The organism is Variovorax multivorans (assembly GCF_051216835.1).
Lineage (GTDB): Bacteria > Pseudomonadota > Gammaproteobacteria > Burkholderiales > Burkholderiaceae_C > Variovorax.
The window spans coordinates 54,249-110,873 of the sequence record NZ_JBPJZL010000015.1 but is presented as its reverse complement, the minus strand read 5'-3'; the positions used below and the strand labels follow the sequence as shown (position 1 = coordinate 110,873).

Below are 56,625 nucleotides of genomic sequence, written 5' to 3'. Positions count from 1 at the left end.
TGCCATGACTACGGCGTGCCGTTCGCGGCCATGCGGACGATCTCGGACCGGGCAGACGACGAGGCGCATGGCGACTTCTCGCGCTTCGTCGCCGAGGTCGCGAGCCGCTACAGCCTCGCGCTGGTGAACGCGTGGCTGGCCGCTCAGGGCGCGAAAAGGGCCTGAGCTACGGCGTGATCCGCCGCCAACGCGGAAGGTCGCGAAGCAGGGGCGGGATCGACAGCACCAGCAGCAGGGCGGCCAGCGGCACGACGCAGACGAACCCCACGTACTTGAAGCCGAGCGCGCCCACCGTACCCCCGAGCACGAACATGCCGACCAACCCGCCGCAGCGGCGCAGCCTGCTGCGGTCGTGGCGCACCGGCAGGGGTGTCGACGGCATGTGCCGGTTCCAGTAGAGCATCTTGCCCAGCTCGATCCCCATGTCGGTGATGTTGCCGGTCATGTGGGTGGTGCGCGTGCTGCCGCCCGAGGTCTTCGACGCCACGGCGTTCTGCAGGCCCATGATGAACGACAGCAGCAGCACCGTGAGCGGCACTGCGAACGGCGTTGCCCAGGTCAGCGTGATGGCACCCGCGAGTCCGAACGGAAACATCAGCGCGGCTTCCAGCAGCAGAGGCAGCGCATAGACGCCGTGCAGCCGGTGCTGCCGCGCCCAGTTCACCAGCACCGCGCACACCGCGGCGCCGGTCGTGAACGCCAGGATCGCGCCCAGCGCATTCAGCAGCAGGGTGAGGTTGCCCAGCACGATGCCGTCCGCCAATTGCGAGGCGAAACCGGTCATGTGCGAGGTGTACATGTGCAGCACAAGGAATCCGCCCGCGTTGACGGCCCCGGCATTGAAGGCCAGCAGCAGGCCGAGCGCGGTGTTGGTCGACGGCGCGCGGTGGCGGTTGGTGAGGAAGCGAAGTCTGCGCACGGGGCTCTCCGGGGGCGGCGCTGGGCCGGCAGCCACTCTAGCACCCGGCACCCCTTGCGGCGCCCTGTACTGGCTGCTACTTCAACCAGCCGCGCCGGCGGAAGTACCACATCGGCACCAGCGCGCTGGCCGCCATCAGCACGATGGCATACGGATAGCCCATGGCCCAGTCGAGCTCCGGCATGAACTTGAAGTTCATGCCGTAGATGCTCGCGATCAGCGTGGGCGGCAGCAGCGCGACGCTGGCCACCGAGAAGATCTTGATGGTCTTGTTCTGGTTGATGTTGATGAAGCCGACGGTCGCATCCATCAGGAAGTTGATCTTGTCGAAGAGGAAGGCCGTGTGGTTGTCCAGCGACTCGATGTCGCGCAGGATCTGACGGGCTTCCTCGAACTGCTCGGCATTGAGCATCTTGCTGCGCATCATGAAGCTGACCGCGCGGCGCGTGTCCATCACATTGCGGCGGATGCGGCCGTTCAAGTCTTCCTGCCGCGCGATGAGGCCGAGCACCTCGCCGGCCAGCTCGTCGGTGACATTGCCCGAGAGCACCTTCTTGCCGGCCACTTCGAGCTCGTCGTAGATGTTCTCCAGCGTGTCGGCCGAGTATTCGGCGTCGGCGTCGAAGAGCTTGAGCATCACTTCCTTGGCATCTTCGATCAGCCCCGGTGCGCGGCGCGCGCGCATGCGCAGCAGGCGAAACACGGGCACGTCTTCGTCGTGGATCGAGAACAGCACGCCACGGCTGCGCAGGTCGGTGTTGTGCTGGTTGAGGATGAAGGCCACGCGCACGGTGCGCGGGTCTTCGTCGTCGTCGATCAAAAAGTCGGAGCGGATGTGCAGCTCGCCGTTGTCTTCCTCGTAGAAGCGGGCCGACTCCTCGATGTCCTCGTCCATCGCGTCTTCGGGAATGGAGAGGCCGTAGTACTGTTTGATCCAGCGCTTTTCTTCGAGCGTGGGCGACTCGAGGTCGACCCAGATCGGCTGGAACTTGGAGAGCTCTTCGAGCGCCTCGATCTCTTCCTGAACGAGGCGGCCGTTGGCGAGCGTGAAGATGTTGAGCATTGGCTCACTCCCGGGAATGACTGAACGATGGGCGAGGGAGGGGCGCTTTCAATTCCCGGGCCCGACGTGCGCTAAGAAAAACGCGTCAGTGAAAGGGAGTTGAAAGCTGCCGAGACGGGGCGGTTTCCATTGGGAAGAATCTCCGGTTGCAGCGAGGCGCGATTATGTCACCGGCCACATGGCAGCACGGTGGCTGGACTGGACGGGCATACAGTAAAGTCGTGCCCATGCAGACCGCTGCGCTCCCCGTTTTTTCCGCTGTCGCGAAGACCCAGGCCGAGCGCCTGGCCGACGCGTTGGCCACGCTCAACGACGCGCAACGCGCGGCGGTCGAGCATGGGGTGGGTGCGGCCATTGCCGAGCGTGACGAGCGGCCACTGCTCGTCATTGCCGGTGCAGGTTCGGGCAAGACCAGCACGCTGGCGCACCGTGTCGCACACCTCATTGCCGGCGGTGTCGATCCGCAGCGCCTGCTGCTGCTGACCTTCTCTCGCCGTGCCGCGCAGGAGATGGAGCGCCGCGCAGGCCAGGTGCTGGCACGTGTGCTCGGCCTGAAGTCGGAGGCGCCGCCCGCGCTGCCGTGGGCCGGCACCTTCCACGGCATCGGCGCGCGGCTGCTGCGCGAGTACGCGCCGCAGATCGGGCTCGACGAGAATTTCACCATCCACGACCGCGGCGATGCCGAAGACCTGATGGGGCTGGTGCGCCACGAGCTGGGCCTGTCTTCCACCGTCAATCGTTTTCCGCGCAAGGGCACCTGCCTGTCGATCTACTCGCGCTGCGTGAATACGCGCGCGCCGCTGGCCGATGTGCTGAAGGAGGCCTTTCCCTGGTGCGATGAATGGGAGGCCGAACTGAAGAAGCTGTTCGGCGCCTACGTCGAGGCCAAGCAGCGGCAGAACGTACTCGACTACGACGACCTGCTGCTCTACTGGGCCGAGATGGCCGCCGAGCCCGCGCTGGCCGCGCACATCGGTGAGCGCTTCGACCACGTGCTGATCGACGAATACCAGGACACCAACCTGCTGCAGGCTTCGATCCTGCTGGCGCTCAAGCCCGACGGGCGCGGCGTGACAGTGGTGGGCGACGACGCGCAGTCGATCTATTCCTTTCGCGGCGCGACGGTGCGCAACATCCTCGACTTTCCGTCGCAGTTCACGCAGGCCGCGCGCGTGGTCACGCTGGAGCGCAACTACCGCTCGACGCAGCCGATCCTCGATGTCTCGAACCGCGTGATCGCGCATGCGGCCGAGCGGCACGCCAAGACGCTGTGGACCGACAAGCCCTCGGCCGGCAAGCCGCTGCTGGTGCTTGTGCCCGACGAAGCGGGGCAGGCGCGCTGGGTGGCCGACAAGGTGCTGGCGCATCGCGAGGGCGGGCTAGCGCTCAAGTCGCAGGCAGTGCTGTTTCGCACTTCGACGCACAGCGCGGCGCTCGAACTCGAGCTGGCGCGGCGCAACATCCCGTTCGTGAAATTTGGCGGGCTCAAGTTTCTCGAAGCCTCGCATGTGAAAGACCTGCTCGCGGTGCTGCGCTTTGCGCAGAACCCGCGCGGGCGCATGGCGGGCTTTCGCGTGACGCAACTGATTCCGGGCATCGGCCCTGTCACGGGCACGCGCCTGCTCGATGCGATGGACCAGGCGGCCGACCCCGCCGCGGCGGTGCGCGAGTTCGTTGCGCCTTCAGCGGCACGCGCGCAGTGGGTCGACTTTGCCGAGGCCTACGCCGCCTTGCGCGAACCCGCGCTGAAGTGGCCGGCCGATGTCGAGCTGGCGATGGACTGGTACCTGCCGCATCTGGAGCGCCTGTACGAAGACACCTCCGGCGTGCGGCGCGCAGACGTGGAGCAGCTCGCGCGGCTCGCGGCTGGGTATGCCTCGCGCGAACGCTTCCTTACCGAGCTCACGCTCGACCCGCCCGAAGCCACCAGCGACCGCCCAGGGCCGCCGCTGCTCGACGAGGACTACCTGATCCTCTCGACCATCCATTCGGCCAAGGGGCAGGAGTGGAATTCGGTGCATGTGCTCAACGTGGTCGACGGCTGCCTGCCGGCCGACGTGGCGCAGAGCGCGCACGAGCTGGAAGAAGAGCGCCGGCTGCTCTACGTGGCGATGACCCGGGCACGCGACCACCTGCACTTGCTGATACCGCAGCGCTTCCACATCACGCAGCAGGCGGCGCGCGGCGATCGGCACCTGTATGCCAACCGCACGCGCTTCATCGCCGATGCCGATCTCGAAGGCTTCGAGCAGCAGACCTGGCCGCCTCCGCCGGAGCGCCCGCCGGCCGTGCCGCCGCCGAGCGCGGTGATCGACCTGCGCAACCGGATGCGCGCGGCTTGGCGCTGAACCGCTGAGCGAGCTGCTGGCCCTTCCGGTGGCAGGGTCACACGTGGACCGAGGCTGAAACATTTGTTCCCGAAGCGCCGCATCGCCTGCCCCGCGAGCGCCAGCTGCTATTGATTCGCTAGCGTGTGAAAAGCTGCGCACGAAGCCGCAAAACCCCGGGCAACTCAGGTATTGCAATACCGTGACAGCTTGGGCATAGTGAATCGACCCACCCCTCTTTCCTCTTCTTCCCTTCCCCCGTTCCCCCTCTCAAAACTCCCGTTTTTCGCCGGCCACGCTGCATTCCGTAGTGCGGTCATTTCCCCAACCGTCAATTCCAGGAGGTCATTCATGAATTTGACGATCAGCGGTCATCACCTCGACGTCACCCCTGCCTTGCGCACCTACGTCACGAGCAAGCTGGACCGGATCACCCGACATTTCGACCAGGTTGTCGATGTGAAGGTGATCCTCACGGTGGAAAAGCAGAAGGAAAAGGAACGCCGCCAAAGGGCGGAGTGCAACATTCACGTCAAGGGCAATGACATGTTCGCGGAGTCGAGCCACGCTGATCTCTACGCTGCGGTCGATGAGCTGGTCGACAAGCTCGACCGCCAGGTGGTGCGCCACAAGGACCGCCTGCAGGACCACCATCACGCGGCGCCCAAGCGCGTGATGTAAGAGCCCCCGGCTCGCATCAAGGCCGCCTTCGGGCGGCTTTTTGTTTTCCGACTGTTGCGGTAGGGCTTTGGCAAGCCCCCAGAGGGAAGCACGAGGCCTGCGGACAACATGTAGACAGAAAGTAAATAGGGGGACTGGGGGTTTTTACCAAGCGGGTGCATAATCGCCCCCGCTCTGCACCCACCATGAATCGCCTCGCGTCCATCCTGCCGCCCGCTCAAGTGCTTGTGAGCGTTGACGCTACTAGCAAGAAACGTGCTTTCGAAGAAGCCGGCCTGCTGTTCGAAAGCCTTCACGGTCTGGGCCGTGCCCTCATCACCGACAGCCTGTTTGCCCGTGAGCGCCTCGGCTCCACCGGCCTGGGCCACGGCGTTGCCATTCCGCATGGCCGCATCAAGGGCCTCAAGGCGCCGATGGCGGCGGTGTTCCAACTGGCCAATCCCATTGGCTTCGACGCACCCGACGAGCAACCCGTCGCGCTGCTGATCTTCCTGCTGGTGCCCGAAGCGGCCACGCAGAAGCACCTCGAAATCCTCTCTGAAATCGCTGAACTGCTGAGCGACGCCAGCCTGCGCGAACAGATCAAGTCCAGCACCGACGCTTCTGCATTGCACGGCCTCATCGCCGGCTGGCAGTCCACGCAAGTCGCCTGAGCGCATGTGTCGGCGCGTGCGGCTGCTGATAAGCTGCGCGGCTCTTCTTCCCGTCACTCATCCAATGCCGGCGCCGGGCGCCGTCTCCTGAACGCATGAAGCCGACCGTCATCAGCGCCGATGCCATGTTCGAGGAGTTCCGCGGCTCGCTCCGCTGGGAATGGCTCGCGGGGCTCGGTGCTTCGGAGCGCCAGTTCGACCCCGAAGTCATCAGCCGCGCACAGTCGGCGGCCGACCTCGTTGGCTATCTCAACTACATCCACCCGTACCGCGTGCAGATCCTGGGCGCCCGCGAGGTGGCCTACCTGACGCGCGGCAGCGAGGAAGACTGCGCGCGGCGCATCGCCCGCATCGTCACGCTGGAGCCGCCGATGCTGGTGCTGGCCGACGGCCAGGCTGCGCCCGACGAGCTGCTGTCCATCTGCGAGCGTGCCCAGCTGCCGCTGTTCGCCACGCGCGAGTCGTCGGCCTTCGTGATCGACCTGCTGCGCGCCTACCTGTCCAAGCACTTTGCCGAGCGCACCTCGATGCACGGCGTGTTCATGGACATCCTGGGCATGGGCGTGATGATCACGGGCGAGTCGGGCCTGGGCAAGAGCGAGCTCGGCCTGGAGCTGATCTCGCGCGGCAATGGCCTCGTGGCCGACGATGCGGTCGACCTGTTCCGCATCAACCAGAACACCATCGAAGGCCGCTGCCCCGACCTGCTGCTGAACCTGCTCGAAGTGCGCGGCATCGGCCTGCTGGACATCCGCGCGATCTTCGGCGAGACGGCGGTGCGCCGGAAGATGCGGCTGAAGCTCATCGTGCACCTCGTGCGGCGCGACAGCTTCGAGCGCGACTACGAGCGCATGCCCTCGGCGCCGCTCACGCAGGACGTGCTGGGCATCCCGGTGCGCAAGGTCATCATCCAGGTGGTGGCGGGGCGCAATATCGCCGTGCTGGTGGAAGCGGCGGTGCGCAATTCGATCCTGCAGCTGCGCGGCATCGACACGTACGCCGACTTCGTGGCGCGCCACCACAAGGCGATGGAAAACTCCCGCGACGGGGACTGAAAACGAGGGAGACGGATCAGCGCTTCTTCGCGCAGTCTCCGCACAGGCCATAAAGCGACATGGCATGGTCCTGCAGGATCCAGCCCTTGTCCTTGGCGATCATCTGCTGGCGGCGTTCGATCTCGGCGTCGTAGAACTCCTCGACCTTGCCGCAGGAGGTGCAGATCAGGTGGTCGTGGTGCGTGCCTTCGTTCAGCTCGTAGACGGCCTTGCCGCTTTCGAAGTGGCTGCGCTCGAGGATGCCGGCCTGCTCGAACTGCGTCAGCACCCGGTAGACGGTGGCCAGGCCGATGTCGGAATGTTCGTTGAGCAGCACGCGGAACACGTCTTCCGCCGTCATGTGCCGTTGGCTGCCGGTCTGGAAGATCTCGAGGATCTTCAGGCGCGGTAGAGTGGCCTTGAGGCCGGTGTTCTTCAGTTCGTCGATGTTGGCCATGTTGGTTCCTGCGCCCTGGGGCTGCGGCAAAAAGGCCCCGAAAAAGGCCAGCCGCTACAATGGCCGATCATATCGCTACCCCTTTTTCCTCCCATGCCTGCCATTCTCCAACGCCGTCCCTGGCTGCTGGTTGCTGCCGTTGCCGCAACGCTCTGCCTTGGTGCCTGCAGCGGTTTCAGCGATCGCACGCGTGGCGCGCTGGCTGCTGTAACTCCTTACAAAGTCGAAGTGGTGCAGGGCAATTTCGTGTCGAAGGAACAGGTCGCGGCGCTCAAGCCGGGCATGTCGCGCCAGCAGGTGCGTGAAATCCTCGGTACCTCGCTGCTGAACGACGTGTTCCACGCCAACCGCTGGGACTATGTGTTCACGATCCGCCGCCAGGGCGTCGACCCGCAGGAACGCCACCTGACAGTGTTCTTCAACGGCGAGCTCATGGATCGCTTCGAGGGCGACGAAATGCCCAGCGAAGAAGAATTCGTCGCCACGCTCGACACCCGTAAAAAATCGGGCAAGGTGCCGCCGCTCGAGGCCTCGGAAGACGAGCTCAAGAAATTCGCTCCTTCCAAGGATGAGAAAAAAGCCGGCACCGCCGCGGACACGTCGGCCTCCCTGCCGCCGTTGCCGGCCGCCTACCCCCCGCTCGAAGCCGCGCGCTGAGCGCAGCACAAGCAGCAGCGGGCGGCGCCCGCCCAGTCAGGCGGCGTCCGTCCCGTGTCCATGCATGCCATTGGCCGTTTCGAAATTTCGAAGACTGAATCCGCGTGACTGAATCCACCTCCACTCCTTCCAGTTCCACCGCCGCACCGCGCCGCGTAGCCGTCGCCGGGGCCTCGGGCCGCATGGGCCACATGCTGATCGAGGCCGTGCGCAACGCGCCCGACCTGCGACTGGCCGGCGCACTCGACATCGCGGGCAGCCCGGCCCTCGGCACCGATGCCGGCGCCTTCCTGGGCTTCGACAGCGGCGTGCCCATCGTGTCCGACCTGCGTACCGGCCTGAAGGACGCGCAGGTGCTCATCGACTTCACCCGCCCCGAAGGCACGCTCGCGCACCTCGCGGCCTGCCGCGAACTCGGCGTGCAGGCCGTCATCGGCACCACCGGCTTCAGCGACGAGCAGAAGGCCGAGATCGCCGAGATCGCCAAAGACATCGCGATCATGATGGCGCCCAACATGAGCGTGGGCGTCAACGTCACCTTCAAGCTGCTCGAAATGGCGGCCAAGGCCATGTCGACGGGCTACGACATCGAAATCATCGAGGCGCACCACCGCCACAAGGTCGACGCGCCCTCGGGCACCGCGCTCAAGATGGGCGAAGTCATCGCCGATGCGCTGGGCCGCGACCTCAAGGACTGCGCCGTGTACGCCCGCGAAGGCATCACCGGCGAGCGCGACCCTTCCACCATCGGCTTTTCGGCCATCCGCGGCGGCGACATCGTGGGCGACCACACCGTGCTGTTCGCGGGCACCGGCGAGCGCATCGAGATCACCCACAAGTCGTCGAGCCGCACCACCTACGCCCAGGGCAGCCTGCGCGCGGTGCGCTTCCTGGCCGAACAGCGCGCCGGCCTGTACGACATGTACGACGTGCTGGGCTTGCGCTAACCAAAAGGACCGCCGATGAGCGTGCTCGATCTGCTGACCCATGGCGACGGCGTCAGCCGTTCGGTGGCGGCGCTGCTGCTGGCGATGTCGATCGCAAGCTGGGTCATCATTCTCTGGAAGGCGTGGCTGCTGCGCGGCGGCACGCGCGACGTGCTGCGCAGCATCGCGGCGTTCTGGCAGTCGTCCACGCTGGCCGATGCCGAGCAGAAGCTCAAGGCATTCGACCGCGCGACGCTGGTGTCGCCCGCCGTGTCGGCCATCAAGAGTGTGGCCGCCGGTGCGCCGGCCGGCACGCTGGGCGCCACGGTCGACCGCAACCAGCGGCTCACGCGCGTGCTGCGCGACGCCCTGCACGGCGCGCTGCGCCGGCTGCAGGCGGGGCAGATTCTGCTTGCCACGGTCGGCGCCACAGCGCCCTTCGTCGGGCTGCTGGGCACGGTCTGGGGCATCTACGGCGCGTTGACGGGCATTGCCGGCCAGACCGGCGGCTTCACTATCGACAAGGTGGCTGGCCCGGTGGGCGAGGCGCTCATCATGACGGCCTTCGGCCTGGCCGTGGCCATTCCGGCCGTGCTGGCCTACAACGTCTTCGGCCGCGTCATCGGTCGCATCGAGGCCGAGCTCGAAGGCTTCGCGCACGACCTGCTGGGCAGCTTCGGCGCTCCGCCAGAGCCAGTTGCGCCGCCGCCAGCGCGGCCGATGCCGGTCTGAGCACCCCACACCATGGCCTTCGGTCGCACTTCACTGGGTAGCAGCGCCGGCGGCGGTGGGCGTGCCATGGGAGCGGGCGCGCAGCGGCCGCTGTCCGACATCAACGTCACGCCGCTGGTCGACGTGATGCTGGTGCTGCTGGTGATCTTCATCATCACCGCGCCGCTGATGGCCAGCTCGATCAAGCTCGACCTGCCGCAGACCGACGCCGGCCAGCCCAACGACGCGCCCAAGTTCGTGAGCCTGTCCGTCGATGCCTCGGGCAAGGTTTTCCTGAACGATCAGTCCGTGACCGACGAAGAACTGGCCACCCGCCTCGAAAAGGCCGCCGCCGACAGCAAGGATACCGAAGTGCAGCTGCGCGCCGACCAGACCGTGCCCTACGGCAAGGTGGTCGCGCTGATGGGCATCGCGAACAAGGCTGGGCTGAGCCGCATCGGCTTCGTGACCGAGGCCGAGCCGCCGAAGAAGCCTGGAAGCTGACCGGTCAGCTGGTCATCAGCCCAGCACCACCGGCTTGGTGTGCCAGATCTCGTGCGCGTACTGCGCAATCGTGCGGTCCGACGAGAACGCCCCCATCCCCGCCACATTGAGAATCGCCATCCGCGTCCACGCATCCGAGTCGCGGTACAGCGCATCGACCTCGGCCTGCTTGGCCACGTAGCTCGCGTAATCGGCCAGCAGCAGATAGTGGTCGCCCCAGTTCACCAGTGCGTCGTAGATGCCTTGGTAGCGCGCCGGTTCGCCCGGTGAGAACGCGCCGTCGCGGATCGCGTCGAGCACGCGCTTGAGTTCGGCGTTCTCTTCGTAGATTTCGCGCGGCTGGTAGCCACGCGCGCGGATGTCGGCCACCTCGGGCGTGGTGTTGCCGAAGATGAAGATGTTCTCCGGCCCCACGTTCTCGCGCATTTCCACATTCGCACCGTCCAGCGTGCCGATGGTGAGCGCGCCGTTGAGCGCGAACTTCATGTTCCCTGTGCCCGAGGCCTCGGTGCCCGCCGTGGAAATCTGCTCCGACAGGTCGGCCGCCGGCATGATGATCTCGGCCAGGCTCACGCTGTAGTTCGGCAGGAATACCACCTTCAGCAGCTTGCCCACGCGCGGGTCGGCGTTGATGGTGCTCGCCACGTCGTTGACGAGCCGGATGACGAGCTTGGCCATTGCGTACGCCGAAGCCGCCTTGCCCGCGAACACCACCACGCGCGGCACGATGTCGACGGGGCCTCCCGCTGCCTGCGCGTCGAGGATGCGGTGGTAGCGCGCCACTACGTGCAGCACGTTGAGCAGTTGCCGCTTGTATTCGTGGATGCGCTTGACCTGCACGTCGAACATCGCGTCGGTGTCGATGTCGATCTTCAGGTGCTGCTCGACCCAGTTGGCCAGCCGCAGCTTGTTCTCGCGCTTGGCATGGCGAAAGGCGCGCGCGAAAGCCGGTTGCGCGGCCATGGGCTTGAGCGCCTCGAGCTGCGACAGGTCGCGCCGCCAGCCCTTGCCGATGCGCTGATCGAGCAGCGCCGCCAGCGGCGGGTTGGCCTGCGCCAGCCAGCGGCGCGGCGTGACGCCGTTGGTCTTGTTGTTGAAGCGCTCGGGAAAGATCTTCGCGAAGTCCGAGAAGATCGACTGCTTCATCAGCTCCGAGTGCAGCCCCGACACGCCGTTGATCGAGTGGCTCGCCAGCACCGCCACGTAGGCCATGCGCACGCGCCGCTCGCCGGCTTCATCGACCAGCGACAGCCTGCGCATCAGCTCCACGTCGTTGCCGACCTTCTGCGTCACGGTGGCGAGAAACTTCGCGTTGATGTCGTAGATGATCTGCAGGTGCCGCGGCAGGATGCGCCCCAGCATCTCCACCGGCCAGGTCTCCAGCGCCTCGTGCATCAGCGTGTGGTTGGTGTAGCTGAACACTTTCTGCGTGTGCGCCCAGGCCACGTCCCACGCAAGGCCGTGTTCGTCGAGCAAGAGCCGCATGAGCTCGGGCACCGCCAGCACCGGGTGCGTGTCGTTCAGGTGGATGCTGACTTTCTCGGACAGCTGGTCGAAGGTCTTGTGGTTGCGCAGGTAGCGGCGCAGCAGGTCTTGCACGCTCGCGCTGCAGAAAAAATACTCCTGGTGCAGCCGCAACTCGCGGCCCGAGGGCGTGGAGTCGTCGGGGTAGAGCACGCGCGAGACGTTCTCCGACTGGTTCTTGCTCTCCACCGCGCCCATGTAGTTGCCGCGGTTGAAGGCCGAGAGGTCGATTTCCTCGGTGGCGCGCGCCGACCACAGCCGCAGCGTGTTGGTGGCTTGCGTGCCGTAGCCCGGAATGATGGTGTCGTAGGCCACGGCCAGCACGTCGTGCGTGTCGACCCAGTCGGCTGCGCCGTAGGGGGCGTTGGTGCCCTCGCGCTTTTGCACGTGGCCGCCGAAGCGCACGCGGTAGTTCACCTCTGGCCGCTGGAACTCCCACGGATTGCCGCGCGTGAGCCAGTAGTCGGGCGTCTCGACCTGCTGGCCGTCGACGATGCGCTGGCGGAACATGCCGTATTCGTAGCGGATGCCGTAGCCCATGCCCGGCACGCCGAGCGTGGCCATCGAGTCGAGAAAGCAGGCCGCGAGCCGGCCCAGGCCGCCGTTGCCCAGCGCTGCGTCGGGCTCGCGCTCGGCCAGCGCGTCCATGTCGACGCCGAAGTCGGCCAGCGCTTCGCGCACCGTGTCGTAGAGGTCCACGGCCAAGAGCGCATTGGTGAAGGTGCGCCCGATCAGGAATTCCATCGACAGGTAGTAGACGCGCTTCAGGTCCTGCGCGTAGTTGGCGCGCGTGGTCATCATCCAGCGCTCGACCAGCTGGTCGCGCACGGCCTGCGAGGTGGCGTTGAGCCAGTCGTCCTGGCTGGCGGCGACCGGGTCCTTGCCGACCGCGTAGATCAGCTTGTTGGCCACCGCGCGCTTGAAGGCCGCGACGTCGCGGTCGGGGTGGTCATAGGCGAAGTCTTTGATCGTCATGGGCGCCCTTGTTGCGTGGAAGTTGTTGTGGTGGTCAGGCACGCGGCTGTTCGAGCGCCTGCCGGTAGACATCGATGTACTGCGCGGCTGCAGTGGCCCAGTCGGCCGGCCGCCGCATGGCGTTGCCGCGAACGCGCCGCCAATCGGGCGCACGCTCGTAAAGCGCGAAGGCGCGGCGCACGGCGCGCTCGTAGTCGGCGACCTCGAAGCTGTCGAACACGAAGCCCGTGGCCTCGCCGCTGGCCATGTCTTCGAGCGAGCTGTCGACCACCGTGTCGGCCAGCCCGCCGACGCGGCGCACCAGCGGCAGGCTGCCGTACTTGAGGCCGTACATCTGCGTGAGGCCGCAGGGCTCGAAGAGCGAGGGCACCAGCGTCACGTCGCCCGCGCCGAACATCTGGTGCGCCAGCGTCTCGTTGTAGCCGATGGTGACGCCGACTGAGTGCGGCGTGGCAGCCGCGCGCTGCCGGAAGGCCTCCTCCAGCCAGGTCTCGCCGCTGCCCAGCAGCGCCAGCTGGCCGCCCTGGGCGAGCAGCGCATCGAGCCCGCCCAGCACCAGGTGCAGGCCCTTCTGCTCGGTGAGCCGGCTCACGAGGATGAAGAGCGGCGCATCCGGCCGCTCGGCCAGCCCCAGCTGATGCTGCAGCACCGACTTGCAGCGCGCCTTGCCGGCCATGTGGCGGCCTTCGGGCGTGTGATAGCCCTGAACCAGCGCGGCGTCGCTCGCCGGATTCCAGACCTTGTCGTCGACCGCGTTGAGGATGCCGCTGAGCACACCGCTGCGCTGGCGCAGCAGGCCGTCGAGTCCGCAGCCCTGCTCGGGCGTCTGGATTTCGAGCGCGTAGGTCGGGCTGACCGTGGTGAGCCGGTCGGCGAAATACAGGCCGCCCTTCATGAACGAGACCTGGCCGTGGTATTCGAGCCCGTTCATCTGGAACGCGGAGCCGGGCAAGCCGAGCTCGGTGAAGTTCCAGGGCGCGAAGATGCCCTGGTAGGCCAGGTTGTGCACGGTGAAGACGCTGCCCACGTGCGCTCCCCCTGCCTGCCGCGCGAAGTGCAGGTAGGCCGGCGCGAGCGCAGCGTGCCAGTCGTGCGCGTGCACCACCTCCGGCTGCCACTGCGGATCGAGCCCTTGCGCCAGTTGCGCCGCGGCCCAGCCGAGCAGGGCGAACCGGCGGTGGTTGTCGCCGTAGGGCTGGCGCGAGGTGTCTTCGTAAGGATTGCCGGGCCGGCCGTAGAGCGCCGGCGCGTCGATCACGTAGGCCGGGATGCCGGGCGCCCCGTCGATGTCGATGTGCCCGAGGCGCAGCCCGAAGCGCTCGCCCCAGGGCGCGTTGAAACCGTCCACGGGCGCCAGGTCGCGCACGCCCGCCACGATGGCCGGAAAGCCCGGCAGCAGCACGCGCGCGTCCTCGCCTTCGGCCATGAGCGCCAGGGGCAGGGCGCCGGCAATGTCCGCCAGGCCGCCGGTCTTGAGGAGGGGAAAGAGTTCGGCGCTGACCTGGAGGATTCGCATCGTGGGGCGTTGTGGCCTCAGGCGGCCAGTCGTTTGAGCATCTCGCGCGTGACCAGCACCACCCCGTTCTCGGTACGCTCGAAGCGGGCGGCGTCGGCCGCGGCATCTTCGCCGATCACCATGTCGTCGGGTATGACGCAGGCGCGGTCGATCACCACCCGGTTGAGCCGGGCGCCGCGGCCGACTTCCACGTCGGGCAGCAGCACGGCCTCGTTGATTTCGCAGAAGGAATGGATGCGCACCCCCGAGAACAGCACCGAGCTGCTGACCTTGGAGCCCGAGACGATGCAGCCGCCCGACACGATGGTGTTGACCGTCATGCCGTGCTGGCCGTGCCGGTCGAGCACGAACTTGGCCGGTGGCAGTTGCCGCTGGTAAGTCCAGATGGGCCAGTCCGTGTCATAGATGTCGAGCTCCGGGGTGATGGAGGCCAGATCGAGGTTGGCTGCCCAGAATGCATCAATCGTGCCCACGTCGCGCCAGTAGGCCTTGGCGTCGGGTCCGCGCGAGGCCCGCGTGACGCACGACATGCCGAAAGGATGGGCCAGCGCGCGGCCCTGCGCCACGGCGCGGGGAATGATGTCCTTGCCGAAATCGTGGCTCGAATCGGGGTTGACGCTGTCTTCTTCGAGCAGCTGGTAGAGGTACTCGGAGTCGAACACGTAGATGCCCATGCTCGCCAGCGCCACGTCGGGGTGGCCGGGCATGGCGGGCGGGTCGGCGGGTTTTTCCAGGAAGGCCGTGATCTGGCGGCCGTCGTCGATGGCCATTACGCCGAAGGCCGTGGCTTCCATGCGCGGCACCTCGATGCAGCCGACAGTGCAGCCCAGGCCGTGCTCGGCATGGTCTTTCACCATGATCGAGTAGTCCATCTTGTAGATGTGGTCGCCGGCAAGTACCACCACGTAGTCGTGCTTGGTGGAGCGGGTCTGGATGATGTCCAGGTTCTGGAACACCGCATCGGCCGTGCCGCGGTACCAGTGCTCGTCGCCTACGCGCTGCTGCGCGGGCAGCACGTCGACCATCTCGTTGAGCTCGGCTCGCAAGAAGCTCCAGCCGCGCTGCAGGTGGCGCATGAGCGAGTGCGACTTGTACTGCGTGACCACCGCCATGCGCCGTATGCCCGAGTTCAGGCAGTTGGACAGCGCGAAGTCGATGATGCGGAACTTGCCGCCGAAGTACACGGCCGGCTTGGCGCGCCGGTCGGTCAGCTGCTTGAGGCGGGAGCCGCGCCCGCCGGCCAGCACCAGGGCGATGGTGCGGCGTACCAGTTGATGGGCCTGCAGCTCCTGCTGCGGGTGCGCTTGCGGTGTGAGGTTGTCCATCCTGTGTCTCCGTTCGTTCGATCGTTCGCTTGTTGGAATTCGTCGTCAGAGTTTCTGCATCGAGACTAGCACCGCGCCGCGCGCCTGGCTCCTACGTTCTTGCAATCCCGATGCTCGAAAAAGGCACTTGTGCCGTGTCGCCGAGCGATTGGCCCACCTCGCCCGGGTCGTGCCCGGGATCGGTGGAAAGGCTCAGGCGCCACGTACCCGCGGGCAGCGTGAAGGACACGGTCTGCGGGCCTGCGTTCACCATCACCAGCCACGCGCTGCTGTTGTCGTCGGTGCCATCGCCGAAGAGGATTGCAAGGGCCGTGCCCGTGCTGTTCCAGTCGGCGGGCGTCATCGGCTCGCCGTCGGGGCGCAGCCAGCGGATGCCCGGTGGCGTGCCCTGCGGCGCTTCGGCCGGCCACCAATGGGTGTTGCGCAGGGCCGGCGCCTCGCGGCGCAGGGCGGCCAGGCGCGCCACGAAGGCGCTCATGCGCGCGGCGTCGCTGCCGGGGGCGGACGCGCCTATCCATGCGAGCCAGATGGTTTCATTGTCCTGGCAGTAGGCGTTGTTGTTGCCCTGCTGGCTGTGCCCGAGCTCGTCGCCGGCCAGCAGCATGGGCGTGCCCTGGGACAGCATCAGCGTGGCGAGCAGCGCGCGCTGCAGGCGGGTACGCAATGCCAGCACGGCGGGGTCGTCGCTCGGGCCCTCGACGCCGCAGTTGTTGCTCATGTTGTGGCCGTGGCCGTCGCGGTTGTTCTCGCCGTTGGCGAGGTTGTGGCGCTCGTTGTAGCTCACGAGGTCGCGCAGCGTAAAGCCATCGTGCGCGGTGACGAAGTTGACGCTCGCGGTCGGCGCGCGGCCGTTGTGCGCAAACTGGGTGCTGGAGGCCGTGAAGCGATGGGCGAAGTCGCCGAGGCTCGCCTTGTCGTCGTGGTCCTGCCGGAGCCAGAAGCCGCGCTGCGTGTCGCGGTAGCGGTCGTTCCATTCGAGCCAGCCGGGCGGGAACTCGCCGAGACGGTAGCCGCCCGGGCCGATGTCCCATGGCTCGGCGATGAGCAGCGTGCGCGAGAGCACCGGGTCTTGGGCGATGGCGGCGAAGAAGGGCGCGCGCGCATCGAACCCCCGTTGTGCATCGCGCCCGAGCACCGGCGCGAGATCGAAGCGGAAGCCGTTCACGCCCATCTCGCAGGCCCAGAAGCGCAGGCTGTCCATCACCAGTTGCAGCACGCGCGGCTCGCCGAGGTTGAGGCAGTTGCCGCAGCCGGTCCAGTTCTCGTAGAGGGCGCGGTCGTCGGGGCGCAGGTGGTAGTAGAGGGCGTTGTCGATGCCGCGCAGCGAGAGCGTGGGGCCGAGTTCATCGGTTTCGGCGCTGTGGTTGTAGACGACGTCGATCACCAGTTCCATGCCGCGCGCGTGGATGGCGTCGGCCATGGCGCGGAATTCGCCGGCGGGGGTGGTGCCGGGGCGGCCGCTCCAGTAGCGGGCTTCGGGGGCGAACCAGCCGATGGTGGTGTAGCCCCAGTAGTTGCTCAGGCCCATGCGCAGCAGGCGCTGTTCGTCGGCTCGGTGCTGGACGGGCATGAGGCTCAGGGTTGTGATGCCCAGGGCCTGGAGGTGGTCGAGTACGGCGGGTTCCGCCAGGGCGGCGTAGGTGCCTCTGAGGGCTGCGGGGACGGCGGGGTGGAGCTTTGTCTGGCCTTTTACGTGCAGCTCGTAGAGGACTCGGTCGCCTGCTTCGATGCGCGCGTGGCCTGGGGTGGCTGCTGGTGCCGGATTGGGTGCAGTTACCCGGGCTTTGAGGGCTACTGCGGCGTTGTCTCGGGTGTCTCTCTTGTCTGGATTCGCTGGGGCGTGGCCAAGGAAGATGTCGCTGCCGTCGTAGCTGCCTACGATCTCTCGGGCGTAGGGGTCGAGCAGTAGCTTGGCTGGGTTGAAGCGGGTTCCCTCGTGAGGGGACCAAGGGCCGTGGACTCGGTAGCCGTAGACCAGGCCTGGAGTTGCGCTGGGGAGGTGGCCGTGCCAGATGCCGTCTGTTTGCGCTGGCAGTTTTAGGCGTTGTTGTTCGTTCTTGCCTGTGCTGTCGAAGATGCACAGCTCTACTGCTTCTGCTGTTGGGGCTGCCAGGGCGAAGTTGACGCCTTGTGGTGAAGACGTTGCGCCCAAGGGGAAGGGGTTACCTGCGCTCAGCATTTGGCTGGCCTTTGGATGGGTTTGCTTTCCGAGGCCGGGACTCGCCCCGGCGGGCGACCTACTTTTCTTTGCTTCGCCAAAGAAAAGTAGGCAAAAGAAAGGCGACCCCACTGTCTGCGACCCCTTCGCGTGGCGAAGGGGCAACCTGCGGTGCTCGCGTTTCGCGGGGTCTCGCCCAAACTCGCTTCGCTCAGACAAGGGCGAGCCCTTATCCGCGAAACGCTGTGCTCCTCGGCGCAGCCAGAGGGGAGGGGAAACGGAACGGGCCTTTGCTTCGCTCGGCCACCATGCCACCGCAGGCGCTGTGCGCCTGCGGTGGTTGGTATTGGCTGTTGGTATTGGATGTTCGGCCGAGCGAAGCGATGGCCTGCTGGGTTCCCCAGTCCCTCCTGGCTGCGCCGAGGAGCGCAGACGTAGGAGGGATCAGGGCCGCAGCTGTTTGAGCGAAGCGAGTTCTGCGGACCCCCTCCGGAGTCGAGCACCGCAGGTTGCCCGTAGCGAAGCGAAGGGACGCAGACAGTAGGGTCGCCTTTTCTTTGCTTACTTTCTTTTGGCGAAGCAAAAGAAAGTGAGTCGGCCGCCGGGCCGAGACCCGGCCTCGGAAAGCAAACCAGACCCAGGCAACTCAAGCCAACACCCACATCACAGTAGCCAACGGAGGCACGCTGATCGAGATCGAATCCACCTTCCCATGCCAGGCAACAGGAGCACTTTCGACAACCCCATTGCCAACCCCACTCCCTCCATAAACCGCCCCATCCGTATTGATGACCTCCCGGTAGGAACCCGAAACAGGCACCCCCAACCGATACCCATGCCGAGGCACAGGCGTGAAGTTGCAAACAGCCACAACAAACGCCCCATCCCGCCCCCGCCGTACGAACGCGAATACAGACTGATCCGCGTCGTCATGCACGATCCACTCGAACCCCGCCCCGTCATGGTCAAGCTCGTGCAACGCAGGAAAGTGCCGATACACGTTGTTCAAGTCGCGCACCAGCCGCCGCACTCCTTGATGAGAGGCATGCTCCAGCAGATGCCAGTCCAGGCCGCGGTCCGCATTCCACTCCGCGTACTGCGCAAACTCCCCGCCCATGAACAGCAACTTCTTCCCCGGATACGCCCAGAGATAGCCGTACAGGTTGCGCAGGCCGGCAAACCTCTGCCACTCGTCCCCGGGCATGCGCCCGATCAGCGATCCCTTCCCATGCACCACTTCGTCATGCGACAGCGGCAGCACGAAGTTCTCGCTGTGCGCGTACATCAGCCCGAAGGTGATCTGCTGGTGATGGTGCTTGCGGTAGACCGGGTCGGTGCCCGCATACGACAGCGTGTCGTTCATCCACCCCATGTTCCACTTGTAGTGAAACCCCAGCCCGCCGTCTTCAGGCGGGCGGGTCACGCCGGGGAAGCTCGTCGACTCCTCGGCCAGCGTCACCGCGCCCGGCCGCTCGACGCCCACCACGCGGTTCATGCGCCGCAGGAAGTCGATGGCCTCCAGGTTCTCGCGTCCGCCGAGCACGTTCGGCACCCACTCGCCGGCCTTGCGGCTGTAGTCGCGGTACAGCATCGAAGCCACCGCATCCACGCGCAGGCCGTCCACGCCGTAGCGCTCCAGCCAGTACAGCGCATTACCGACCAGGTAGTTGCGCACCTCCGTGCGGGCGTAGTTGAAGATCAGCGTCTGCCAGTCGTTGTGGAAGCCCTCGCGCGGGTCGGCGTACTCGTACAGCGCGGTGCCGTCGAAACGGCCGAGGCCGTGCGAATCGGTCGGAAAGTGCGCGGGCACCCAGTCGAGGATCACGCCCAGTCCGGCCGCATGTGCGGCCTCGACGAAATGCCGGAAGTCGCCCGGCGTGCCGAAGCGCGAGGTTGGCGCGTACAGGCCGATCGGCTGGTAGCCCCACGAGCCGTCGAAGGGGTGCTCGGTGATCGGCAGCAGCTCGATGTGCGTGAAGCCCAGGTCGCGCACGTAGGGCACCAGCGTGTCGGCCAGGTCGCGGTAGTCCAGCCATTCGTGGCCGTTCTTGCGGCGCCACGAGCCCAGGTGTACTTCGTAGATGCTGATCGGCGCGTGGCGCTCGTTCGCGGCGGCGCGGCCTTCGGGCATCTTCACCGGCGCGGGCAGGGGCTGCACCACGCAGGCCGTGTCGGGCCGCAGCTGCGAGGAAAACGCGAAGGGGTCGGCCTTGCGCAGCACCTCGCCCTGGGCCGACAGGATCTCGAACTCGTAGCTGTCGCCGACGGTCACGTGCGGCGCAAAGATTTCCCACACGCCGCACTCGCGGCGCAGTCGCATCATGTGGCGCCGGCCGTCCCAGTTGTTGAAGTTGCCGACCACCGACACGCGCCGCGCATTCGGCGCCCACACCGCGAAGGCCACGCCCTTCACGCCGTCCATCTCGCGCAGGTGCGCGCCCAGCCGCTCCCACGGCCGCAGATGCGTGCCCTCGGCCAGCAGCCAAACATCGGTTTCGCCGAGCACGAACGGAAAGCGATACGGGTCTTCGAGCCGCGAGGTGTGTGCCTCCCAGTCGACCTGGAACGAATAGCCCATGCGGGCCTCGGCCGCCGGAACCAGCCCGCTGAACAGGTCCGAGCCTTCGTGCCGCGCGAGGATGGCCAGCGGCCAGCCGGTGCGCGAATGCACCACGGCCACGCGCTGCGCGCCGGGTAGCAGCGCGCGCACTTCCAGGCCCTCGGGCCTCTCGTGCGGGCCCAGCACGGAAAACGGATCGCCGTGCTCCGCGCGCATCAGCGCATGGACTTCGGACTCGGGCAGCGGCTTCAAGGGCATGGTGGTCAGCTTTGTCCTTCAACGGCGGGCGTGCCGAAGAAGACGCCGTACGGCGACAGCGTCAGCATGCGCTTTCCATCCACGGTCTGCATGACGGCGGTGTGCTCAAGCGGCTGTCCGACGAGAGGCATCAGTCCGTCGGGCAACGGCATCGATACCGGCTCGCTCCCCAAGTTGAAGACCGCCTGTAGCGAGAGCTTTCCGTCGCGCCGCTCGAAGTGCAGCAGCGGCTCGGGCGCATCGATGAAGCGGATGCCACCGGTGCGCAGCAGCGGTTGCGTGCGCCGCCAGTGCAGCAGCGCGCGACTGAACGCCAGCATCGAGCCAGAGTCCGCGGCCTGCCGTTCGACGGCCAGCGGCAGGTGAGGGCCGTACACCGGCAGCCAGGGCGCGCCGGTGGTGAAGCCGCCGTTCGGCGCCTCGGCAGTCCACGGCATCGGCGTGCGGCAGCCGTCGCGGCCCTTGAACTCGGGCCAGAACGCACGACCGTATGGGTCTTGCAGCAGTTCGAACGGCACTTCGGCCTCGGGCAGGCCCAGTTCTTCGCCCTGGTAGATGCTGGCACTGCCACGCAGCGCGAGCAGAAGGGTCAGCCAGAGCCGGTCGCGGCGCGTGTCGGGTGTGCCGCCGTCGCTCCAGCGCGTGGCGACGCGCGGCACGTCGTGGTTCGACATCGCCCAGCAGCCCCAGCCGCTCGTGGGTTCGAGCGCCTCGTCGAGCGCCTCGACCTGGTGGCGCAAGTGCTTTGGGCTGTGGTCGGCCGTCAGCAGGCTGAAGCTGTAGGCCTGGTGCAGACGCTTGCCGCGATCGGTGTACTGCGCCATGACGGGCGGCGCGTTCTCGTCGCCGACCTCGCCCAGCGCCACCGCGCCGTAGCCGTCGAGCAGCCGGCGCAGGCTTTCGAGGAACGCCAGGTTCTCGTGCTGGCTCTTGTCGTACAGATGCTGCTGCATCGCATAGGGGTTGTCGGCGCGCACCGTGCTGACTTCGCCGATCGACGCCAGCGAGGCCGGCGGGTTGTCGCGCAGCTGCGCGTCGTGAAACTGGTGATTGCAGGCGTCGAAGCGAAAGCCGTCCACGCCGCGTTCGCACCAGAAGCGCACCTCGCCCAGCAGGGCCCTTTGCACTTCGGGGCAATGGAAGTTGAGGTCGGGCTGCTCGGCCAGGAAGCTGTGCAGGTAGTACTGCCGCCGCCGCGAGTCCCACTGCCAGGCGGAGCCGCCAAACACCGACAGCCAGTTGGTGGGCGGCGTGCCATCGGGCTTGGGGTCGGCCCAGACGTACCAGTCGGCCTTGGGGTTGTCGCGGCTCGAACGGCTCTCGGCGAACCAGGCGTGCTGGTCGGACGTGTGCGACAGCACCTGGTCGATGACGAGCTTCAGGCCCAGTTCGTGCATCCGCGCCAGCATGGCGTCGAAGTTGGCCAGCGTGCCGAACATCGGGTCCACGGCGCGGTAGTCGGCCACGTCGTAGCCGAAGTCCTTCATCGGTGAACGGAAGAAAGGAGAAACCCAGATGGCATCGACGCCGAGGCTGGCCACGTGCTCGAGCCGGGACGTGATGCCCGGCAGGTCGCCGATGCCGTCGCTGTTGCTGTCCATGAAGCTGCGCGGGTAGATCTGGTAGATCACCGCACCGCGCCACCATTCGCTGCTGTCGGTATTGCTGCCCATGCCGGTCCCTGTGGTCTGAAATCATTGTGGCATGCGAAATTCGGGCCAGTGATACGCAGGTGCGGGGCGGCGGTGCATGGCGCGAAGACCCGTGAAGCTTTCTACACTGGACGCCGCTCCCGCTTTTCAAAATGACGACATCAGATTCCGCCTCTTCTTCCCTCGCCGCGCTCGAAGCGCGGCTCGCCCAGGACCTCGAATACCTCGGCTGGCCCGGGCGCAACTGGATGCCCGCGCGGCAGGCTGACGGTGAACCGATGCTCGACGTGGTCGTCATCGGCGGCGGGCAGGCCGGCTTGGCTGCCTCGGTCGCGCTGGCGCAATTGGGCATCCGCGCGGTGGTGTTCGACCGCTCGCCCGCGGGCAGCGAAGGCCCCTGGGCGACCACGGCGCGCATGGAGACGCTGCGTTCGCCCAAGGAGCTCACCGGTCCCGCGCTGGGCCTGCCGTCGCTCACCTTCCGGGCGTGGTTCGAGGCCCAGTTCGGGCTGGAGGCCTGGACGGCGATGGACAAGATCCCGCGCCTGCAGTGGATGGACTATCTGGTCTGGTACCGCCGCGTGATGGGCGTGGACGTGCGCAACGACACGGCCGTGACTGGCATCCACCCCCTGCCTGACGCGACCGGCGTGCGCCTGGACCTGCGCACGCCGCAAGGCGAACGCAGCGTGCTGGCGCGCCGCGTCGTCCTCGCCACCGGGCGCGACGGCCTCGGCGGGCCGGCCATTCCCGCTTTCGTCAACGCGCTGCCGCGCTCGAAATGGGCGCATTCCTCCGACGAAATGGATTACGGCCAGCTCAAGGGCCTGCGCGTGGGCGTGGTCGGCGCGGGCTCCTCGGCCATGGACAGCGCGGGCACCGCGCTGGAGGCCGGCGCGCACAGTGTCGAACTGCTGATCCGCCGACCCGATCTGCCGCGCGTCAACAAGGGCAAGGGCGCGGGCGTGCCGGGGCTCACGCAGGGCCACTACGACCTGCCCGACGAGCTCAAGTGGCGCATCCGCCACTACATCAACGTGGCGAACGTGCCGCCGCCGCACGGCAGCACGCTGCGGGTGTCGGGGCATGCCAATGCCTTCTTCAACTTCGGCTGCCCGATCCTGACCATCGAGCCGAAGGGCGATTCGATGCGCGTGTCGACGCCGAAGGGCGACTTCGAATTCGACTTCCTCATCGTCTCGACCGGCTTCAAGGTCGACTGGCCCAACCGCCCCGAGTTCGACGGCATCGCCGCCCAGGTGCGCACCTGGAAAGACCGCTTCGTGCCCGCGCCCGGCGACGAAGACCAGGAACTGGCCGACTCGCCCGACCTCGGGCCGGTCTTCGAATTCCAGGAGCGCGTGCCGGGCGAATGCCCGGGGCTCGGGCGCATCCACTGCTTCTGCTACCCGGCGGCGCTGTCGCACGGCACGGTGTCGGGCGACATCCCGGCCATCAGCGATGGCGCCAAGCGGCTGGCCAGCGGCATCGCCAGCCTGTTCTACCGCGAAGACTTCGACCACCACTACGCCAACCTCGAGGCCTACGCCGAGCCGGAACTCTTCGGCGACGAATGGACGCCCGCGCTGCCGCCTCAGGAAAGAAACTGAACCATGACAACCAGCACTCTCACTTTCGATGTGATCGATGCCGCCGTCCAGCTGGCACCGGACCACCCCGCCTGGGCGCTGCGCCGCCAGCGCGACAAGGTCGTCGCCGCGACGCAGGGCAGCTACGACGCGATGTTTTCCCCGGCCGTCGAAGGCCTGTCAGTGAGCGAGCGGCTGCTGGTGGCGCTGCATGCCTGCTGCGTGTCGAAGGCGGACAGCCTGGCCGCGCACTACCGCGACCGGCTGGTGGCCGAAGGCGCAGACGGCGCCGTGATTGCGGCGGTGGATGCCGGCAAGCCCGTGGCCGATGCGCGCCTGCAGGCCGTGCTGGCCTTCACCGGCAAGCTGATCGAACGCCCCATCGAGGGCGACAGGGCGGCCGTGCAGTCGCTGGCCGACAGCGGCCTGTCGACGCCTGCCATCGTGGCAATGAGCCAGCTGATCGCTTTCCTGTCGTACCAGATCCGCGTTGCCGCGGGCCTTAAGGCGCTGGCAGCGGTGGAGGTGGCGGCATGACGGCCCCGATCCGCATCAAGGGTTTTACCAACGAAGTGCTGAAGTGGAAGCCGTGGCTCGACACGGTGAACGTCGACACCGCCACGCCGGCGCAACTGGCGGCGTTGGACGAGATGAGCCCGCAGGCGCGCACCTCGCCGTACTTTCTGGTGCTGGCGCATCAGCCCGAGATACTGCTGCAGCGCTCCATCGCCTTCAACGCGATCATGTTCGCGCCGGGTGGCATGCCGCGCGCCGAGCGCGAGCTGGGCGCCACGGTGGAGTCGCGCGTCAACGGCTGCGTGTACTGTGCCTCGGTGCATGCCCAGCGCTTCGAGCAACTGGCCAAGCGCAACGACGTGATCTCTCAGGTGTTCGAGGAGCCGATGGGCGCGGGCACTACGGCGCGCGAGAAGGCCATCGTCGAGTTTTCGATTCGTCTCGGCGCGGAGCCCGATAAGGTTTCGACCGATGACGTGCGCGGATTGAAGGAGGTCGGGCTGAGCGAGCTGGAAATCCTCGACCTGATCCACTCGGTTGCCATCTTCGCCTGGGCCAACCGGCTGATGCTCAACCTCGGGGAGCCGGTGTTCCCCGAGGCCGCAGCGTCATAGGCGCGCGAGCAGCCCGGCGACAGTTTCGTTCGCCAGGCCCAGCGGCTCGAGCAGGTCGTTTTCGCGGCGGAAGTCGACGCCGTTGACCAGCGAGGCGGCATCCACGATGGTGCGCGTCGCGGGCGTCGGCACACCGGCGATGGTGCCCAGCGCCTCGACGAACGCCAGGCCGTAGGGCATGTCTTCGGTCACGTAGCGGGTGTCGGTTTGCGTGGGACCGGGCGGGCCGCCGCGCTTGGCGTGCAGCTCGGCGGCAATGTCTTCGAGCTTTTCCGACGTGGTGCCGAAGGAGCGCGCGAAGTGCGCTTCGATGGGGCCGAGCTCGATGCCGAAGGCTGCGGCCACGGCGCGGCGTTCCTGGTCAAGCGCCTCGATCGCGCGCGACACGCCGGGCGTCATGCAGTGGTACTGCGGCCAGTTCTCGGCGCGCTCGATGCGGGTCCAGTTGAAGACCGCGAGCGGGCCGTGCGACTGCGGGTTGACGTTGGCCAGGGCGCTGGCAAGGGCGCCGTCCTGCGCGGAGAAGCCGTCGCCGAAGAGGGCGGTGCACAGCGCGACGGCCTGGGCCGTCTCGGAGGCGGGCAGGGCGGAAACGCCGACGGCCTTGCGCCGCGTCATCACCCTGACCTGCGTGCCCGATTCGCGGCGCGCGGTCAGCACGGTCGTGCCGAAGCTGGCGACGGTGATCTGCCGGCCGGCGCGGCGGGCCGCTTCATGGAGATAGAGCGACGACAGCGAGGCCATCGAACTGACGATCACGGTCTGGCCATCGCGCAGGCAGGGCAGCAGCGCATCCATCACGCGCTTGTGGCCGTTGACCGGCAGGGCGAGCAGCAGCACGTCCGAGGCTGCGCACAGCCCGGCCGCGTCGTCGGCGACTTCGACGGTCACTGAAAACGACTGGATGCCGCTGGCCTCCAACGCCTGCGTGCGCAAGGCTTCTGCGCCCTGGCCGCCCGGCGACCACACGGTGACGCCGTGGCCCGCCTGTCGCAGCCAAGCCGCGCTGGCCAGCGCGATCGCCCCGGTGCCCGCGATGCCGACGCGGTACTTTGCGCCCGAAACCTCAGTCAACCTTGATCCCGCCCTGCTTGATCACCTTCGCCCAACGCTGGCTGTCTTCCGTCACGACCTTGCCCAAGGCAGCCGGGCCGCCACAGGTATTCACCGCGCCCAACTGGGCGAAGCGCTGCTTCGTCTCCGGCAGGTTGCACACCTCGACCAGCGCCGCCGACAGCTTCTCGACGCTCGCCGCGGGCATGCGCGCGGGCGCCATCACGCCGACCCAGACCGGCACTTCCATTCCCGGCAGGCCCGTGGCTTCGCCGATGGTCGGGGCCGAGCCCATGCTGGGAAGGGAAACCCGAGAGAAGGTGCCGAGCACGCGCGCCTTGCCGCTGGCGACCATGGGTTCGATCGAGGCCACGCTGGTGACGATGGCGGCCACCTGCCCGCCCAGCAGGTCCGTCATGGCGGGCGCGGCGCCCCGGTAGGGCACGTGCAGCAGGTTCGTGCCGCTCGCCTGCGCCAGCAGTGCCCCGGTCAGGTGCGACACGGTGCCGTTGCCGGTCGAGGCATAGGTCACCTGGCCCGGCCTGGCCTTGGCGTCGCGCAGCACGTCGGCCACCGTCTTGTAGGGGCTCTCGGTGCGCACGGACAGCGTCATCGGCGTGTCGGCCACCAGGGCCACCGGCACCAGCTCGTGCACCGGGTCGTAGGGGAGCTTGGGCTGCAGGTGGGGCGCGATCGTGATCGCGCCGCCGGTGGCCAGCAGCACCGTGGCCCCGTCGGTCGCCTTGGCCACCGCGTCGGCGGCCACGATGCCGCCGGCACCGGCCTTGTTGTCGATGATGACGGGCTGGCCCAGCTTGTCGGTGAGCTTGGCACCCAGGTAGCGCGCGATCACGTCTTGTGCGCCGCCGGTGGCGAAGGGCACGACGATGCGCAGGGGCTTGTCGTTCTGCTGGGCCCACAGAGGCGTGGTGGCGAGGCCGGCGGCGGCCGCAAAGCCCAGGGCGAGGTGTTTCAGGCGCAGTTTCATGGTGTTCCAGGCGGTGCGAAAAACCTGTCGGACGGCAGGCGTTACCCGCGCAACACGCAGGTTACGTGCCCCGAGTCTAGAGTCTGCCGGCCAGGGCTTTCGCCCGGGCGCGATAATCCCGCGTTCCCGGCCGCTCCGAGCCGGGCTCTTGCCGAACCGCCATGAATCCCAGCTACAAACCCAGCGACGTCGAGTCTGCTGCCCAGGCGCAATGGAGCGCCGCCGATGCCTACCGCGTCACCGAGGACACGAGCCGCAAGAAGTACTACGCCTGCTCGATGCTGCCGTACCCCAGCGGCAAGCTGCACATGGGCCATGTGCGCAACTACACGATCAACGACATGCTCACGCGCCACCTGCGCATGAGCGGCTACAACGTGCTGATGCCCATGGGCTGGGACGCCTTCGGCCTGCCGGCCGAGAACGCGGCGCTGAAGAACGGCGTGCCGCCGGCCAAGTGGACCTACGAGAACATCGCCTACATGAAGGGCCAGCTCCAGGCCATGGGCCTGGCCATCGACTGGAGCCGAGAGATCGCCACCTGCGATCCGAGCTACTACAAGTGGAACCAGTGGCTGTTCCTGAAGATGCTCGAAAAGGGCATTGCCTACCGCAAGACCCAGGTCGTCAACTGGGACCCGGTCGACCAGACCGTGCTGGCCAACGAGCAGGTGATCGACGGCAAGGGCTGGCGCACCGGCGCCACGGTCGAGCGCCGCGAGATCCCGGGCTACTACCTGAAGATCAGCGACTACGCCGAGGAACTGCTCGAACACACCCAGCACAAGCTGCCGGGCTGGCCCGAGCGCGTCAAGCTGATGCAGGAAAACTGGATCGGCAAGAGCGAGGGCCTGCGCTTCGCCTTCACGCATGACATCAAGGACGCGAGCGGCAAGCTGATCCAGGACGGCCGCATGTACGTGTTCACCACGCGCGCCGACACCATCATGGGCGTGACCTTCTGCGCCGTGGCGCCCGAGCATCCGCTGGCCGCGCACGCCGCCACGCTCGACCCCAAGGTCGCGGCCTTCATCGAGGAGTGCAAGAGCGGCGGCACCACCGAGGCCGAGCTCGCCACGCAAGAGAAGAAGGGCGTGCCCACGGGCCTGACCGTCAAGCACCCGATCACCGAGGAGCAGGTGCCGGTGTGGGTCGGCAACTACGTGCTGATCGGCTACGGCGACGGTGCCGTGATGGGCGTGCCCGCGCACGACGAGCGCGACTTCGCCTTCGCCAACAAGTACGGCATCGAGATCATCCAGGTGGTGCTGGTCGACGACGAGCCGCACTTCGACTATCACAAGTGGCAGGACTGGTACGCGGACAAGCAGCGCGGCGTGACGATCAACTCCGACAACTTCAGCGGCATGTCGTACAAGGAGGCCGTGGCCGCCGTGGCGCATGCGCTGGGCCAGAAGGACCTGGGCGAACTGCAGACCACCTGGCGCCTGCGCGACTGGGGCGTGAGCCGCCAGCGCTACTGGGGCACGCCGATCCCCATCATCCATTGCGACGAACACGGTGCGGTGCCGGTGCCCGAAAAAGACCTGCCCGTGGTGCTGCCCACCGACTGCGTGCCAGATGGCTCTGGCAACCCGCTGAACAAGCACGAAGGCTTCCACGCTGGCGTGGTCTGCCCCGTCTGCGGCAAGCCCGCGCGGCGCGAGACCGACACGATGGACACCTTCGTCGATTCGTCGTGGTACTTCATGCGCTACTGCGATCCGAAGAACGACGAAGCCATGGTGGCCGGCGGCGCCGACTACTGGATGCCGATGGACCAGTACATCGGCGGCATCGAGCACGCGATTCTTCACCTGCTGTACGCGCGCTTCTGGACCAAGGTGATGCGCGACCTTGGCCTGGTGAAGGCCGACGAGCCCTTCAGCAAGCTGCTGACGCAGGGCATGGTGCTCAACCACATCTTCTACAAGCGCAATGAAAAGGGCGGCAAGGACTACTTCCCGCCGACTGAAGTCACGACGGTGCTCGATGCGCAGGGCCGCATCACCGGCGGCACCACCGCCGACGGCACGAAGGTCGAGTACGGCGGCGTCGGCAAGATGGGCAAGAGTGAACGCAACGGCGTCGACCCGCAGGACCTGATCGAGAAATACGGCGCCGACACTGCGCGCCTGTACACCATGTTCACCGCGCCGCCCGAAGCCACGCTCGAGTGGAACGACGCGGCCGTCGAAGGCAGCTACCGCTTCCTGCGCCGGGTGTGGAACTTCGGTGCCGCGCAGGCGGAACAGCCTGTGACCCTGGGAGGGCCGCCGACGTACGGCAAGAATGCTCAGGCGCTGCGCCGCGAGGTGCACACGGTGCTGCGCCAAATCGACTACGACTACCAGCGCATGCAATACAACACGGTGGTGTCGGGCACGATGAAGCTGCTCAACGCGCTCGAGGGCTTTAAATCCGAGGGCACCCCGGGCGACTTGGCCGCCGTGAACGAAGGCTTCGGCATCCTGCTGCGCTGCCTCTACCCGGCCACGCCGCACATTGCCCAGCAGCTCTGGAGCGAACTCGGCTATGACAAGGACCTGGGCGGCCTGCTCGATGCGCCCTGGCCCGTGGTCGACGTCGGCGCGCTGGTGCAGGACGAGATCGAGCTCATGCTGCAGGTCAACGGCAAGCTGCGCGGCAAGCTCAGCGTGCCGGCCGGCGCATCGAAGGACGAGATCGAGAAGCTCGCGCTCGCCTGCGATGATTTCGTCAACTTCGCCGAAGGCGCGCCGCCCAAGCGCGTGATCGTGGTTCCCGGCCGTCTGGTCAACGTGGTTCTTTGAACGACTCAAGCATGAACACTCGCAATGTCTCGCTGCCGCGCCGCGGCTTTCTTCTTGGACTGACGGCGGCGGGCGCTTCGCTCGGCCTGGCCGGTTGCGGTTTCGAGCTGCGCAAGGCGCCTGTCTTCGCGTTCAAGACGCTGCAGGTGTCGGGCAACTCGGCCATGATCAACCAGATCCGGCGCGAGCTGCGGGCAACCGGCACGGTGACGGTGGTAACGCCTGACACGACCACCGCCGGTGGTTCGTCTACGGCGCCGGCCGCCGACGTGGTGCTGGAGATCCTGGGCGAGGACCGCAACCGCATCGTGATCTCGACCAATTCGGCTGGCCTGGTGCGCGAGCTGCAGCTTCAGCTGAAGGTGCGCTTCCGCCTGCGCACGCCGGGCGGCAAAGACCTGCTGCCGGCCACCGACGTCTCGCAGACGCGCGACCTGAGCTTCAACGAAACCAACGCGCTGGCCAAGGAAGGCGAAGCCGACCTGCTGTTCCGCGACATGCAGTCGGACATCGCGCAGCAGCTGATGCGCCGCCTGGCCGCCGTCAAGGAACTCTGAGCCCGCGCGCTCCGGTCATTCCATTTCCATGCAACTTGCCAGCGCCCAACTCGGAGCCCACCTGCAGAAGGGCCTGAAGCCGCTCTACACGATCCACGGCGACGAGCCGCTGCTCGCACAGGAAGCGGCCGACGCCATCCGCACCGCCGCGCGCGCGCAGGGCTATACCGAGCGCAGCTCTTACACCGTGGCCGGCGCGCACTTCGACTGGAGCGCGGTGCTCGCGGCCGGGGGCTCGCTCTCGCTGTTCGCCGACAAGCAGATCGTCGAGATCCGCATTCCTTCGGGCAAGCCCGGCAAGGACGGCAGCGCGGCGCTGCAGCAGATGGCCGAGTCCGCGCCCGGCAACGACAGCACGCTCACGCTGGTGATGCTGCCGCGGCTGGACAAGGCCACGCGCACCGGCGCCTGGTTCTCGGCGCTGGAGAACAACGGCGCGAGCATCCAGGTCGACCCGATCGAGCGCAGCGCGCTGCCGCAATGGATCGCGCAGCGCCTGGGTCAGCAGGGCCAGCGCGTGATGCCCGGCGACGAAGGCCAGCGCACGCTGCAGTTCTTTGCCGATCGCGTGGAGGGCAACCTGCTCGCTGCGCACCAGGAAATCCAGAAGCTCGCACTGCTGCATCCGGCCGGCGAGCTGAGCTGGGAGCAGGTCGAAGGCGCGGTCAACAACGTGGCGCGCTACGACGTGTTCAAGCTCTCCGAAGCCGTGCTGGCCGGCAATCCGCAGCGTGTGGCACGCATGCTCGACGGCCTGCAGGCCGAAGGCGAGGCCGAAGTGCTTGTGCACTACACGATTGCCGAAGACATCCGCGCGCTCAAGCGCGTGAAGGACGCCATGGCCTCGGGCCGCCCGCTGCCGATGGCGCTGCGCGAGAACCGTATCTGGGGCCCGCGCGAGCGCGCCTTCGAGCGCGTGCTGCCGCGGCTGGACGACCGCATGCTGACCCGGCTGCTGCGCGCGGCGCATGTGGTGGACGGCATCGTGAAGGGGCTGAAGCAGCCCGACTGGCCCGCCAGCGGCTGGCAAGCCCTGCAGCGGCTGGCGCTGATGCTGTGCCGCGCATGCAGCAGCGCGGCGGCCGCTCCTCGGCGCGCCTGATCCGCTTGGGCGCGATGGCTCGAGCCATCAAAAGGCCCATGTAAGCCGGGCCACAGGTCGGCGTGGGAAAATGAAGGCATGAATGCGTTCAACGTCAGCGAGCACATGCAGACACTGGGTCTGCAAGCCAAAGCCGCTGCATTCCTCATGGCCCGTGCGGATGCAGCTACCAAAAACATAGCATTGAAGGCGCTGGCCCGGCGCCTGCGCGAAGCCGGCCCGGTGCTGGCCGTCGCCAATCAGAAAGACCTGGAGCGCGCCACCGCTGCCGGTCTCTCGGCGCCGATGGTCGACCGCCTCAAGCTCACGCCCAAGGTCATCGAGACCGTGGCCCTGGGGTGCGAACAGCTCGCCGGCATGGCCGACGTGATCGGCGAAATCATCGGCATGAAGCAGCAGCCCAGCGGCATTCGCGTGGGCCAGATGCGCGTGCCGATCGGCGTGTTCGGCATGATCTACGAGAGCCGGCCCAACGTGACCATCGAGGCGGCGAGCCTGGCCATCAAGAGCGGCAACGCGGCCATCCTGCGCGGCGGCTCGGAAGCCATCGAGTCGAACAAGGCGCTGGCGCTGCTGGTGTCGGAAGCACTGGCCGAAGCCGGCCTGCCTGTCGAGGCGGTGCAGCTGGTGCAGACCACCGACCGCGAAGCCGTCGGCCAGCTCATCGCCATGCCCGAGTTCGTCGACGTGATCATTCCGCGCGGCGGCAAGGGGCTGATCGAGCGCATCAGCCGTGACGCCAAGGTGCCGGTCATCAAGCACCTGGACGGCAACTGCCACGTCTATGTGGACGACACGGCCGAGTTCGACATGGCGCTGCGCATCGTCGACAACGCCAAGACCCAGAAGTACAGCCCGTGCAACGCCGCCGAAGGCCTGCTGGTGTCGGCTTCCGTGGCCGACGACTTCCTGCCCGAGATCGCCGCCATCTTCGCGGCCAAGGGCGTGGAAATGCGCTGCGACCCGGCTGCTGCTGCCATCCTGCGCGCCGACGAGGCGCTCGATCCGAAGGCCCGGGTGGTCGATGCGGTCGAGTCAGACTGGTCCGAGGAATACCTGGCCGCCGTCATCAGCATCAAGGTTGTGGCCGGCGTGGACGAGGCCATTGCGCACATCAACCGCTATTCGAGCCACCACACCGACGCCATCGTCACGCGCGACCATGTGCACGCACAGCGCTTCCTGCGCGAGGTCGATTCGGCCAGCGTGATGGTCAATGCGAGCACGCGCTTCGCAGATGGCTTCGAGTTCGGGCTGGGCGCCGAAATCGGCATCAGCACCGACAAGTTCCACGCCCGCGGTCCGGTGGGCATCGAAGGACTGACCTCGCTCAAGTACGTGGTGCTCGGGCAGGGCGAAGTCCGGACCTGATCCGATGCGCCCGCGTGCGGTCTTGTCATTGGGGCGGCCATCCCCAAATCCTACAATTCCGCTACACCTTTAAGCACAAAACCAACAAGGCCGCCGCATGGTTCCGCATCTCGTCACCGCCCTGACCGGCCCGATCAACGAACTGGAGCAGCGGGTGCTCGACTCGATGCCCGCCATCGAGCGCTGGTTCCGGCTCGAGTGGATGGAGCACACGCCGCCGTTCTATAGCGCCGTCGACATCCGGAACGCCGGCTTCAAACTGGCTCCGGTCGACACGAATCTGTTTCCGGGCGGCTGGAACAATCTCACCAAGGAGATGCTGCCGCTGGCGGTGCAGGCCGCGCAGGCGGCCATCGAGAAGATCTGTCCGGAGGCGCGCAACCTGCTCGTCATTCCGGAAAACCACTCCAAAAATACCTTTTATCTTGCCAACGTCGCGCAACTTGTGCGCATCTTTCATATGGCGGGGCTCAATGTGCGCATCGGGTCGATCGACCCGGCCATCAAGTCGCCCAAGAAGATCGAACTGCCGAACGGCGAGACCGTGACGCTCGAACCGGTGGTGCGCAGCAAGCGCCGCCTGGGCCTGAAGAACTTCGATCCCTGCACAATTCTGCTCAACAACGAGCTTTCTGCGGGAACGCCCGGCATCCTCGAAGACCTGCACGAGCAGTATCTGCTGCCGCCACTGCATGCAGGCTGGTCGGTGCGACGCAAGAGCAACCACCTGCACAGCTACGAGGAACTGTCCAAGCGCCTCGGCAAGCTGCTGGGCATCGACCCGTGGCTCATCAACCCGATCTATGCGCGCGCCGAAGGCGTGGACGTGGCCGAAGGCCGCGGCATCGACGTGCTGACCAGCCATGTGGACGCGGTGCTGACCAAGGTGCGCCGCAAGTACAAGGAATACGGCATCAACGAAAAGCCGTTCGTGGTCGTCAAGGGCGGCCACAGCGGCAGCGGCAGTCCGGGCGTGGTGACGGTGCGCGATGCCAAGGACGTCGAGGCGCTGATCGGCAAGTCGCGTGGCACCGCCAGCAGTGCCCTGGCCGCCAAGACCGGCGCCGGCCGCGAGCTGCGTGAACCCACCGAGCTGATCGTTCAGGAAGGCGTGCTCACCAACGAGCGCGTGCACAACGGCGTGGCCGAGCCGGTGGTCTACATGATGGATCGCTACGTGGTCGGCGGTTTTTACCGTGTGCATGCCGAGCGCGCCGCCGACGAGAACCTGAAGCTGCCGGGCGCGAGCTTCGTGCCGCTGGCTTTCTCTGAAAGTGCGCACTTGCCACAGCCAGGGGCCAAGCCTGGCGCCAGTGCACCAAACCGCTTCTACATGTACGGCGTGGTCGGCCGGCTGGCCATGGTGGCCGCCAGCTACGAGATGGAAGCGACCGATCCGGACGCCGAAATCTACGAATGATTGCCAGGGGCGGCTTGTGGCGGCTTGCGCCGACCACAGGCAACGGCAAAATAGCGGCCCCACAGCAACGGAAACAAAAGGGCGGGAGGGTGACGCAGGTGGACTAAAGTTCACACTTGCCTCACCCCGGCGTGTCTGACGCGTCGATTCCAGCAGCCTGCCCTTTTCCCATCGACTTCGTGTCAGCCCCCAAAAATATCTCAGCCGGCCTCATCGTCGGCGCCATCGGCGTCGTCTATGGCGACATCGGCACCAGCGTGCTGTATGCCGTCAAGGAAGTGTTCGGCCACGGCCACGTGCCGTTCACCGTCGAGAACGTCTACGGCATCCTCTCGATGTTCTTCTGGACGCTCACCGTCATCGTCTCCATCAAGTACGTCGTGCTCGTGCTGCGCGCCGACAACGAAGGCGAGGGCGGCCTCGTCGCCATGCTGGCGCTGGCCTCCCGCGCGGTGGCCGACAAGCCCAGGCTGCGCCACCTGCTGCTGGTGGTCGGCATCTTCGGCACCTCGCTCTTCTATGGCGACGGGGTCATCACCCCGGCCATCTCGGTGCTCTCTGCGGTCGAGGGCCTGGAAGTGGTGTCGCCGCACTTCACGCACTACGTGATTCCGCTCACGTTGGTCGTGCTGTTCTGCCTCTTCGTGGTGCAAAAGCGCGGCACGGCGGGCATCGGCAAGTTCTTCGGGCCGGTCACGCTGGTGTGGTTCCTGGCGATTGCCGTGCTCGGCGTGTCGCAGATCCTGCATCACCCCGAGATCCTGAAGGCGCTGAATCCGTTCTATGCGCTGAAGTTCATGTGGGACAACCCGGGCACCAGCTTCATCCTGCTGGGCGCCACCGTGCTGTGCGTGACCGGCGCCGAGGCGCTGTACGCCGACCTGGGCCACTTCGGCAAGAGCCCGATCCGCATCGCGTGGTTCTCGGTCGTGATGCCGGCGCTGACGCTCAACTACTTCGGCCAGGGCGCGCTGCTGCTGGAGAACCCCGAGGCGGTGAAGAACCCGTTCTTCATGATGGCGCCCGAATGGGCGCTCATTCCGCTGGTGCTGCTGGCCACGGCGGCCACGGTGATCGCGTCGCAGGCCCTGATCACGGGCGCCTTCAGCGTCACGCGCCAGGTCATCCAGCTGGGCTACCTGCCGCGCCTGAACATCGAGCACACCAGCGTGCGCACCGCGGGCCAGATCTACATTCCGTTGGTCAACTGGGGCCTGTTCGTGGCCATCGTGCTGGCGGTGGTCATGTTCCGCTCGTCGAGCAGCCTGGCCGCGGCCTACGGCATTGCCGTGACCACCGACATGCTGATCACCACGGTGCTGACCTTCTTCGTGATCCGCTACGCGTGGAAGCTGCCGCTGGCGCTGTGCATCGCATCGACGGCAGTCTTCTTCGTGGTCGACTTCCTGTTCTTCGCATCGAACCTGCTCAAGCTGTTCGAGGGCGGCTGGTTCCCGCTGCTGATCGGCGGCTTCGTCTTCACGCTGATGATGACGTGGAAGGAAGGCCGCCGCCTGATGGGCGAGGCGCAGCATGCCGACGCGATCGACCTGAAGTCCTTTCTCGGCTCGGTGTTCGTGAGCCCGCCGGCGCGTGTCGACGGCACGGCAGTGTTCCTCACGGCCGAACCGGGCACCGTGCCCAATGCGTTGCTGCACAACCTGAAGCACAACAAGGTGCTGCACGAGCAGAACATGTTCGTCACCGTGCGCAACCACGAAGTGCCGTGGATTCCGATGGACAAGCGCATCGAGATCGAGGCGCTCGGCCACCACTGCTGGCAGATCATCGTGCACTACGGCTTCAAGAACGACATCGACCTGCCGCGCGCACTCGAAAACGCGCGCATGCGCGGCTGCCAGCTGGAACCGATGACGACCAGCTACTTCCTGTCGCGCGACGTCGTGATCCCGACGCTTGGCAGCGGCATGGCACCGTGGCGCGAGAAGCTGTTCGCGCAGATGCACCACAACGCGAGCGGGGCGGCTGCGTTCCTTGGGCTGCCGAACAACGCGGTGGTGGAGCTGGGCTCCAAGATCGAAATTTGAGGCGCTGGGCGGGGCGCCTCAGTCGAATTCCCCCGGCCGTTCCTTCGCGAGCCCTTCCACGTGCGAGGCGATCGCGCCCGGCGTGGTGAACCAGATCTCGCCCCGGTCGCGCGCCTGCGCCATGTGTGCGAGCGCGGTGCGCAGGTGCCGCAGCCGGTAGGGCTGGCCCACGATGTACGGATGCAGCGCCAGGCCCATCACCAGCGGCTGCGCTCGCGACTGTTCGAGCATCTCCTCGAAGTTGTCGATCACCATTGCGCTGAAGTCTTTTGCGTCCATCAGGCGGCCGACGATCATCGGGATGTCGTTGAGCTCCTGCGGATACGGCACCGACCACAACGAGCCGCCGCCGCGTGTGCGCATGCGCAGTGGCTGGTCGTCGTGGCACCAGTTGAGCGTGTAGCTGTAGCCGGTCTCGGCCAGCAGGTCGGGCGTGACGGTGCTTTCCGAAATCCATGGCGAGAGCCAACCCGTGGGCGCCTGCCCGCTCTCGCGCAACATGCGTTCGCGGCAGCGCTGCAGCAGCGCGCGTTCGTGCTCCTCGTCGAGCACGCCCTGGCGTTCGGCGTTGCTGTGCCCGTGGCCGATCAGTTCGTCGCCGCGCGCCACCAGCGCCTGGACCAGCTCGGGGCAGTGGTCGTACAGCGCGGTGTTGACGAGCGCGCCGGTGGGCAGCGCGAGCGCGTCGAACAGCTCGAGGCAGCGCCACGCGCCGACGCGGTTGCCGTACTCGCGCCAGCCGTGGTTGAGCACGTCGGGCTGCGGCGAGGCCGGGCCGATGCATGCGCCCAGCCCGTCGCCAAAGGCAAAGTGCTCGACGTTGAAGCCGATGTACACCGCCAGTCGCGCGCCGTTCGGCCACACGTAGTCCGGCCGCCGCGTGATGGGCCAGTAGTCGAAGCGGTCGTGCGTGGGAAGCCGGTCGGGCCAGCGTGTCGTCATGCCGATGGCCTCACAGCACGGCGAGGCCGGCGCGCACCAGCAGCCATTCGGCGCTGTCGTTCCACACGTCCATCTGCACGATCAGGCCGTGGCGCACCACGTAGCGGTCGACATAGCGATTGCCTTCGAAGGCCGTGCCGTCGGGCCATGCCCCGTAGAGCGTGCCGAGGCTGTAGACCACCGTTTCTTCGGGCGTGCCACCGGCCACCGTTTCGGTGCGCTCGATCTTCTTCTTGACCCACGCATAGCGCTTCGCGTTGAAGGCGGAGGTGTCGCCGGGCGCCTGCATTGGCCGGTTGCCGGTGAAGCGGATGCGGATGTCGGGCGCGGTGAAGCGGGAGGCCGACTGCGGGTCGGGAATCATCACCAGGCGAAGAAACTCGTCGACCACGGCGGCGGGGTCGAGCGCGGGGTTGCTCTGCTGCGAAACGGATGCGTCCACGGGGTTCTCCAATCTTGCTGGGCCATGGCGGTGCACGGCGGGGTGTCGCGACTGCGTTCGTGCAATTCCCGTGCCTGATGGTTGACATTATGGAATTCAGATTGTTGACAATTTTGCGTTGCCGGCCTCCCGGCACAATCGCCCGATGCGATTCCTCAAGCCCGGCCGGACGCATGAAGAAAAGGCCCCGGCCGGCAAGGACATCGCCGCTTCCGGCAACATCGCGCCCGATATCCCGGTGGCAGCCGCCGCTCCCGGCACCGCAAGAAAGAACGCCTGATGAAAAACATCCTCTTCGTCGCCGATCCGCTCGATCACTTCAAGATCTACAAGGACACGACCTTCTCGATGATGCGCGAGGCGCAGCGCCGCGGCCACCGCATCGCGGCCTGCCTGCCGCAGGACATTCAGTGGAAGTCGGGCGGCGTGGTCACGGCCACGGTGCAGCAGATCACGCTGACCGGCGACCCGAAAGATTGGTACAGCGTCGACATCACCGAGGCCAAGGCGCTGAAGGACTTCGACGCCGTGCTGATGCGCAAGGACCCACCCTTCGACGCCGAATACATCTACGCCACGCACCTGCTGGAGCAGGCCGAGCGCGAGGGCGCGCAGGTGGTGAACAAGCCGCGCGCGCTGCGCGACCACCCCGAGAAGCTCGCGATCATGGAGTTTCCGCAGTTCACCACGCCCACGCTGGTAACGCGCAGCTCGCAGGCCGTGCGCGACTTCCATGCGGAGCACGGCGACATCATCCTGAAGCCGCTCGACGGCATGGGCGGCATGGGCATCTTCCGCGTGCGGCAAGACGCGCTGAACCTCGGCTCCATCGTCGAGACGCTCAACAAGGACGGCGCAGAGACGATCATGGTGCAGCGCTTCGTGCCCGAGATCGTGCAGGGCGACAAGCGCATCCTGATCATCGCGGGCGAGCCGGCGCCCTTCGTGCTGGCGCGCATTCCCCAGGGCACCGAAGTGCGCGGCAACCTGGCGGCGGGTGGCAAGGGCGTGGCGCAGCCGCTGACCGCGCGCAACCGCGAGATCGCCGAGACCGTGGGCCGTGCGCTCGCGCCGCGCGGGCTGCTGCTGATCGGGCTCGACGTGATCGGCGACTCGGTGACCGAGATCAACGTGACCAGCCCGACCTGCTTTCAGGAAATCACCGAACAGACCGGCTTCGACGTGCCGGCGATGTTCATCGATGCGCTGGAAGAGACCCTGCGCAAGCAGGGCCGCTGACGCAGCAGCAGGTCAGAAGTCGATGGTGCCGCTCACCGCGAAGGTGCGCGGTGCACCCAGCACCAGGTAGTTGCTGCCCTGCGTGCCACCCACCGAGGCCCAGTACGACTTGTTGAACAGGTTGTCGATGCGCGCACGCAGCGTGAGCGCACGACCGTTGCCGAGGTCGACCAGGTAGCGCGCGCCGATGTCGAAGCGCGTCCACGACGGTATCGACTGCGTGTTGGTGGCGTTGGCGTACTGCTTCGAGGTGTACAGCACGCGTGCGTTCAGCGACAGGTTGCGCACGCCGGGCACGTCCCATTCGGCGCCGAGGTTGGCCTGCTGCTTGGCCACGCCGATGGCGGTGAGGCCGTCGGTCGCGCCGCCTTGCGTGTTCTTCTGCTTCGCGTCGAGCAGCGTCAGGCCGCCGAGCAGGCGCAGGCCCTTGGTGGGCTGGCCGAACACCGAGAACTCGAGGCCCTGGTTGCGCTGCTTGCCGTACAGGCCGTAGGTCTGGCCCGAGTAGTAGTAGGTGGGCTGGTCGGTGGTGAAGAACGCGGCGCTGGCGCCGAGCGTGCCGCCGTCGTACTTGACGCCGACTTCCTTCTGCTTGGCTTGGTAGGGTGCAAAGATTTCGCCGGCGTTGGTGACGGGACGGTTGTTCACCGTGGTGCCCGCGACGTTGCCCTTGACGAGGCCTTCGATGTAGTTGGCGTAGGCCGACACGGTCGGCGTGATCTTGAACACGACGCCGGCCACCGGCGTGGTCTTGCTCTTGTCGTAGGTGCTCGTCTGCTTGAGCGTGGTGTAGGCGAAGCTGGTCTGCTCGATGGTCTGGCGACGCGCGCCGAGGGTGACGAGCAGGCGGTCGTCCATGAAGGACATGGTGTCGGCGATGGCCACGCTCGAGGTGTCGATCTTGTCGGTCAGGCGCGGGTCTTCCAGCGTGTTGCCGGTGAAGGCGTTGGCGACCGGGTATGCCGTTGCGTACGGTGCGTAGATGTTGTTGCGGATGGTGCCGCGCGAGATCGTGTACGCGTTGTCGCGGTCGTTGCTGTACTTGGCGACCGAGGCCACCACAGTGTGCTTCACCGGGCCGGTCGCGAAGTTGCCGCGCACGCCGAGTTCGGCGGTGCCGATGCGGTCCTTGCGGGTGTTGCTGAAGCGCGTGTTGCTGGTGTTGCCGAACGAGTCGGTGAGCGTGGGGTTCGACAGCACGTTGTCTTCGTCGCTGCGGCGCACGCCGCCGGCGGCCCAGGCCGTGATGTTGTCGGTGATGTCGACTTCGCCGCGGAAGGTGGCGAACTTGTCCTTTTCCTTCGAGTAGGTCCAGGGCTGGGCGAAGTTGGTGCGGGCGTCGGGTGCGCGGGGAATCGGCAGCGTCGAAGAGGGCGTCAGGCTCGGGCGGCCGTCCTTCAGGTCGTAGTCTTGGTAGCCGAAGTCGGCCGACAGGCGCACATTGCGGTTGTGCCAGTCGAGGCCCACGCCGAAGGCGCTGAGCTGCTGGCTTTCGTTCTTCACGCCGGTGCCTCCCTCGCGGCGCACGGCATTCACGCGAATGCCCAGGCTGTCGTCGGGACCGAAGCGGCGCGCCAGGTCGAGGTTGACGAAGCCCTGGCCGCCGGTCTGCACGCCGAAGCCGACACGGGTGAGCGGCTCGTTGGGCGCGCGCTTGGGCAGCAGGTTGATCGCGCCGCCGATGCCGCTGCCGCCGGGCGCGGCGCCGTTCAGGAAGGTGTTGGCGCCGCGGAATACTTCCACGCGCTCGAAGAATTCAGAAGCGATGTACTGGCGCGGCAGCATGCCGTAGAGGCCGTTGTACGAGACGTCGTCCGAGTAGACGGGGAAGCCGCGCACCACGTACAGCTCCTGGAAGTTGCCGAAGCCGCGCGCCTGGCGCACCGACGGATCGTTCAGCAGCACGTCGGCCACGCTCTTGGCCTGCTGATCCTGGATCAATTCGTTGGTGTAGTTGGTACTGGAGAACGGCGTGCTCATCATGTCCTGGTTGCCCAGGATGCCGACCCGCCCGCCGCGCGCCACCTGGCCGCCCGCATAGGGCTTGGTCAGGCCTTCGGCCGATGCATCGGCGCTGGCTTCCACGGTCACCGTGGAGAGCGTGCCGCTGGCCGATGCCGCAGCCGGCTCGGCAGTGGTGGTTTGGGCAATGGCGGCCACGGTGTTGAGCGCGAGCAGCGACGCGACCACGGTCGGCCGGAGGAAGAAACGGGGAGCGGGCATGGACGATCCAGATAAGATGCAAATGAGAACGGTTATTGTTCACTCGATTGCATCCACCTGTTGATACTTTCTTGCAATGTTGCAAAAAAGTGTCAGTCGAAAGGCCTCACTCCTGCATCAGAACCCGGATCGCTGCCCGTCCACGAACACATGCAGCTCGCCCGGCGCGAAGGGTGTCCAGGTCTCATTGGTGGTCAGCGGCGCGGTGACGACCACGGCCACGCGGTCGTTGGGCGTGGTGTGCTGCGCGAAGTCGATTTCCACATCTTCGTCCGACAGCTGCGCGGTCACGAAGGGGTGGCGGCGCTCCACGTACCAGAGGTTGGTCGAGGCATGCGCCCACAGCGCCTGACCGTTGGACAGCATGAAGTTGAAGGTGCCGTGGCTCGCCAGCTGCGGCGCCAGTTCGCGCAGCGTGAGCGTCAGCTCCTCGATGCTCGGCACGCCCACATGCGACTTGGCCAGCTCCTGCATGATCCAGCAGAAGGCGTGTTCGCTGTCGGTGTTGCCCACCGGATGGAAGTTGCCGTGCAGGCGCGGGCGGAATTCCTTCAGATCGCCGTTGTGCGCGAACACCCAGTAGCGCCCCCACAGCTCGCGCACGAAGGGGTGGCAGTTCTGCAGATTGACCTCGCCCTGCGTTGCCTTGCGGATGTGCGCAACAACGTTGCGGCTCTGTATGGGGTAGCGCCGGATCAGCTCAGCCACCGGTGATTCGCTCGCCGGCTGGTGGTCGACGAAGTGGCGCAGCCCGCGGTCCTCGAAGAACGCGATGCCCCAGCCGTCGGCGTGGTGGTCGGTGCGGCCGCCGCGTTGCGCGAACCCCGTGAAGCTGAAGGTCACGTCGGTCGGCGTGTTGCAGTTCATCCCTAGCAATTGGCACATGGCTGCGATTAGACCGCGATTCCCCGCCCGCTTTGCCCGCCGCGCCGCTTACCCGAGCGTCAAACCGCCGCTAGCGGATGAATTTGCCTTCCTTCGTGACGCGCACCATCTCGATGAAGCGCGACCCCGTGTTGCTGGCTCCGGTGAAATCGATCTCCATGCCGCCGATGCGCAGCTTCATCGCCTTCAGCGTGGCATGCAGCTTTGCGCGCGTCAGTTCGCGGCCGGTGCGGCGCAGGCCCTCGAGCATCACGAGCGCATTCACATAGCCTTCGTAGGCCAGGTAGCCCATGTCCACCTTGGCGCGTTCGGCCAGCTGGCGGAACTCGCGCGCGGTGGCGTCGACCTCGCTCCAGGGGTAGGGCACGATCTGCGAGATGGCCAGCCCGCTGGTCTTGTCGCCCACCAGCTTGGCCGTGACGTCGCCCGGCACGATCGACATGCCGTAGTACATCTGGCGCCCGCCCGCGGCCCAGGCGGCCTTCATCACTTCGCCGCCGATGCCGCCGCCCAGGTACATGATCACGGCCTGCGCCTTGCTGTCGGCCAGTGCCTTGCCCGCCGCCTCGTTGGTCGTGCCGTCGCCCTTGACCGCCACCGCGGCCTCCGGTGTCAGTTTCAGCGTGGCCAGCGCGGCTTCGACCAGCTTGGCGACTTCCGCGCCGCCCGGGTTGTCGAGGTAGGCCACGGCGATGCGCGAGACGCCGATGGTCGTCAGGTGCTGCACCAGCGCCTGGGCTTCGCGCGCGAAGGTGGCGCGCACGAAATAGCCGGCGCCGCCGACCTTCTCGCGGGCCGAGTCCGACACCGCATAGCCGCCCACCGTTGGCGCGCCGCTCTGGTTCAGCACCTTGGCCCCCGCGGCGGTGGTGGCCGAGCCTACGCAGCCGAAGAAGGCGAAGACGCGATGCTCAGCCAGCAGCTTTTCGTAGTTGGCAACTGCCTTCTCGGGCTTCAGCTCGTCGTCGAGCGACACCAGCCTGATCTTGCGGCCCGACAGTCCGCCCTGTGCATTGACCGCATCGAAGGCCAGCCCGGCCCCGGCCATCACGACCTTGACCGGCACGCCCAGCGGACCGCTCAGGATGCCGGTGTGGCCGAGGACGATTTCACCGTCGGTGACGCCGTTCTCGGCGGCTTGGGCCGGGACGGAGAAATGGCCGAGTCCGGCCGCCGCCGCTGCCGAGGCGGCAATGAAATTTCTGCGATGCATGGGACCATTTCGCTATTGATACAACTGATAACAATTGGATGCGAAACCGTCATGCTCCACCGCCCGGGTTTACCCCGTGTTGCGCGCCGGCCCTTGGCGCAACTGCCAGGCCGCACAAACCGCCAGCGCGCAGAGCCCGGCCAGCATCGCGAACACTTCGTCGAACGCCGCCAGCCGCGCCGGGCTGCTCATCGGATTGGCCAGTGAATCGCCGTGCGCCGCCAGCCGCCACTCGAGCACGATGGCGCACAGGCTCACGCCGGCCGCACCGCCCAGCATGCGCACGAAGTTGATGGCGCTCGCGCCCTGCGGGATCAGCGGCTTGGCCAGCGGCCGCATCGAGCCCAGGTTGAGCGAGGGCAGGATGAAGCCCAGCCCGATGCGCCCGATGATCGCGAAGGCCACCAGCAGCCACAGCGCGCTGTCGAGCCGCAGCACCATCATCAGCGCGAATGAGGCCGCCAGCAGCACGAGGCCGATGGTCACCAGCACCCAGGTCGGATGCTTGTCGGCCAACCGGCCCACGCCGGCGATGGTCAGTGCCAGCACGATGCCCGCCGGCAGCAGGATGGTGCCCACGTGCGATGCAGAGAGATGCAGCCCCACCTGCATGTACACCGGCAGCAGGTAGGTCGAGCCGAACAGCGCCGTGCCGTAGATGAAGGCGACCACGCTGCCCATCGCGAACTGCCGGTACTGGAAGAGCGCCAGGTTCATCAGCGGCGTGCCGCCCGAGGCCGCGAGCCGTCGCTGCCACCACACGAACACGCCGAACGCCACCAGCGCACCGGCCAGCAGCAGGCCCGCCTGCAGCGGTGAATCGCCGCGCAGCGCGACCAGCCCGTTCAGCAGGCACAGCGTGCCGACCGTACCCAATGCCAGCCCGCGCGCGTCGAGCCCGCTGCCGCGCACCGCGGCCACGCCGCCGGGTGCGGTCTTGGGCACGAACTTGTAGGCCAGCCAGAGCGAGGCCAGGCAGAACGGCACCACCATGAAGAAGATCGAGCGCCAGCCGAACAGGTCGACCAGCACCCCGCCGATGCTCGGCCCGATGGCCGGAGCCAGCACCACGCCCATGCCGAAGATGCCGCTCGCGCGCCCCTGCTCGTGCGGCTCGAAGGCGCGCAGGATGATGATGGCCGGAATGGGCTGCACCACCCCCGCCGCCAGCCCTTCGGCCACGCGCGCGAACAGCACCAGCGAGAAATCGTTGGCCACGCCACCCACAATGCCGCCCGCGAGCAGCAGCAGCATCGTGCCCACGTACGTGCGCCGGTAGCCGTAGCGCGACAGCAGCCACGGCGTGGTGAGCATCGACACCGTCATCGCCACCATGAAGCCCGAGCTCACCCACTGCGCGCGCTCCTGGCCGAGCGAGAAGTGATGGCTCATGCCCGGGATCGCGACGTTGACGATGGTCGAGGACATGATCGACGCCATCGTCCCCACCATCACCGACAGCAGCAGGTACCAGCGGTAGCGTTCGCCATAGCGCTCGCGCAGCGAGCCGATGGAAGGCGGGGCCGGCGCGATCGCGGCTTCGGGAGTCTGTGGGGAGGTCATGGGGCGGCGGAATGTCTCGGGGTCCGTCGTCCTACAAGCATATCGGTCTTTGCACGGCCGGGGCTGCGCGGGGCAGCCGCACAATGCATCCGCTGTCCCCTCCGCGTCAAGAAAATCAAGACAAGAACATGGACTCTTCACCCGGCGAACAAGCCAACGCCCCGCAGGCCTCCATCGAACCCGAAGGCGCGCCCACGCTCGCGGCCGAACTGGCCGCGCCGACCGTCAGCCGCGCCTATCGATGCCAGTGCGGCCGCCCCGTCTTCCTGCGCAACAGCGAATGCCTGGCCTGCCACACGCCGCTGGGCTACGTGATCGACCGGCTCGGCGTCATGCCGCTCGCACCGGCCGTGGGCGAGGGCGCTCAGCCCGACACCTTCACCGTGTTCGGCGACCAGCACGGCAACACCTACCGCCGCTGCGCGAACCTCATGACACCCGCCGCCTGCAGCTGGATGGTGCCCGCCGCGCGCGACGGCGAACAACTGCCCGTCGACACCCAGGGCCTTGCGCCGGGCTACTGCCTGGCCTGCAGCGTCACGCGCACCATCCCCGATCTCTCGGTGGAGAGCAACGGCGGCTTCTGGCGCAAGCTCGAAACCGCCAAGCGCCGGCTCATCTCGCAGCTGCTTGCGCTCGGCCTGCCCGTGGTGAGCCGCCATGCCGACCCGGTGCATGGGCTGGCCTTCGATTTCCTCAGCAACATGCCGGGCGGTCCGCACGTGATGACCGGTCACGAGCACGGCGTGATCACCCTCAACGCAGAAGAAGCCGAAGACGCCGTGCGCGAGCGCATCCGCGCCGAGATGCGCGAGCCCTATCGCACGCTGCTCGGCCACTTCCGCCATGAGATCGGCCACTACTACTGGGACCTGCTGGTGCTGCCCACGCCGTGGATCGACGACTTCCGCGCGCTTTTCGGCGACGAGCGCGCCGACTACGCCGCCGCGCTGCAGACGCACTACGAGCAGGGCCCGCCGCCCGACTGGGCCGACCGCTTCGTGAGCAGCTACGCGAGCACCCATCCGTGGGAAGACTGGGCCGAGACCTGGGCCCACTACCTGCACATGGCCGACACCGCAGACACAGCCATGAGCTTCGGCGTCGACGCGACCAACGTCGAACTCACGAGCGACCTGTTCACGCTCGACGACCTGTGGCAGCCGGAAGATCCCGATGCCGGCAAGTTCCTGGACTTCATCAACGGCTGGGTGCTGCTCACCAACGTGCTCAACGAGTTGTCGCGCAGCATGGGCCAGCCCGACTACTACCCCTTCGTGCTGCCGCGCGTGGCGGTGGGCAAGCTGCAGTTCATTCACCGCGTGATCACGCAGCAGCGGCCGGGCGATGCACCGACGATGGTGGTGGCTGGCGATGTGGCTGATGCCGCACCAGAGCAGGTGCAATCACAGACGCAATCGCAAAGCTCCGGTCAGCCCTGAGGCGACTCGCCCGTCGCGCAGCGCATGCAGATGCACGCCAGCCCGCGCATGTCTTCCGGCAGGTTCGTGAGCGGCGCCCTGCTGAAGTCGACCTGCATGCACCAGCAGGGTGGCTGCACTTGACCCGTCTCTCGTTCGATCTCCATCGCGCAGCGGTTCGGCTCGCCGCACAGCGGACAGCGCGTGGCGTCGATCAGACCCGGGACTGCCGCCAGAGTGGTCATGCGATCTCGAAGGCCGGCAGCTTCTTCGGCACGGCCACGTTCTGCAGCGTCACGTACACCGGCAGCCCGCCGCTGTAGGCCGGGTAGTCCTCGCCCTCGATCAGCGGCAGCAGGTAGCGACGGCACTTCTCGGTAATGCCGTAGCCGTCGTCCGAAATGAAATCGCGCGGCATCGGCTTCTCGACATTGGCGACGGATTCGAGCGGCGCGCTGCCGATGCGATAGGCATACGGCACGTCGGACATGCGCTCGATGGTCGGCATCACAGCGTTGCGGCCTTCCAGCGCCAGCTCCACCGCGCGCTGGCCCAGCTCGTAGGCCTGCTTCACGTCGGTCGCCGAGGCGATGTGGCGCGCCGCGCGCTGCAGGTAGTCGGCCACGGCCCAGTGGAACTTGTGGCCGAGCGCTTCCTTGACCATCTGCGCCACCACCGGCGCGGCTCCGCCGAGCTGCGCATGGCCGAAGGCGTCGCGCGTGCCCTGCTCCGCGAGGAAGGTGCCGTCGGGGTGATGGCAGCCTTCGGACACCACCACCGAGCAGTAGCCGTGCTGCTTCACCAGCTCATCGACACGCGCGATGAAGCGCGCCTTGTCGAATTCGATCTCAGGGAACAGCACCACTACCGGTATGCCCTGGTCCGCCGCAAGGCCGCCCGCCGCGGCGATCCAGCCTGCGTGCCGGCCCATCACTTCGAGCACGAACACCTTGGTCGAGGTTGCCGCCATCGAACGCACGTCGAACGAAGCCTCGATGGTCGACACCGCCACGTACTTCGCGACCGAGCCGAAGCCCGGGCAGCAATCGGTCAGCGGCAGGTCGTTGTCGATGGTCTTGGGCACGTGGATGGCCTGCAGCGCATAGCCCATCGACTGCGACAGCTGGCTCACCTTGAAGCAGGTGTCGGCCGAATCGCCGCCGCCGTTGTAGAAGAAGTAGCCGATGCCGTGCGCCTTGAACACCTCGATCAGCCGCTCGTACTCGCGCCGGTTCTTCTCCAGCGACTTGAGCTTGTAGCGGCACGAGCCGAAGGCGCCCGAGGGCGTGCTGCGCAGCGCCGCGATTGCTTCGGCCGATTCGGCGCCGGTATCGATCAGCTCCTCGGTCAGCGCGCCGATGATGCCGTTGCGCCCGGCGTAGAGCTTGCCGATGCGGTCGGGGTGCCGGCGCACCGTCTCGATCACGCCGCAGGCCGACGCGTTGATGACCGAGGTGACGCCGCCCGACTGGGCGTAGAAGGCATTGAGGATGGGCATGCGCGGGATTCTCCCGCAGCCCTACGGCAGACGCCAGTGCCGGCGTGTCAGGATGTCAGCGGCTCTCGAAAACCGGCGGCCGCTTCTGCAGGAAGGCGCTCACGCCCTCGCGGAAGCTCGGGCGGTTGATCAGCTCGCGCTGGCGCTCGCTCTCGTAGTGCAGCTGTTCCTTCAGCGTGTGGTGCTCGGAGGCCTCGAAGGCTTCGCGCGCTTCGAGCACGGCATGCGCCGGCAGGCGGGCAAGGCGCTGCGCGATGCTCCTGGCTTCTTCCTGCAACTGTTCGTCGTCCACGCAGGCCCAGATCAGCCCCCACTGCACGGCGCGCCCCGCCCCCACGCGCTCGTCGAGCAGTGCCATGCCCATCGCGCGCGCCCGGCCGGCGCGGCGCGGAATGGCCCAGGTGCAGCCCAGGTCCGGCACGATGCCGAGCTTCGGCAAAAAGGGCAGGTAGAAGTAGGCACTGCGTGCCGCGATGGTCACGTCGGCCGCCAGCGCGAGGCCTACGCCGGCACCGGCTGCAGGGCCATTGACCGCGGCGACCACCGGCACCGGCAAGCTGCGCAGCATTTCGATCAGCGGGTTGCTGAGCTCCTGCATCCACTCGGCTGTTTGCGTGCCGAGCGACTTGTCTTTTTCACCCGGCGCCATCGCACTCAGGTCGGCGCCCACGCAGAAGGCCTTGCCGGCGCCTGTGAGGATCACGGCGCGCACCGAGCGGTCGTCACGTATGCGTTCCAGCGCATCACGCAGTTCGACCTGCAGGCCGTGCGCGATCGGGTTGAGCTTGGCGGGCAGGTTCAGCGTCAGCGTCGCGATGCCGTCGGCCAGTTCCTGGAGGATGAAGGGTTGTGTCGGTGCGTCGGTGCTCATGGGCATCGATGGTTCGGCGCCCATGGAGCCCGGTCAAGCCGGGGACAACCCGTGGGGCAGAAGTCGCCAAGGCGACCATGCGCGCGAACGCGCCGGCAACGGCATTGCGGCCGGCCGTGCGTCCGACACCGTGATGCACGACGACTCCAGTGCCGACACCAGCACGCGCCTGTGATCGGTGCTCTCGAAGCGATCGCCGGGCTCCAGCACGATATCGCGCGGATCGCGGTCGAGCGTGACCCACACCGAGCCGCTGCGGCATTCGATGCCCACGCCCGCGCCGTCGGGCACGGTGAAGACGGAACGTTTCGGCAGATTGACGTGGAAGCGGGAGGTGTTGGGAGAAGAGGTGCTCATGGCAAGCTCCATTGCATTCGTGATACGAATGAATATAGTGAGCCGACCTCCCCTTTGCACACGGTCATTCGGAACTCGTTGCATGCACCCAGAGAATGCGAAAGCCCCCGGCGCCATGAGTGGCGAACTGCCGCCGCTCGAACTTCTGCGCAGTTTCGAGGCGGCCGCGCGCCGGCTGAGCTTCACGCTGGCCGCTGGCGAACTGCACCTGACGCAATCAGCTGTGAGCCGGCAGATCCAGCAGCTCGAAGCCAGCTTGGGCGTGCTGCTGTTCGAGCGCCGCCACCGCGCGCTGGCGCTCACCGAGGCCGGCGGCGTGCTGCAGCGCGCCGTCACCGACAGCCTGGAGCGGCTGCGCGACGCTACGGCGCGGGTGCGCGCAAGTTCGGCGCCGCGCCAGGTGGCGATCACCACCACGCCGGGTTTCGCGTCGATCTGGCTCATCCCGAAGCTGGCGCGCTTCACCGGCAGCCATCCGCAGGTCGACGTGCGCGTGTCGGCCACGCTCGATGTGCTCGACCTGGAAAGCAGCCGCATCGACCTGGCCGTGCGCTTCGTGCCCATCGGCCGCGGCATCGGAGCGGCGCTGTTCGAGGAGTCTGTGATTCCGCTGTGTTCGCCGCAGCTTGCCGCGTCGCTGCGCCAGCTGTCGGATTTCTCGAAGCTCACGCTGCTGACCGTGGAATACCCCGACCACAGCGAAGCCCCGACCGCCGACTGGGAACCCTGGCTCAAAGTGATGGGGCTGGAAGACCTGCGCATGAAGAGCACGCTGCGCTTCACGCAGTACGCCGATGCCGTGGCCGCCGCGGTGGCGGGGCAGGGTGTGGTGATCGGCCGGCTGCCGCTGTTGAGCGAACTGGTGCGCGACGGCCGGCTCGTGGCGCCGCTCGGCGAGGGCGCCGCGTCGCACCGCGGCTATTTCATCGAGATGTCCAGGCGCGCCGCGGCCAACCGCGACGCGCAGGACTTCGCGCAATGGCTGCGCGACGAAGCCGAGGCCGCGCAGCGAAGCTGACTGACGATCAACCCGGCAGCAGCACCTTGTTGACGACGTGGATCACGCCGTTCGACTGGTAGACGTTGGCGATGGTCACCATCGCCGTGCCGCCCTTGGCGTCGGTCACCATCACGTTGCTGCCGCTCATCGTCGCGGTCAGCGTGCCGCCGCTCGCGGTCTTCAGCACGGCCTTGCCGCCGCCTGCGTTGATGGCGCTCATGAGCGCCGGGCCGTCCATCCTGCCGGGCACCACGTGGTAGGTCAGCACCTTGGTCAGCGTGGGCTTGTTCTCGGGCTTGAGCAGCGTGTCGACCGTGCCGGCAGGCAGTGCGGCAAAAGCAGCGTTGGTAGGCGCGAACACGGTGAACGGGCCGGGGCTCTTCAGCGTGCCGACAAGGTCCGCGGCCTTCACTGCGGCGACCAGTGTCGTGTGGTCCTTCGAATTCACGGCGTTGTCGACGATGTCCTTCGTCGGGTACATCGCGGCGCCGCCGACCATCGGGTTCGTCGACGACATGCCGCCGCTGCTGCCGCCCATGCCGCCCGCGCAAGCGCCGAGCAGGACCGAAACGCCGACTGCAATCATGAGTTTTTTCATTGAAGGCTCCTGGAAAGAATGGTTCTTGAAGTTCTCTGCGGAAACCGCCAGCAGCTCGGAGGCGCGATGCGCTTGAGTCGAATACGGCGTGGCCGCGCAACTGGATTCACGCGGCGTCATCGCGTCGGCTTTGCGCCACAACAGCGCGTGCAGTGCTTGCGCATCGCACGCGTGCTCGACAGAATCCGCCCTTCGTTTTTCAGCAACAGTTTCTTTTCACCGCGCCTGGCGACGACCAACCTCCCGGGCGACAAACCAATTCAATGAACCGTTTCCTGAACACCTGACCCGCACACCGACCGCCCCGGCCGGACGTGCATCCACGCATCCGCCGAGGCCCATCGACAAAGGCCCCGCGCAGCCATTCGCCGGGGCCTTTTTGTTTTTCGGAGTGTGTGCACATGAGTGCTCAACGAAAGGCCCGCGACGACGACAAGCGTCTGGGCCGGTTCTATTTTTCGGTGCCGACTGCGGCACCTCGCAATCCAGTGGTGGCCGCGATGGCGCGCGGCGAATCGAGCCAAGGCGCGGGACGCCATCTGCGCACGCACCGCGCGGAGCGGCGCGCGCAGAAGGTCGCGCTGCAGAAGGCTGCGCGCAGCCTGGGCGGGAGGGGCGACGATGCGTGATGACATGGACAAAGTCATCGTCGAGCGGCCGCGAACCGGCTGGCGCGTGCAAGGCGACGGGCGCAAGTGGCGCAACAGCAAAGAGGCGGGTTCGCATTTGGGCATGAAGCGCGGCTACGCTTATCGCAGATGGCCCAGCGAAAACCTCGCGCCCTTGAAGCGCTGGCTGCACAAGCAAGTGCACCGGCCGTGGGACAAGGTGTATGCGGAACTGTGCAGCGGCATCGACCGGCGCAGCACGGTGCAGGCGCACATCTTCGAGCACATCGACGATTTCGTCGAACGCGAAGCGGTGCTGCGCGATGGCGAGGTGTGGGTGCGGGCACGCTGGTGGAACGACGGCAGCCGCGCGCCACTGCATCAGGCTTCGCATGTCGAGTTGTTCGTGCATCCGGCCACTGGCATCCTGTTGCCCAACCGGCGTCTCGCTCAAGCCCGGCAATGGGCTCGGGGCGAGAGCGACGAGCGGCGTGGCAAGAAGCCGCATGCGTCCTTCATCGTGATCGACGATCTCAGGCAATGGCACTGCGTGAACGGCGACTGGTTCGAAATCACGCTGGCGCCCACACCGCCGATGAAGGCCCCGGGTGTCTGGGAGAAGCGCTACGACGTGCTGCGACGGTGTTTCGTCACAACGTCCTGCGCATGGGGGCGGCCGGACTTCGGCGTGTCCAGCAATCAGGCCATGTACGGGCGACCGGATGTCTATGCGGCGACCAAGCGTCAGCTCAGCCGCAAGGCTGTGCGAGCGCGGCTTGGCGAGGGTGCCTGATGCGGTGCGTGTTCGATCGCGCATGATGGAGGTGCAGCATCGCCGCCGATGAAAGAAGCACCATGAGCATCACCGCCTCCAACTGGTTCATCTGGGCCGCCCTGTCGGCCATCTTCGCCGCGCTGACGGCCATCCTCGCCAAGCTCGGCCTTGCCGGCGTCGACTCCGACATGGCAACGCTGGTGCGCACCGTCGTGATCCTCGTGGTGCTCGCGGCCTTCGTGCGCGCCACCGGCAAGTGGACGAACCCGCTGGAACTGTCGCCGCGCACCTGGCTGTTCCTCGTGCTCTCGGGGCTCGCGACGGGCGCGTCGTGGGTCTGCTACTTCCGCGCGCTGAAGATGGGCAATGCCTCTCAAGTGGCGCCGGTGGACAAGCTCAGCGTCGTGCTGGTGGTGCTCTTCGCCGTGATGTTCCTCGGCGAGCGCCCTTCCGGCCGCGAATGGGCCGGCGTCGCGATGATCGCCGGCGGTGTGCTGATGCTGGCGATCAAGCGCTAGCCAGCTCGCGCCGGCGCCCGCGGCAGCACGAGGAACGCAATCGTGCCCGCGGCCAGCATGCCCGCCACCGTGAGGAACACCGCGCGGTACGGCTCGACCTCATGCGCCACGGCCCACGATGCCGCCACGCCGGTCGTCCACTGCATCAGCGAGACGCCCAGGAACATGGCCATGTTCATCAGCGCCATCGCGCGCCCCGTCATGGCCGCAGGGTAGGCGTTCTTGGTGTACGCGTACTGCAGCACGCTGTAGCCGGACAGCAGCCCGTAGACGATCGGCAGGCCGATGTCCACGATGCGCGAATGCGTGAGCGCCATGGCGCCGAACATCAGCGCACCGGCGAACGCGCATCCCATCATCCAGCGCGTGCGCCGCGCGCCGCCCGGGTCCATCCGGCCGAACAGCATCGGGCTGATCATGCCGGCGACGGTCATCACCAGTGCGACGTTGCCGCTGGCCACCAGCGAGAGGCCGTGGCGGTCGTGCAGCACCGGGCCGAGCCACAGGCCGCGCAGCGTGATGAAGGCCGCATACGACACGCATGCGAAGCACACCAGCCCCAACGTATGAGGCATTGCGAACAGAGGCACCAGTTCGCGCACGGCCTTGCGCAGCGACTGGCGCTCGGCTGGCACGGTCTGCGGGTTCGCGAGTGCAGCGGGCTCGCGCACGCGCCAGAAGATGACCAGCCACGAGAGCACAGCGAACGCGGCCAGCACTGCGTAGCCGGCGCGCCACGACGAAGCCTCGATCAGCAAGGCCAACGGCGTGCCGGTGAACAGGATGCCCATGCCGGCCATGCTCATCACCAGCCCCGACATTGCGGTGAAGCGCGATGCATCGAAGTGCCGCGCGATGAACACCGTGCAGGCCAGGAACGCAGGCGCGCAGCCGACGCCAATCAGTGCCTGCCCGAGCAGCAGTGCGTGGAAGTTCGGAGCCACCGCGCACAGCGCTGCGCCCGCGACGGCCAGGGGAAAGGCTGTCAGTACCGTGCGGCGCACGCCGAAGATGTCGATCGACACGCCCATCGCGAGCTGCATGATCCCGAAGGCGAAGTGGAAGGTGCCCGCCCACATGCCGAGTTGCTGGGGCGTCAGGCCGAAGTAGCCACTGAGTGGCGTGGCCATCATGGCGCCGACGGTGCGGAAGGCCTGGCTCAGGGCGAAAGCCGAGGCCAGTGCCACGAGCATGGCAGCCGCCGAAGTCGACCAGCGAGGCGGAGGCGGCGATACCGCGTTCGTGTTCATCGAAAGGGAGGGATCGGGAAGGAGGGAGAGCGACGAATGCTAATGGCACGCCGCCCCTCATGCAGAACGGCGCCCTCGGGCGCCGTTCTTTTCATGCTTCAAACCCGGCAGCGTGCCGGGCCTGGGTGGATCAGGCCTCGCCCTTCACCTTCAACCGCCACGCATGCAGCAGAGGCTCGGTATACCCGCTCGGCTGCTCGATGCCCTTGAACACCAGGTCCTGCGCCGCCTTGTAGGCCGACGAGGTCGTGAAGTTGCCGGCCATCGGCTGGTACAGCGCATCGCCCGCGTTCTGCTCGTCGACCACCTTGGCCATGCGCTGGAAGGTCTCGTCGACCTGCGCCTTGGTCACCACGCCGTGCAGCAGCCAGTTGGCGATGTGCTGGCTGGAGATGCGCAGCGTGGCGCGGTCTTCCATCAGGCCGACGTTGTGGATGTCGGGCACCTTCGAGCAGCCCACGCCCTGGTCGATCCAGCGCACCACGTAGCCGAGGATGCCCTGCACGTTGTTGTCGATTTCCTGCTGGCGCTCTTCGGCGGTCCACTTGGCATCGGCCGCGATCGGCACCTGCAGCAGCGCGTTGAGGATGTTGTCGCGCTCGGCATCGGCGTCGATCTTTTCCAGCTCCTGCTGCACGGCGGTCACGCTGACCTGGTGGTAGTGCAGCGCATGCAGCGTGGCGGCGGTGGGCGAGGGCACCCATGCGGTATTGGCGCCGGCCTTGGGGTGGCCGATCTTCTGCTCGAGCATGGCGGCCATCAGGTCGGGCATGGCCCACATGCCCTTGCCGATCTGCGCCTTGCCGCGCAGGCCGCACGAGAGGCCGACCAGCACGTTGTTCTTTTCGTAGGCGCCGATCCACGCGCTGGACTTCATGTCGCCCTTGCGGATCATCGGGCCGCCCTGCATGGCGGTGTGCATCTCGTCGCCGGTGCGGTCGAGGAAGCCGGTGTTGATGAAGGCGACGCGCGCGGCGGCCTCGGCGATGCAGGCCTTCAGGTTCACGCTGGTGCGGCGCTCTTCATCCATGATGCCGAGCTTCACGGTGTTGGCGGGCAGGCCGAGCAGCTGCTCGACGCGGCCGAACAGCTCGCTCGCGAAGGCCACTTCAGCCGGGCCGTGCATCTTCGGCTTGACGATGTAGATGCTGCCGGTGCGCGAGTTGCCCTTGCGCTTCAGGTCGATGGTGGCGATGGTGGTGGTCACCACGGCATCGAGGATGCCTTCGGGGATTTCCTTGCCGCCTGCGTACAGGATGGCCGGGTTGGTCATCAGGTGGCCCACATTGCGCAGGAACATCAGCGAGCGGCCGTGCAGCTTGACGGGCTTGCCGTCGGCACCGGTGTATTCGCGGTCGGCGTTGAGGCCGCGCGTGAAGGTCTTGCCGCCCTTGGCGACTTCTTCCGTCAGCGTGCCTTCGACGATGCCGAGCCAGTTCGAATACGCGACCACCTTGTCGGCCGCATCGACCACGGCCACCGAGTCTTCGAGGTCGAGGATGGTCGAGAGCGCGGCTTCGAGCACCAGGTCGCTCACGCCGGCCGCGTCGCTCTTGCCGATGGGCGTGCTGCGGTCGATGCGAATGTCGAGGTGAATGCCGTTGTGCTTGAGCAGCACCGACGACGGCGCGGCGGCATCGCCCTGGTAGCCGATGAACTGCGAGGCATCGGCCAGGCCGGTGCTGCTGCTTTGCAGCGCGACGACGAGCTTGCCGTCCTTCACGCTGTAGCCGGTGGCCTGCTTGTGCGAGCCGTTGGCCAGCGGCGCGGCCTGGTCGAGCACGTTGCGCGCGAACTCGATGACCTTGGCGCCGCGCACGGGGTTGTAGCCCTTGCCCTTTTCAGCGCCGCCGGCTTCGGAGATGGCGTCGGTGCCATAGAGCGCGTCGTACAGCGAGCCCCAGCGCGCGTTGGCGGCGTTGAGCGCATAGCGCGCGTTCAGGATCGGCACCACCAGCTGCGGGCCGGCCTGCAGCGCGAGTTCGGAGTCGACGTTGGCCGTGGTGGCCTTCGTGCCCTTGGGCTGGGGCAGCAGGTAGCCGATCTTCTCGAGGAAGGCGCGATACGCCGGCATGTCGGCGATCGGGCCGGGGTTCTTCTTGTGCCATGCGTCGAGTTCGCTCTGCAGGCGGTCGCGCTCGGCGAGCAGGGCGATGTTCTTCGGCGCGAGGTCGCTGACGATGGCGTCGAAGCCCTTCCAGAAGACGTCGCTGGCCACGCCGCTGGCGGGCAGGACCTTGTCTTCGATGAAGCGGTGGAGCTCGGTCGCGACCTGGAGTCCGTGGGCGGTGGTGCGGGCGGTCATGGGGGTTTCTCCTTGAGAAAAATGCAATCCTGGGACGAACTTTATTCGATACTTTGCTGGCGAGTAAGAGCCGGAAGCGGGATTTATCCGTGACAAAAATGAAGGTAATCGCTGGCGGGCGGCCTGGGGCGCAAAGGGTAGGCACTGATAAGAACACCGCAGGCGAGGGATATATTTAACTTCTTAAATAAATCTCGACCTGTTTCCATGATCCTCCTGGCTTCCAATGAAAACCCCCTCGGCATGCCCGAATCGGCCCGCCGCGCGGCCGCCGCTGCGCTCGAAGGCGCTGGCAATTACCCCGACAGCAACGGCACCGCGCTGAAGAACGCGCTGGCCGCGCGGCTCGACGTGCCGGTCGACTGGCTCACGCTGGGCAGCGGATCGAGCGAGATCCTCCACCTCGCGGCGCAGGTCAGCCTGAAGCCGGGCGAGGGCGTCGTCTATTCGCAGTACGGCTTCGTCGTCTACGCGCAGGCCACGGCGCAGGCCCATGCGCACGCAACTGTCGTGCCCTCGCTCAACTTCGGCCATGACCTGGGCGCCATGCGCGCCGCCATCGGCGACGACACGAAGCTGGTGTTCGTGGCCAACCCGAACAACCCGACCGGCACCTTCATCGATGCTGCGCCGCTGCTGGCCTTTCTGCAATCGGTGCCCGCGCACGTGACGGTGCTGCTCGACGAGGCCTACACCGAATACCTGTCGCCCGTGCAGCGCTACGACAGCATCGAGTGGGTGCGGCGCCTGCCCAACCTGATCGTGGCGCGCACCTTCTCCAAGGCCTTCGGCCTGGCCGGGCTGCGCATCGGCTACGGCGTGTCGCAGCCGGCGCTCACGGCGCGCATGAACGCGCACCGCCCGCGCTTCAACGTGACGACACCGGCGCAGGCTGCGGCGGTGGCGGCGCTGGGCGATGCGGATTTCCTCGCGCGCACTTATGAGCTCAACACCGCCGGGCGCGACC

50 protein-coding genes (2 of these 50 running past the window's edge) are annotated in these 56,625 nt (G+C 67.0%); 26 read left to right on the top strand and 24 right to left on the bottom strand.

What is annotated here, in order from left to right:
• Positions 1-165, top strand: the final stretch of a protein-coding gene (locus ACSFCA_RS30290) for a 5'-methylthioadenosine/adenosylhomocysteine nucleosidase (protein WP_258351615.1). It extends 606 nt beyond the left edge of the window; only the last 165 of its 771 coding nucleotides appear in the window; the start codon falls outside the window, past its left edge; its stop codon occupies positions 163-165.
• A gap of 1 nt (position 166) precedes the next feature.
• On the opposite strand, the gene ACSFCA_RS30285 is transcribed toward ACSFCA_RS30290, so the two are convergent.
• Together ACSFCA_RS30285 and corA are read right to left on the bottom strand one after the other, a co-directional pair.
• Positions 167-919, bottom strand: coding sequence for a YoaK family protein (locus ACSFCA_RS30285; protein ID WP_258351614.1), 753 nt, complete (start codon positions 917-919; stop codon positions 167-169).
• Between the two features lie 76 nt (positions 920-995).
• Positions 996-1,982 carry a magnesium/cobalt transporter CorA gene (corA, locus tag ACSFCA_RS30280; protein ID WP_257862784.1) on the bottom strand — a complete coding sequence of 329 codons (987 nt, stop codon included), beginning with the start codon at positions 1,980-1,982 and terminating at the stop codon, positions 996-998.
• Positions 1,983-2,209: 227 nt separating this feature from the next.
• Between corA and ACSFCA_RS30275 the strand changes: the two genes are divergently transcribed.
• The 4 genes from ACSFCA_RS30275 to hprK all read left to right on the top strand — a co-directional run bounded on the left by ACSFCA_RS30275 (position 2,210) and on the right by hprK (position 6,698).
• Entirely contained in the window at positions 2,210-4,330 is a 2,121-nt protein-coding gene (locus ACSFCA_RS30275; RefSeq protein ID WP_435462077.1) for an ATP-dependent helicase, read from the top strand.
• A 330-nt stretch (positions 4,331-4,660) separates the two neighbouring features.
• On the top strand, positions 4,661-4,990 hold the full coding sequence (gene hpf, locus ACSFCA_RS30270) for a ribosome hibernation-promoting factor, HPF/YfiA family (protein WP_056515121.1): 330 nt from the start codon (positions 4,661-4,663) through the stop codon (positions 4,988-4,990).
• 185 nt (positions 4,991-5,175) lie between these two features.
• On the top strand, positions 5,176-5,643 hold the full coding sequence (locus ACSFCA_RS30265; protein ID WP_093053983.1) for a PTS sugar transporter subunit IIA: 468 nt from the start codon (positions 5,176-5,178) through the stop codon (positions 5,641-5,643).
• A gap of 95 nt (positions 5,644-5,738) precedes the next feature.
• Positions 5,739-6,698, top strand: coding sequence for an HPr(Ser) kinase/phosphatase (gene hprK / locus ACSFCA_RS30260; protein ID WP_093053985.1), 960 nt, complete (start codon positions 5,739-5,741; stop codon positions 6,696-6,698).
• Between the two features lie 16 nt (positions 6,699-6,714).
• Here the strand turns inward: hprK and fur are convergent, their stop codons facing one another.
• Positions 6,715-7,134, bottom strand: a complete 420-nt coding sequence (gene fur / locus ACSFCA_RS30255; RefSeq protein WP_019655576.1) for a ferric iron uptake transcriptional regulator — start codon at positions 7,132-7,134, stop codon at positions 6,715-6,717.
• A 93-nt stretch (positions 7,135-7,227) separates the two neighbouring features.
• Here fur and ACSFCA_RS30250 point away from each other — a divergent pair, with 93 nt between their 5' ends.
• The 4 genes from ACSFCA_RS30250 (at position 7,228) to ACSFCA_RS30235 (ending at position 9,932) form a co-directional block, all read left to right on the top strand.
• Positions 7,228-7,791, top strand: a complete 564-nt coding sequence (locus ACSFCA_RS30250; protein WP_258351611.1) for an outer membrane protein assembly factor BamE — start codon at positions 7,228-7,230, stop codon at positions 7,789-7,791.
• Positions 7,792-7,895: 104 nt separating this feature from the next.
• Positions 7,896-8,738, top strand: a complete 843-nt coding sequence (gene dapB / locus ACSFCA_RS30245; protein WP_435462076.1) for a 4-hydroxy-tetrahydrodipicolinate reductase — start codon at positions 7,896-7,898, stop codon at positions 8,736-8,738.
• A 15-nt stretch (positions 8,739-8,753) separates the two neighbouring features.
• Positions 8,754-9,449: a MotA/TolQ/ExbB proton channel family protein gene (locus ACSFCA_RS30240; protein ID WP_435462075.1), complete on the top strand. Its 696-nt coding sequence runs from the start codon at positions 8,754-8,756 to the stop codon at positions 9,447-9,449.
• 12 nt (positions 9,450-9,461) lie between these two features.
• Complete coding sequence (locus ACSFCA_RS30235; RefSeq protein WP_258351608.1) at positions 9,462-9,932, top strand: ExbD/TolR family protein; 471 nt, start codon at positions 9,462-9,464, stop codon at positions 9,930-9,932.
• 15 nt (positions 9,933-9,947) lie between these two features.
• Here the strand turns inward: ACSFCA_RS30235 and ACSFCA_RS30230 are convergent, their stop codons facing one another.
• From ACSFCA_RS30230 to ACSFCA_RS30205, 6 genes are all read right to left on the bottom strand, one after another.
• Positions 9,948-12,431, bottom strand: a complete 2,484-nt coding sequence (locus ACSFCA_RS30230; protein WP_258351607.1) for a glycogen/starch/alpha-glucan phosphorylase — start codon at positions 12,429-12,431, stop codon at positions 9,948-9,950.
• Between the two features lie 34 nt (positions 12,432-12,465).
• On the bottom strand, positions 12,466-13,947 hold the full coding sequence (glgA, locus tag ACSFCA_RS30225) for a glycogen synthase GlgA (RefSeq protein ID WP_435462074.1): 1,482 nt from the start codon (positions 13,945-13,947) through the stop codon (positions 12,466-12,468).
• Between the two features lie 17 nt (positions 13,948-13,964).
• Positions 13,965-15,272, bottom strand: coding sequence for a glucose-1-phosphate adenylyltransferase (glgC, locus tag ACSFCA_RS30220; RefSeq protein WP_093053999.1), 1,308 nt, complete (start codon positions 15,270-15,272; stop codon positions 13,965-13,967).
• Between the two features lie 91 nt (positions 15,273-15,363).
• Complete coding sequence (glgX, locus tag ACSFCA_RS30215; protein WP_435462073.1) at positions 15,364-17,451, bottom strand: glycogen debranching protein GlgX; 2,088 nt, start codon at positions 17,449-17,451, stop codon at positions 15,364-15,366.
• Between the two features lie 625 nt (positions 17,452-18,076).
• A complete protein-coding gene (gene glgB, locus ACSFCA_RS30210) occupies positions 18,077-20,248 on the bottom strand; it encodes a 1,4-alpha-glucan branching protein GlgB (RefSeq protein ID WP_258351603.1) in 2,172 nt (723 codons plus the stop codon).
• Between the two features lie 5 nt (positions 20,249-20,253).
• A complete protein-coding gene (locus tag ACSFCA_RS30205) occupies positions 20,254-21,921 on the bottom strand; it encodes an alpha-glucosidase (RefSeq protein WP_435462072.1) in 1,668 nt (555 codons plus the stop codon).
• Between the two features lie 131 nt (positions 21,922-22,052).
• On the opposite strand from ACSFCA_RS30205, the gene ACSFCA_RS30200 reads away from it, so the two are divergent.
• From ACSFCA_RS30200 to ACSFCA_RS30190, 3 genes are read left to right on the top strand one after another with little or no spacing between them, the layout of a single operon-like run.
• A complete protein-coding gene (locus ACSFCA_RS30200) occupies positions 22,053-23,510 on the top strand; it encodes an NAD(P)-binding domain-containing protein (RefSeq protein ID WP_435462071.1) in 1,458 nt (485 codons plus the stop codon).
• A 3-nt stretch (positions 23,511-23,513) separates the two neighbouring features.
• Entirely contained in the window at positions 23,514-24,026 is a 513-nt protein-coding gene (locus ACSFCA_RS30195) for a CMD domain-containing protein (protein WP_435462070.1), read from the top strand.
• The gene (locus ACSFCA_RS30190) at positions 24,023-24,619 is read left to right on the top strand and encodes a peroxidase-related enzyme (protein WP_435462069.1); all 597 of its coding nucleotides are present in this window, start codon (positions 24,023-24,025) and stop codon (positions 24,617-24,619) included. Before ACSFCA_RS30195 ends, ACSFCA_RS30190 begins: the two co-directional genes overlap by 4 nt.
• Here the strand turns inward: ACSFCA_RS30190 and ACSFCA_RS30185 are convergent.
• The gene (locus tag ACSFCA_RS30185) at positions 24,614-25,693 is read right to left on the bottom strand and encodes an NAD/NADP octopine/nopaline dehydrogenase family protein (protein WP_435462068.1); all 1,080 of its coding nucleotides are present in this window, start codon (positions 25,691-25,693) and stop codon (positions 24,614-24,616) included. The genes ACSFCA_RS30190 and ACSFCA_RS30185 overlap by 6 nt on opposite strands.
• Positions 25,686-26,660 carry a Bug family tripartite tricarboxylate transporter substrate binding protein gene (locus ACSFCA_RS30180; RefSeq protein WP_435462067.1) on the bottom strand — a complete coding sequence of 325 codons (975 nt, stop codon included), beginning with the start codon at positions 26,658-26,660 and terminating at the stop codon, positions 25,686-25,688. Before ACSFCA_RS30180 ends, ACSFCA_RS30185 begins: the two co-directional genes overlap by 8 nt.
• 161 nt (positions 26,661-26,821) lie before the next feature.
• Here ACSFCA_RS30180 and leuS point away from each other — a divergent pair, with 161 nt between their 5' ends.
• From leuS to ACSFCA_RS30150, 6 genes are all read left to right on the top strand, one after another.
• A complete protein-coding gene (gene leuS / locus ACSFCA_RS30175) occupies positions 26,822-29,452 on the top strand; it encodes a leucine--tRNA ligase (protein WP_435462066.1) in 2,631 nt (876 codons plus the stop codon).
• Positions 29,453-29,463: 11 nt separating this feature from the next.
• On the top strand, positions 29,464-30,009 hold the full coding sequence (locus ACSFCA_RS30170; protein ID WP_435462065.1) for an LPS-assembly lipoprotein LptE: 546 nt from the start codon (positions 29,464-29,466) through the stop codon (positions 30,007-30,009).
• A gap of 28 nt (positions 30,010-30,037) precedes the next feature.
• A complete protein-coding gene (gene holA / locus ACSFCA_RS30165; protein ID WP_435462064.1) occupies positions 30,038-31,111 on the top strand; it encodes a DNA polymerase III subunit delta in 1,074 nt (357 codons plus the stop codon).
• Between the two features lie 78 nt (positions 31,112-31,189).
• A complete protein-coding gene (locus tag ACSFCA_RS30160; protein ID WP_093076969.1) occupies positions 31,190-32,482 on the top strand; it encodes a glutamate-5-semialdehyde dehydrogenase in 1,293 nt (430 codons plus the stop codon).
• 97 nt (positions 32,483-32,579) lie between these two features.
• A complete protein-coding gene (gene gshA / locus ACSFCA_RS30155) occupies positions 32,580-33,902 on the top strand; it encodes a glutamate--cysteine ligase (protein WP_435462063.1) in 1,323 nt (440 codons plus the stop codon).
• 179 nt (positions 33,903-34,081) lie between these two features.
• A complete protein-coding gene (locus ACSFCA_RS30150) occupies positions 34,082-35,950 on the top strand; it encodes a potassium transporter Kup (RefSeq protein WP_435462062.1) in 1,869 nt (622 codons plus the stop codon).
• 18 nt (positions 35,951-35,968) lie between these two features.
• Here ACSFCA_RS30150 and ACSFCA_RS30145 read toward each other — a convergent pair whose 3' ends face one another.
• Both ACSFCA_RS30145 and ACSFCA_RS30140 read right to left on the bottom strand, forming a co-directional pair.
• On the bottom strand, positions 35,969-36,892 hold the full coding sequence (locus tag ACSFCA_RS30145) for a polysaccharide deacetylase family protein (protein WP_435462061.1): 924 nt from the start codon (positions 36,890-36,892) through the stop codon (positions 35,969-35,971).
• Positions 36,893-36,902: 10 nt separating this feature from the next.
• Positions 36,903-37,334, bottom strand: coding sequence for a hypothetical protein (locus ACSFCA_RS30140; protein WP_093175659.1), 432 nt, complete (start codon positions 37,332-37,334; stop codon positions 36,903-36,905).
• Positions 37,335-37,479: 145 nt separating this feature from the next.
• On the opposite strand from ACSFCA_RS30140, the gene ACSFCA_RS30135 reads away from it, so the two are divergent.
• Positions 37,480-37,614 carry a hypothetical protein gene (locus tag ACSFCA_RS30135; protein ID WP_258351589.1) on the top strand — a complete coding sequence of 45 codons (135 nt, stop codon included), beginning with the start codon at positions 37,480-37,482 and terminating at the stop codon, positions 37,612-37,614.
• Complete coding sequence (gene gshB, locus ACSFCA_RS30130; protein WP_093076974.1) at positions 37,614-38,573, top strand: glutathione synthase; 960 nt, start codon at positions 37,614-37,616, stop codon at positions 38,571-38,573. Before ACSFCA_RS30135 ends, gshB begins: the two co-directional genes overlap by 1 nt.
• A 12-nt stretch (positions 38,574-38,585) precedes the next feature.
• On the opposite strand, the gene ACSFCA_RS30125 is transcribed toward gshB, so the two are convergent.
• From ACSFCA_RS30125 to ACSFCA_RS30110, 4 genes are all read right to left on the bottom strand, one after another.
• On the bottom strand, positions 38,586-40,796 hold the full coding sequence (locus tag ACSFCA_RS30125) for a TonB-dependent receptor (protein WP_258351588.1): 2,211 nt from the start codon (positions 40,794-40,796) through the stop codon (positions 38,586-38,588).
• A gap of 117 nt (positions 40,797-40,913) precedes the next feature.
• Positions 40,914-41,681: a class II glutamine amidotransferase gene (locus tag ACSFCA_RS30120; RefSeq protein WP_435462060.1), complete on the bottom strand. Its 768-nt coding sequence runs from the start codon at positions 41,679-41,681 to the stop codon at positions 40,914-40,916.
• 70 nt (positions 41,682-41,751) lie between these two features.
• Positions 41,752-42,894: an ABC transporter substrate-binding protein gene (locus ACSFCA_RS30115; protein WP_435462059.1), complete on the bottom strand. Its 1,143-nt coding sequence runs from the start codon at positions 42,892-42,894 to the stop codon at positions 41,752-41,754.
• Positions 42,895-42,963: 69 nt separating this feature from the next.
• Positions 42,964-44,457, bottom strand: a complete 1,494-nt coding sequence (locus tag ACSFCA_RS30110; protein ID WP_258351586.1) for a DHA2 family efflux MFS transporter permease subunit — start codon at positions 44,455-44,457, stop codon at positions 42,964-42,966.
• 128 nt (positions 44,458-44,585) lie between these two features.
• Between ACSFCA_RS30110 and ACSFCA_RS30105 the strand changes: the two genes are divergently transcribed.
• Entirely contained in the window at positions 44,586-45,899 is a 1,314-nt protein-coding gene (locus ACSFCA_RS30105; protein ID WP_435462058.1) for a zinc-binding metallopeptidase family protein, read from the top strand.
• Here ACSFCA_RS30105 and ACSFCA_RS30100 read toward each other — a convergent pair.
• The 4 genes from ACSFCA_RS30100 to ACSFCA_RS30085 are packed head-to-tail and all read right to left on the bottom strand — an operon-like array spanning position 45,890 to position 48,604.
• Positions 45,890-46,123 carry a cysteine-rich CWC family protein gene (locus ACSFCA_RS30100; RefSeq protein WP_435462057.1) on the bottom strand — a complete coding sequence of 78 codons (234 nt, stop codon included), beginning with the start codon at positions 46,121-46,123 and terminating at the stop codon, positions 45,890-45,892. The genes ACSFCA_RS30105 and ACSFCA_RS30100 overlap by 10 nt on opposite strands.
• Positions 46,120-47,376 carry a 6-phosphofructokinase gene (locus tag ACSFCA_RS30095; protein WP_258351583.1) on the bottom strand — a complete coding sequence of 419 codons (1,257 nt, stop codon included), beginning with the start codon at positions 47,374-47,376 and terminating at the stop codon, positions 46,120-46,122. Before ACSFCA_RS30095 ends, ACSFCA_RS30100 begins: the two co-directional genes overlap by 4 nt.
• 55 nt (positions 47,377-47,431) lie before the next feature.
• Entirely contained in the window at positions 47,432-48,247 is an 816-nt protein-coding gene (locus tag ACSFCA_RS30090) for an enoyl-CoA hydratase-related protein (RefSeq protein WP_435462056.1), read from the bottom strand.
• 33 nt (positions 48,248-48,280) lie between these two features.
• On the bottom strand, positions 48,281-48,604 hold the full coding sequence (locus ACSFCA_RS30085) for a DUF2917 domain-containing protein (RefSeq protein WP_435462055.1): 324 nt from the start codon (positions 48,602-48,604) through the stop codon (positions 48,281-48,283).
• An 82-nt stretch (positions 48,605-48,686) separates the two neighbouring features.
• Between ACSFCA_RS30085 and ACSFCA_RS30080 the strand changes: the two genes are divergently transcribed.
• Entirely contained in the window at positions 48,687-49,622 is a 936-nt protein-coding gene (locus ACSFCA_RS30080; RefSeq protein ID WP_435462054.1) for a LysR substrate-binding domain-containing protein, read from the top strand.
• Between the two features lie 7 nt (positions 49,623-49,629).
• Here ACSFCA_RS30080 and ACSFCA_RS30075 read toward each other — a convergent pair whose 3' ends face one another.
• Entirely contained in the window at positions 49,630-50,202 is a 573-nt protein-coding gene (locus tag ACSFCA_RS30075; RefSeq protein WP_375338426.1) for a fasciclin domain-containing protein, read from the bottom strand.
• 401 nt (positions 50,203-50,603) lie between these two features.
• On the opposite strand from ACSFCA_RS30075, the gene ACSFCA_RS30070 reads away from it, so the two are divergent.
• From ACSFCA_RS30070 to ACSFCA_RS30060, 3 genes are all read left to right on the top strand, one after another.
• On the top strand, positions 50,604-50,831 hold the full coding sequence (locus ACSFCA_RS30070) for a hypothetical protein (protein ID WP_093076983.1): 228 nt from the start codon (positions 50,604-50,606) through the stop codon (positions 50,829-50,831).
• Positions 50,832-50,835: 4 nt separating this feature from the next.
• Positions 50,836-51,603, top strand: coding sequence for a hypothetical protein (locus ACSFCA_RS30065; RefSeq protein ID WP_435462053.1), 768 nt, complete (start codon positions 50,836-50,838; stop codon positions 51,601-51,603).
• 62 nt (positions 51,604-51,665) lie between these two features.
• Positions 51,666-52,103 (top strand): EamA family transporter, encoded by a 438-nt coding sequence (locus ACSFCA_RS30060; protein ID WP_435462052.1) that lies wholly within the window; start codon positions 51,666-51,668, stop codon positions 52,101-52,103.
• On the opposite strand, the gene ACSFCA_RS30055 is transcribed toward ACSFCA_RS30060, so the two are convergent.
• Both ACSFCA_RS30055 and ACSFCA_RS30050 read right to left on the bottom strand, forming a co-directional pair.
• Positions 52,100-53,353, bottom strand: coding sequence for an MFS transporter (locus ACSFCA_RS30055; RefSeq protein ID WP_435462051.1), 1,254 nt, complete (start codon positions 53,351-53,353; stop codon positions 52,100-52,102). The two genes, ACSFCA_RS30060 and ACSFCA_RS30055, sit on opposite strands and share 4 nt — an antisense overlap.
• 130 nt (positions 53,354-53,483) lie before the next feature.
• Positions 53,484-55,658, bottom strand: coding sequence for a malate synthase G (locus tag ACSFCA_RS30050; protein WP_435462050.1), 2,175 nt, complete (start codon positions 55,656-55,658; stop codon positions 53,484-53,486).
• A 207-nt stretch (positions 55,659-55,865) separates the two neighbouring features.
• On the opposite strand from ACSFCA_RS30050, the gene hisC reads away from it, so the two are divergent.
• On the top strand, positions 55,866-56,625 hold the 5' portion of the coding sequence (hisC, locus tag ACSFCA_RS30045; protein ID WP_435462049.1) for a histidinol-phosphate transaminase. 218 nt of this gene lie beyond the right edge of the window; 760 of the gene's 978 nt are visible here — the first part of the coding sequence; the start codon lies at positions 55,866-55,868; the stop codon falls past the right edge of the window.

Coding starts and splice junctions, on each gene's coding strand:
- corA (WP_257862784.1), bottom strand. CDS start 1,982: ATGCTCAACATCTTCACGCTCGCCAACGGCCGCCTCGTTCAGGAAGAG.
- ACSFCA_RS30275 (WP_435462077.1), top strand. CDS start 2,210: ATGCAGACCGCTGCGCTCCCCGTTTTTTCCGCTGTCGCGAAGACCCAG.
- hpf (WP_056515121.1), top strand. CDS start 4,661: ATGAATTTGACGATCAGCGGTCATCACCTCGACGTCACCCCTGCCTTG.
- ACSFCA_RS30265 (WP_093053983.1), top strand. CDS start 5,176: ATGAATCGCCTCGCGTCCATCCTGCCGCCCGCTCAAGTGCTTGTGAGC.
- hprK (WP_093053985.1), top strand. CDS start 5,739: ATGAAGCCGACCGTCATCAGCGCCGATGCCATGTTCGAGGAGTTCCGC.
- fur (WP_019655576.1), bottom strand. CDS start 7,134: ATGGCCAACATCGACGAACTGAAGAACACCGGCCTCAAGGCCACTCTA.
- ACSFCA_RS30250 (WP_258351611.1), top strand. CDS start 7,228: ATGCCTGCCATTCTCCAACGCCGTCCCTGGCTGCTGGTTGCTGCCGTT.
- ACSFCA_RS30240 (WP_435462075.1), top strand. CDS start 8,754: ATGAGCGTGCTCGATCTGCTGACCCATGGCGACGGCGTCAGCCGTTCG.
- ACSFCA_RS30235 (WP_258351608.1), top strand. CDS start 9,462: ATGGCCTTCGGTCGCACTTCACTGGGTAGCAGCGCCGGCGGCGGTGGG.
- ACSFCA_RS30230 (WP_258351607.1), bottom strand. CDS start 12,431: ATGACGATCAAAGACTTCGCCTATGACCACCCCGACCGCGACGTCGCG.
- glgA (WP_435462074.1), bottom strand. CDS start 13,947: ATGCGAATCCTCCAGGTCAGCGCCGAACTCTTTCCCCTCCTCAAGACC.
- glgC (WP_093053999.1), bottom strand. CDS start 15,272: ATGGACAACCTCACACCGCAAGCGCACCCGCAGCAGGAGCTGCAGGCC.
- glgX (WP_435462073.1), bottom strand. CDS start 17,451: ATGCTGAGCGCAGGTAACCCCTTCCCCTTGGGCGCAACGTCTTCACCA.
- glgB (WP_258351603.1), bottom strand. CDS start 20,248: ATGCCCTTGAAGCCGCTGCCCGAGTCCGAAGTCCATGCGCTGATGCGC.
- ACSFCA_RS30205 (WP_435462072.1), bottom strand. CDS start 21,921: ATGGGCAGCAATACCGACAGCAGCGAATGGTGGCGCGGTGCGGTGATC.
- ACSFCA_RS30200 (WP_435462071.1), top strand. CDS start 22,053: ATGACGACATCAGATTCCGCCTCTTCTTCCCTCGCCGCGCTCGAAGCG.
- ACSFCA_RS30195 (WP_435462070.1), top strand. CDS start 23,514: ATGACAACCAGCACTCTCACTTTCGATGTGATCGATGCCGCCGTCCAG.
- ACSFCA_RS30190 (WP_435462069.1), top strand. CDS start 24,023: ATGACGGCCCCGATCCGCATCAAGGGTTTTACCAACGAAGTGCTGAAG.
- ACSFCA_RS30180 (WP_435462067.1), bottom strand. CDS start 26,660: ATGAAACTGCGCCTGAAACACCTCGCCCTGGGCTTTGCGGCCGCCGCC.
- leuS (WP_435462066.1), top strand. CDS start 26,822: ATGAATCCCAGCTACAAACCCAGCGACGTCGAGTCTGCTGCCCAGGCG.
- ACSFCA_RS30170 (WP_435462065.1), top strand. CDS start 29,464: ATGAACACTCGCAATGTCTCGCTGCCGCGCCGCGGCTTTCTTCTTGGA.
- holA (WP_435462064.1), top strand. CDS start 30,038: ATGCAACTTGCCAGCGCCCAACTCGGAGCCCACCTGCAGAAGGGCCTG.
- ACSFCA_RS30160 (WP_093076969.1), top strand. CDS start 31,190: ATGAATGCGTTCAACGTCAGCGAGCACATGCAGACACTGGGTCTGCAA.
- gshA (WP_435462063.1), top strand. CDS start 32,580: ATGGTTCCGCATCTCGTCACCGCCCTGACCGGCCCGATCAACGAACTG.
- ACSFCA_RS30145 (WP_435462061.1), bottom strand. CDS start 36,892: ATGACGACACGCTGGCCCGACCGGCTTCCCACGCACGACCGCTTCGAC.
- ACSFCA_RS30135 (WP_258351589.1), top strand. CDS start 37,480: ATGCGATTCCTCAAGCCCGGCCGGACGCATGAAGAAAAGGCCCCGGCC.
- gshB (WP_093076974.1), top strand. CDS start 37,614: ATGAAAAACATCCTCTTCGTCGCCGATCCGCTCGATCACTTCAAGATC.
- ACSFCA_RS30125 (WP_258351588.1), bottom strand. CDS start 40,796: ATGCCCGCTCCCCGTTTCTTCCTCCGGCCGACCGTGGTCGCGTCGCTG.
- ACSFCA_RS30120 (WP_435462060.1), bottom strand. CDS start 41,681: ATGTGCCAATTGCTAGGGATGAACTGCAACACGCCGACCGACGTGACC.
- ACSFCA_RS30115 (WP_435462059.1), bottom strand. CDS start 42,894: ATGCATCGCAGAAATTTCATTGCCGCCTCGGCAGCGGCGGCGGCCGGA.
- ACSFCA_RS30110 (WP_258351586.1), bottom strand. CDS start 44,457: ATGACCTCCCCACAGACTCCCGAAGCCGCGATCGCGCCGGCCCCGCCT.
- ACSFCA_RS30105 (WP_435462058.1), top strand. CDS start 44,586: ATGGACTCTTCACCCGGCGAACAAGCCAACGCCCCGCAGGCCTCCATC.
- ACSFCA_RS30100 (WP_435462057.1), bottom strand. CDS start 46,123: ATGACCACTCTGGCGGCAGTCCCGGGTCTGATCGACGCCACGCGCTGT.
- ACSFCA_RS30095 (WP_258351583.1), bottom strand. CDS start 47,376: ATGCCCATCCTCAATGCCTTCTACGCCCAGTCGGGCGGCGTCACCTCG.
- ACSFCA_RS30090 (WP_435462056.1), bottom strand. CDS start 48,247: ATGAGCACCGACGCACCGACACAACCCTTCATCCTCCAGGAACTGGCC.
- ACSFCA_RS30085 (WP_435462055.1), bottom strand. CDS start 48,604: ATGAGCACCTCTTCTCCCAACACCTCCCGCTTCCACGTCAATCTGCCG.
- ACSFCA_RS30080 (WP_435462054.1), top strand. CDS start 48,687: ATGCACCCAGAGAATGCGAAAGCCCCCGGCGCCATGAGTGGCGAACTG.
- ACSFCA_RS30075 (WP_375338426.1), bottom strand. CDS start 50,202: ATGAAAAAACTCATGATTGCAGTCGGCGTTTCGGTCCTGCTCGGCGCT.
- ACSFCA_RS30070 (WP_093076983.1), top strand. CDS start 50,604: ATGAGTGCTCAACGAAAGGCCCGCGACGACGACAAGCGTCTGGGCCGG.
- ACSFCA_RS30065 (WP_435462053.1), top strand. CDS start 50,836: ATGGACAAAGTCATCGTCGAGCGGCCGCGAACCGGCTGGCGCGTGCAA.
- ACSFCA_RS30060 (WP_435462052.1), top strand. CDS start 51,666: ATGAGCATCACCGCCTCCAACTGGTTCATCTGGGCCGCCCTGTCGGCC.
- ACSFCA_RS30055 (WP_435462051.1), bottom strand. CDS start 53,353: ATGAACACGAACGCGGTATCGCCGCCTCCGCCTCGCTGGTCGACTTCG.
- ACSFCA_RS30050 (WP_435462050.1), bottom strand. CDS start 55,658: ATGACCGCCCGCACCACCGCCCACGGACTCCAGGTCGCGACCGAGCTC.